Consider the following 52,550-nt stretch of genomic DNA (forward strand, 5'->3'; position numbering starts at 1 on the left):
GCCGAAGCGGCGAAACATCTGCGCGAATTCAAGAGAGATGTAGCTGCCGCCGACGACGATGAGATGGCGCGGCAAAACGTCGAGGTCCATCATCGAGGAGTTGGTGAGGTAGTCGACGTCGTTGACGCCGGGCAGGTCGGGCACTGAGGCGCGGCCGCCCGTGTTGAGGAAGATCTTTTCGGCGGTCAGAAGGTCGTCGCCGACACGCACGGTGTTGGCGGATTCGAAGCGGGCATGGCCGCGATAAAGCGTGCAGCCCTTCATGCCGGCGATCCACGTCTCCAGATTGCTGCGGGAGTCGTTTGTGACCTTGTCCTTGCGCGCCTTGATCCTCTTGTAGTTCACGCCGACAGGGCCTGAGAACGTCACGCCGTAGTCCGCGGCACGCCGCGCCAGATGCGCGGCATAGGCGCTGGCGACCATGGTCTTGGTCGGCATGCAGCCGGTGTTGACGCAGGTGCCGCCGACCAGCTTGCGCTCGATCAGCGCCACGCTCATGCCGGCTGACGTCAGCCGGCCGGCGAGAGGAGGGCCGGCCTGTCCGGCGCCGATGATGATGGCGTCGTATGTCTTGGCGTCTGAGGCTTGGGCAGTCATACCACCGCCGCCACGATCAGCAGGCCGCCGATGATCGCCACCGCGTCCTCGATGAGGGCGGCAGGCAAATCCTTGCCGAAGGCGGCGGCCAACCGGCCGCGCGCTTCGGCGCCGCCATAGGTGCCGATGACGGCGCCGATGGCGCCGGCAATCAGGCCGCCAATGGTGGAACCGGCAGTGGCGCCGATCACCGCGCCGCTGAAGGCGCCAAGCAGGATGCGGGCGCCGAATTGCTGCGGCACCTTGCGGCTCGGCGTCGAGGGCAGCTGGTCGGTGACCAGTTCGACGATGGCGAGGATGGTGAAGATACCGACGGCGGCCCAATGGCCCATGAAACTTGCCCAGGTGTCGGCCACCGGCAGCCAGCCGAGATAAGTGCCCCAGGCGATCGCGGCCGGCGCGGTCATGGCGCGAAGACCGGCAATGACGCCGATCAGAAGTGCAAGCAAATAGAGCATGTCGATCCCCTCGAAAGCAGGCCCGGGACTGGGCCACGAGGGCAAGCTAGCATAGGTCCTGCGTTTGACGAGAGTAGGCGATGGTGCTTCTTCCATCAGTGAGCATTGTACTTTGGTAAACAGTCGAACACGACGAAGGGACGGAGTCGCTGTGATGGCCGATAGCGAACGCACAAGGATGATTGCAGGCGAATGGTGCACCTGCATCGACGACGAACTGGAGGCGCTGCGGGTGATCGCGCGCGATGCGGTGTTCGAGCATAATACGCTACCGCCCCAGCAACGCGGCAATATCGGTCCAGCGCTGTCGGTGCTGCTCGGCAGCACGGGCGAGGGCGGCCGCATCGAGGCGCCGTTCCACTGCGCCTACGGTTTCAACATCCATCTCGGCGACGGCGCCTTCCTCAATGCCGGCTGCACCATCCTCGACACCGCGCCGGTGCGTATCGGCAGGCGGACGCTTCTCGGCCCAATGTGCAGATCTACTGCGCCGAGCACCACAAGGAGGCCGCGGGCCGTCAGGCGGGACTGGAGATTGCCCGGCCGGTCACCATTGGCAATGACGCCTGGATCGGCGGCAGCGCCATCATCCTCGGCGGCATCAGCATCGGCGATGGCGCCATAGTCGGCGCCGGCGCGGTGGTGACGCGCGACGTGCCTGACAACACCACGGTGGTCGGCAATCCGGCGCGGGCGGTCAAGCGGGGCTGAACTCGTCGTGGGCGGTCAGTATGAAGCCATGCGTGCCATGCGCTCGTCCGGACCGGCTCGCCGCGAGAATTCACGCCGGTATTGGGCCGGTGACGTCTTGAGCCGTGCGGCGAAATGCTGGCGCAGCGAGGTGGCGCTGCCGAAGCCGGCTTCGAAGGCCACCATGTCCATCGATTTTTCCGTCGCCTCCAGCAGCCGTTGCGCCAGTTCGATGCGTTGGCCGGCCAACCATTCGCCAAAGCTGGTGCCGATCGATTTCTGGAAACGGCGGGTGAAAGTGCGCCGGGTCAGGCCCGCGGCCTCCGCGACGCGGTCGAGGTTGTGCGTTTGTCCGAGCGTTGCCCGCACCGTGTCGAGCGCCAGGGTGAAGCGGTCGGTGGCCGGGGTTTTCGCCAGCGGGCGCTCGATGAACTGCGCTTGCCCACCCTGCCGGTGCGGCGACAGCACGATGTGCCTGGCCAGCCGCAGCGCTACCTCTGCGCCATAGCGGGCGCGCACAATGTGCAGGCAGCAATCGAGCCCGGCGGCGACGCCGGCCGAGGTGACGATGTCGCCGTCGTCGACATAGAGCACGTCGGCGTCGACTTCGATGTCCGGGTATAATGTTTGCAGCCGGTCGGTGGAGGCCCAATGTGTCGTCGCACGCCGGCCCGCAAGCAGCCCGGCGGCGGCAATGGCGAAGGTGCCGAGACAGAGGCCGACGATCACCGCACCGCGCCGGTGCGCGTGGGTGAGCGCTGCCAGGAGCGGCGGCGGAAGTGGGGCCTCGAGATCCTTCCAGCTCGGAATGATGACGATGTCGGCATCGTCGAATGCGGAAAGGCCATACGGCACCGCGATGGTCAGCCCGGCATCGGTGTGGATCGCTCCATCGTCGAGCGCGCAGACGCGAAAGTCGAAACGCGGCAAGCCAAGCTTGGTGCGGTCGGTGCCGAACACCACGCACGGCACGGAGAGGTGGAACGGGCTGATGCCGTCAAAGGCGAGAACGGCAATGATCGGGTCGGCCATGCGTGTTTCCAGCAAGCGAAAAGCGAATTGTCCCAATTCTTTCGAATGATGTCAATCGGGCCACTTTTGGCAGTCGGGCGATCCGTCTATTTTCGACCTGTCCCATTCAAGCCCGAAGGAGAACACCATGTCCGCCAATATCACGCCGCGCCGCGCACTCATCGTTATCGATGTCCAGAATGATTATGATGGCGGCAACCTCGCCATCCAGTATCCACCGTTCCGCGACAGCGTCGTCAATGTCGCGCGCGCTATGGATGCCGCCGCTGCGGCCGGCGTGAAGGTGGTGGTCGTCAAGCAGATGGCGCCCGAGACCTCGCCAGTCTTCGCCAAGGGCAGCCATGGCGGCGAACTGCATCCCGAGATCGCCCGGCGAAGCCGCGACCACTATGTCGAGAAGTCACTGCCTAGCGCCTTTGCCGGCACCGACCTCGAGGCGTGGCTGCGCGCCAATACCATCGATACGATAACGGTGATCGGCTACATGACGCATAATTGCGACCTGTCGAGCATCATCCACGCCGCGCATGTCGGCTTTGCGGTCGAGTTCCTGTCCGACGCCACCGGTTCGCTGCCTTACGCCAACGGCGCCGGCTACGCCTCGGCCGAGGAGATCCACCGCGTGGTGTCCATCATCCTGCAGTCGCGCTTTGCGGCCGTGCTCGAGACCGCCGAATGGATCGATTGCCTGAAGACCGGTGCTTTGCCCGAACGCGACACGCCCTATGCGTCCAACCAGCGCGCGCTGGCGCGCAACGCTGCATAGGCAAATCTGTCCCCGAAAAGCAAAAGGGCGGCCAGTGGCCGCCCTTCTTGGATCTCGCAACGATCTCGAAATTTTCAGAACAGGCCTTCGATCTGGCCGATCTCGTTGAGGAAGATTTTTTCCGAGGACGGCGCCTTGGGCAGGCCGGGCATGGTCATGACCTCACCGCAGATGACGACGACGAAGCCGGCGCCCGCCGAAAGCCTGACCTCGCGTACCGGCACGGTGTGCCCGGTCGGCGCGCCGCGCAGGTTCGGGTCGGTCGAGAAGGAATATTGGGTCTTGGCCATGCAGACCGGCAGGTGCCCGTAGCCGGCCTGCTCCCAGGCATGCAGCTGGTCGCGCACCGACTTGTCGGCGATCGCCTCGTCGCCGCGATAGATGCGCTGGACGATGGTGTTGATCTTCTCGAACAGCGGCATTGCGTCGGGATAGAGCGGCGCGAACTGCGAGGCGCCGGATTCGGCGATCTCGACGACCTTGCGCGCCAACTCCTCAATGCCGGCAGAGCCATTGGCCCAATGCTTGCACAGGATCGCCTCGGCGCCGAGCGAGGCGACGAAATCCTTCATCGCCTGGATTTCCACCTCGGTATCGGTGGTGAAATGATTGATCGCCACGATCGCAGGCACGCCGAACTGTTTCACATTCTCGATGTGGCGGCCCAGATTGAGGCAGCCCTTCTTGACTGCCTCGATGTTTTCCTTGCCGAGGTCTTCCTTCTTGACGCCGCCATTCATCTTCATGGCGCGCACCGTGGCGACGATGACGGCAGCCGCCGGCTTCAAACCCGCCTTGCGGCACTTGATGTCGAAGAATTTTTCAGCACCGAGGTCGGCGCCGAAGCCGGCTTCGGTGACGACGTAGTCGGCGAGCTTCAGCGCCGTCGTGGTGGCGACGACCGAGTTGCAGCCATGGGCGATGTTGGCGAACGGACCGCCATGGACGAAGGCCGGGTTGTTTTCCAGCGTCTGCACCAGGTTTGGCTGCATGGCGTCCTTCAGCAGCACCGCCATGGCGCCGTCGGCCTTGAGGTCGCGGGCATAGACCGGCGTCTTGTCGCGGCGGTAGGCGACGATGATGTCGCCAAGGCGCTTTTCCAGATCCTTGAGGTCGGTGGAAAGGCACAGGATAGCCATGACTTCCGAGGCGACGGTGATGTCGAAGCCGGCCTCGCGCGGATAGCCGTTGGCGACGCCGCCGAGCGAGCAGATGATTTCGCGCAGCGCCCGGTCGTTCATGTCCATGACGCGGCGCCAGGCGACGCGGCGGGTGTCGATGCCGAGCTCATTGCCCCAGTAGATGTGGTTGTCGATCAGCGCTGACAGAAGGTTGTGCGCCGTGGTGATGGCGTGGAAGTCGCCGGTGAAGTGGAGGTTCATGTCCTCCATCGGCACGACCTGCGCGTAGCCGCCGCCGGCAGCACCGCCCTTGACGCCGAAATTCGGGCCGAGCGAAGCCTCGCGGATGCAGACGATCGCCTTCTTGCCGATGCGGTTCAGACCGTCACCAAGGCCGACGGTGGTGGTCGTCTTGCCTTCGCCGGCCGGCGTCGGGTTGATGGCGGTGACGAGGATCAGCTTGCCGTCCTTGTTGGCCTTCACCGATTTGATGAATTCGGCCGAAATCTTCGCCTTGTCGTGGCCGTAGGGCAAAAGGTGCTCGGTCGGGATGCCGATCTTGGCGCCGATCTCCTGGATCTGCTTTTTCTTGGCGCCGCGCGCGATCTCGATGTCGGACTTCACTTCGGCCATGACGGCTTTCCTTCGGATTGGACGGTGGAGGGGACGGGTTTGATCTCACTCGCAGGCATGTTGAACCCGGGCGCGGGCATGTTCTAACCCTGTCGCTCCCGAGGCGTCAACTTGCATGCAACTATGTTTCCTATGAAGAAAGTGTCTCCGCGGCCGGCCGACCTGTCGCCGGTTCTTCCTGGCTCCGTTGCCGCGCCGTATAGAAGCCAGAGGACGCGACGTTCCGCCGTCTCAAAACAGCCGCCCAATGCACGGAATGCGACAGAGGCGACGGCGCAAATTCGCCATCGCTCGCCGGGAAAGCTGTGAACGCTACTGAGTCAGGACGTTGCTGATCTCGACCATGTTGGAGCGCACGCGAAGCACGTAGAAACCCATCGTCGTCAGGTGCGTCGGCATGATCCAGCCATCCTCGCGGCCATTGGCGATGATGAAGGGCTGGATGCGCAGCGCCGAGACGAATTGCGCATCCATCGTGTCCCACAGATTGCCGAGATGCTTTTCCTTGATGACGTCCTCGAAGTCGGCCTGGGCGCCTTTCATCAGGCCGTAATAGGCATAGAGCTGGCCATAGGCGAACCAGAAGCGGTCGTCGGCGCGGAAGTCGAACCAGCCATTGTTATGGTTTTCGGCGCGCTCCTTGAGGATCGCGGAGGTGGAACCGATGTCGGAGGAGATGCGGTCGATATACTGCTTCAGATTGTCGGCGCGGGCATCGAACGTCGCCTGGCAGCTGCCGAGGCGGGCGTTGAAGGAGCGCAGCTTGGTGACGGCATCGCGATAATAGCTCGGCGTCGGCGTCTTGGGGCCGAACGGGTTGAGGCCGAAATACCAGGTCTCCTCGTCGAACTGCAGATTGCCGCGCGCATCCTGCAGGTCGCCGTCGATCTGCGATGTGGTGCGAACACGCCCGAGATTGTCGGCAAGCTCGGTGGCGGTGCGCCGCACCGCCTGGTTGATGCCGCGCTGGAACGAGGCCTTGTTGTCCATGAACGGCGTGTTGTCCCAGTCGATGCCGAACAGGCCGATTTTGTAGAGGATCATCGACGAGATCCAGGCATTCTGGTTGACGTTGAAGTCCGTCAGGTCGGCCGCCACCTGGGCGATGCCCGAATTGCCGCAGGTCTTGGCGGTGTCGGTGCCGGCGCCGGCCGCGACCTGTTCGCCGGCGGAAATGTTGCGGTTCTCGAAGGTGTATTTGTCGACGTAGTTGGGATCGAACTTGTTCCACCACTGGGTGGCGTAGAAGAAATTGGCGTAGAGACCGATCAACACCAGAAGCGCGAGGCCGACCACAGCCTTCAGGATCCAGCCGCGCTGCGTATACCAGCGCCCAGCCCAGAGGAACGGCCACAGGATCGCGCCAATGACGAGGCCGATGCCGCGGCCTATCCATTGGAAGATGCGGGTGAAGAAATTCACGATCGGATCAAGCATGGCTCTCGTTCACCCCTCAGTCAGTCAGGCCGTAAAGGCGCGTGCGAAACGCCACTTTGTCTTTCAAATATGTGGTTTTCAGAACGTCCACAACATGCGACCGCCAGGCGTCGCTGTAGCCGTCATAGTCCTTGTAGAAGCCCGGCTTGTTGAAGACGTAACGCGAGACAAAGTCCTGCGGCACGAAATCCGAGATCAGCTGGTTGGTCAGCCAGGCGTCGGGATGGTCGGGCTTGCCACGCACGACCAGGAAGCGCTGTTGCGGAAACACATCCTCGATCTTGAGATGGCCGAGCTGGGCGATCTCACGCTTGGCGGCGTTGAGAAAGGGGAAATTGCCGTCCTTGGTGATCAGATCGGCATGGCCATGGATCCAGGTCTGCAGCCAGACCTTGTCGACCTCGGTCAAATTGCGGTTCGGCTCTGTGTCGCGGATGAGAGAGCGCACCACCATCTCGGCGCGATGCTCGAGATAGCCCGAGCTTTCGACCCATGACGCGCGCGGCAATTCGATGCGGCCGGTGCTGGCCAGGAACTTGAACACCTTGTCGGCATCGTTGATCGAGAGATAGCTGACCTGCCAAGGCCGCGAACGGCGAAAGCCGGGGGCGGCCGGGTCGCCGATGACGGTAGTCATATCAGGATCGACGAAGACGTAGACGCCGCCGAAATGGCTGGTCCAGTAGGCGTTGTGGCGGAAGATCACCTGGTCGGGCACCAGCGCATTCTCACGGATATCGCCGCAGACCTTCGCCAGCTCCACCATACGGCTCAGCATGGTGTTGTCGCGCCAGGCATCGGGCTCCTGCTTCAGCCGGTCGACCAGCTTGCCGAGTTCGGCGGCCTTGCCCAGCACGTCCTCGGCCGAAAGCACCCTGAACTCGACCTGGCTGATCGACAGCAGATCCTCGATGTCGTTGACCAGGGGAACGGAATCCTCGATCTCGCCGTAGATGACATCCTTGATGGTCAGCGCATCGATGGCGCGCTGGTTCTTGGACATGAACTCGAACATCAGCTGCGAGGTGTTGGAAAAGGCGGTGTGCACCACCGGCAGATCGATCTGCGACGGCGTCAGGATGATGAAGCGGCGGTTGACCTCATTGGGGTCGAGATAATCGTAATCGCCGCATTCCTCGGCCACTTCGGGCGAGAAGCCGGTGCGGTCGATCTGGAAGCTCTTCAGCTTGGTGGGCTTGAGGCCGAAGGCAACAAGCGCCTTGTTGTAGCGCTGGATGAGGTGCGACTCGTCGACGGTGAGCAAGCGACCGTAGATCAGCTCATTGTCGCGGAGAAGGTCGGGCTTTTTGGCGTGGCTCATGCAGAACGTTCCGAGTGGCGTTGCCTGTTGTGGCGAAGCGCCAACGCTGACGCCTCCCTCTCCCCGTTCTTCACGGGGAGAGGGTAAGGGTGAGGGGCAGCGCTAGCATTCAAGGACATGTCTCCCCATGGCCTTTGGCGTCAATAAATCGAAGATCATTGGTCCGGATGTGCCGATCGAGGCGCTGTTCGATAGCTGCCAGTATGGTCGTAGCGATCTCTGGTCCACGCATGCGCCGCCCCTCACCCTTACCCTCTCCCCGTGAAGGACGGGGAGAGGGGGGCGTCAGCGTTAGCGCCAAGCCTTTCAGCACCCGCGGGCAGCGAAGGAAGCTCACGCATTCCAGAGCCCCTTCTTCTTCATCTCCTCCATCTCGCGTCCCGCCCGTTCGCGCAGGCGTGCGTCGCGCAGCAGCTTCTCCACCGCGGCGTCGTCGGATTTGTCGGAATAGCGGAACTCCGAGTCGGCGTAGCGGTTGATCTCCTGCATGACCATGTCCATCGAGAACGGCCCACGCAGTTCCTCGATCATGGCTTTCTTTTCGTTGTAACCCTTGTGCATGAAGGCTTCCGGCTTCTCGAACCAGTCGTCGGGCAGCTCGATGTCCATGGCGCGCATCTTGATGGCGTCGGTGACGTTCTTGATGGCTCGGCCGGTGAAGCGCGGCTCGGCATCCTTGATCAGGTGCAGATAAGTGCCGATGTCGGCCATCGATTTCGGCGCGCCATTCTCCTTCATGTAGCGCTCATAGACCTTCATCAGCCCGTCTTCCTGAGGCTTCTCGTGCTCCTCATAGGCTTCGGTCACCGCGCGCTGGATCTCCTGCGCGGCGTAGAGCTTGTGGTCGCCGAGTGGGATCTTGTGGTTCTTGCCGGCAAGCAGGACGAAGATGTCGATATAGTCGTCGCGGCTCTGTGGGCCGTCGACCAGCCAGCGGGCGCCGGCGCGCTGGCGCAGCGCATCGTCGACATTTTCGGGATAGTTGGAAAACATGCCGAACGAGCAATTGCCGCGCACCACCGTGCCGGCGCCGGCAAAGGCGTCCATCAAGACGCCGGTGATTTCCTGTTGGCCGGCCGAGGCGCGGTCGTCGGAGCGGCGGGCCGCCACCTGGTCGATGTCGTCGACGGTGCCGAAGCCGATGACGCGTGGGTTCAAGACATTGTTGATGAACTGGCGGCAGTTCTGGCCGGATTTGCCCTGGTAGGACGAGATCTGGTCGACGCCGAAATTCTCATAGGCGAAGGGATAGCCGGCAACCTGGCAATAATTGTTGACGAGGCCGGCGATCATCTGGATCAGCGTCGTCTTGCCGGTGCCCGGCGCGCCATCGCCGATGAAGGTGAAGAGGAAGCCGCCGAGCTCGACGAACGGGTTCAGCTCGCGCTCGAAATCATAGGCCATCAGCATCTTGGCGAGCTTGACCGACTGGTATTTGGCGATGTGGTTGCCGACGACCTCTTCGGGCTTCTTGAAGGTCATCACCAGCGGCTTGGAGCGCTTGCCGGGCGCGACGTCGAAGCCGTCGAGGGTGAAATCGTCGGCGTCGATGCGGATATGGGCGTTCTCGAACGGGCCGATGCCGTCGAAGCGGCCCTTGCGGGCCAGCAGCCCATCAATGGCAACACGGGCGAAAGCACGCGCCCGGGTCGTCAGGTCGCCATCGTCCTTCGACCCGGTGATCGCCCTGTCCAACCCAGCCACGATCGACTTCACCGCGTCCTGCGGCGTGTCGAGCAGGAAGTCGGGTTCGGGGATATCGTTGGGCGCCTCGCCATCGCTGTCGATCAGCTGGAACAGATAGGAGGCAAGGCTGAAGGCCGAAACGTAAGCAGAGGCTGACAGAAGCTTCTTGAAGGTCGCGGCTTCATCGCCTTCGAGCGGTGCGCGGGTGTTCTTGGCCTGCAGGCTTTCAAGGTCGGAGCCTTCGGCGAAGACATCGGAAATGGCGAGCGCAATCGCCAGGCCGCGGCGGGCGCGAAACAAAAGCGTGTGCTGCGGGATGCTCATCAACTGGTCGTCGGGATGGATCGCGGCGACGGTCTTGGTAAGCTCGACCTCGCGTGTGCGGCGCACCGAGCCGACCGAGACGGTGGAGACGAAGCGGCGGTTGGTGCCGGCAAGCGCGGTGCCGGATTCGCGTGAAGGATCCTCCAGCACGACGACGCGAGTGATGAAGCTTTGCGCGGTTGCGCGGTGCTTTTCGATAGCCGCTTCCGGAATGGTGGTCAGGCCGGTGTCCATGAAGGATGCTCCGCGATGTGACGGTCAGACATCTGAAATCACCTGCCCATTTGACAGGATGTGAACCTTGTAGCCGGAAAAGATCTTTTGAGCTTCGCCGGCGGCGTAGAGTGCTTGATAGGCTTCGTGCGGGATCAGGGCGTGGTTCTCGTAGCTCGACACACCCTGGCGCGCGGCTTCGAGATCGTCGGTGTTGATAAAGAATTCCTGCGTGGTCTTCTCGCTCGAAAACAGGCCCTTGCGGCCGGGTTTCTCGCCCTTGGAGTAGACCTCCTGGATGGTCCAGGTGAGCAGCCAGGCATTTTCCGGTTTGCGCACCTTGGCCAGCACCTCGGTCACGGTCGAATTGTTGTCCGTAATGCCTGCGGAATAAAAGGGGCCGAGCACGACGCGGCGCAGCTGCTTAGGGTGCAGCGGCTCGAAATCCTTGTCGAGATTGACCGCAATCGTTGCGGGCGAAAGCGTGTAGGCGGAATTCTTCTCGGTGAAATCGTCGAAGCGATGGGCGAGTTCGGGGTTGAGCAGGCCGTCCACCGGCAGCGGGATGTCGACCCGTTCATTGAGCTTGCCGCTGCTGTCAACGAGCTGCCGGATCATGCTTTCGGAGGAATCCTCCACCGTCACCATGTAGACCAGCGGCAGGTTGGCGCTGCCGTCGAAGCTCGCCCAGTGCACGAGGTAATAGGGGCGCCCGGTCTTTGGATTGACCGAGACCTTGGCCGTCTGCGCCAGCGAGAACGGGCCAAAAGTCTGTTCGCTCTTGACGTCCTCGAGATAGAGCCGCTCGGCCATCGACTTCTGCAGCGCTTCGGGGAATTCCTTGTGGCGCAGGATGAAGTCGGCCATTTCCTCGCGCAATTCGCCGGCCAGCGGAATGTTGGCCAGCCGCGCCTCGGCCTGGCGGCGGTCGTTTTCCAGTTCGAGCAGGTTCTGGAAGACGGGATAGCCGCTGTCGGCGCGCGAAATGCGGAACGTGTCCATGAAGCCGAGCCGGTTGCGCCAGCAGGAAAACGATTTGTCCAGCCGGGCAATGTATTCGGCGACAATCTTGGCGACGATGCCGTGCCGGTAAAGCGGCGAGCGGTCGTCGCGCATGAACACTTCGAGGCCGCTGAGTGCCGCCGTGATGGCGGAAAAATAGCGCGCCGCCGCTTCGTTTTCGGGAGTCATGCCGGTGTGCCCGCGTGCAGCCGCTCCTTACGACTGCACGTAGTTGGCCGAATTGTGCTTCTTCATCACGTCGTCGAAACGGCGGGCGAAGGCGTCGTCGGCGAGCTTCTTGCGGCGCTGGATGTCGGAGCTGGCGACCATGTTCTTCTCGTGCATTTCGAGAAGATCGCCGATGTGCTTTTGCGAGGCGGCGCCAATGCCGGCCATGGTCTCTTCGGCGGTGTTGTCGACCTGGCTGCCCAGCGTGTTGATCTTGTGGGCGACATCCTGCTGGGCGGCGGTCTTCAAGGAATCTTCCAGTGCCTTGTAGAGCACGATGCGCTGCTCGGTATCGATGGTCAGCTTGTTGATAAGCGTCGACTGCGCTGCGATCTGATTGTTGAGCGAATCGACGAAGGTCTGGAACATCGAGGTGTAGCGTTCCAGCGTCTGGCTCTCGGCCAGAAGCTCCTGCTCCTTGGCTTGCTTTTCATTGTATTCGGTCGCCAGTTTCGAGCGCTCGCCCTCAAGCTGCGTGCGCTCCTTCTGACTGGTAGAAGCGGCGATCTTGTTTTCGATGTCGAGCAGCAGCGGATTGACCTCCTCGATGCGCTTCTGCACCGCCTCGAGGTTGGTCATGGTGACCTTGCGGCGCTCGATCACCTGCGACAGGCTGTTTTCCGAGGTCTTGTAGCGCTGGTCGAGGACCTCTTTCTGCGCTTTCAGGATGCCGACGATGGTGTCGGACTTGACCAGAAGCTCCTGCAGATTGCCGGCCAGCGACATGTTGCGGACGCGGTCGGTGCGCATGCGCTGCTTGCGTTGCGCCGAGAAGACACCGACGAAGCTTTCCCAGCCGGTGTAGTTCTTCATGCTCTCGAATTCAGTGCCGAAGACGTTGGTGGCGTCTTCCAGCCCGATGATCAGGTCGGCAATGTTGCCTTCCATCACCTTCTGCTGCTTCAGCACGTCCTCAATGCGGGCATTCTCGATGTCGAAATTGGCGTCGCCGATCTTCTTGTCGGCGGTGGCCAGCGTATCAAGCACCGTGCCCGACTGCTCGATCTTGGAGCGCATGTCCTGCACGACCTGCCTGGTCTTGGCAATTTCGGCATCGAAATTCTGCAATGTCGCCATAGGGGCCTCCCGCTTCGGCTTCCGGTCGCTGGCTGCGAACAGCGGCGAATATATGTGGGGTATCAGGGGATTGAAAGACGCAAGACAAGACCCGCCCCGAAAACAAAAAAATGCCTGGTCGTCTTGAAAGGCAATGAAGGCGGGGTCATGGCGTGATTAACCAGCCGGCCAAGTATTGTTCAATTGTCATTGAACTTTGACGGCTGCGAAGAAGTCGATCTCGGACAGTGTGGGTGTGCTGAATTCGACAGAGGGCTCAATGAGTTGCAAGTGCGAGACAGCTGGCGGAAGCCGTCGCCATCACGCTACGCATCGCGCTGTTCAAGGCTTCGGATCGGCCTTCAGATAGGCGATGACGTTGGCGATGTCCTCGTCGCTGCTCAGGCCGGAGAAGCCCATCCTGTTGCCGGGTACTTTCAGCTTAGGAGCGCCGAGATAGGCTTTGAGGTTGGCTTCGTCCCAAACGAGGCCGGCCGCGCCGGCGTCCTTCATGGCCTGCGAATAGTTGAAGTTCTGGGCGGTGCCGGCGGTGCGGCCGACGATACCGAGGAGATGCGGGCCGACCTTGTCGCGGTCGCTTGCCGCCTCGTGACAGGCCATGCAGCGGTAGAACACTTTCTTGCCAAGTGCTGCATCGCCATCGGCCAGCGCGGCGAGGATACCGGCCAAGTAAATGACAAGGCCTGATGAAATGGCTCGAAGCATGGCGGTTCCCGGCTGGCTCTGGCTGAGGGCAAAATAGGCTGCAGGCCTTAACAAACGCCGTATGCCGGTGGATAGCAGCCGGGCTCAATCCGTGCGCGGGATCGCCGCGACCGCCTGCTTGACCTGCTTTTCAATCGCCGCCGACGAATGATTGTCGCGCACGAAAGCGCGGCCGATCTCCGCCATCTCGGCGGCCGCTTGCGGGCGTGTCGCGAGATCGATGATTTTCAATGCCAACTTGCCGGCATCGTCGCTGGACAGGAAATGCCTGCCCGCCTGCAGGCCAAGCCCTTCGACGGCCTTTTCGGTGGCGGCGACGACAAGGCCCGCCGCCATCGCCTCCAGCACCTTGATGCGGGTTCCGCCGCCGAAGCGCAGCGGGATCGGCGCATAGCCGGCACGCCCAAGCAATTCCGGCAGATGCGGTGGGTTCTCGATCAACCGCAGACCATGCCTGGTGCATAGACCGCGCACGACATCGCGCGGGTTTCTGCCGGCGACGGTGATCGACCAGGGCCGGCCGGAGGCGGCGAGGCGCGGCGCCATCGCGCGGCCGATCTGCTTGACGGCGTCGATGTTTGGGAAGTAGCCGAGATGCCCGATGAAGCACAGGCTGAGCTCACTGAAGCGCTCGGCAGCAATCGGCAGGGAAAGCACGCTCTCGTCTGGAATGGGGTTGGCGACGAACCTGACGTCGTTGACGGGGCCGAGAGCGGACAGAAGCGCTTCGTCGGCCCGCGAACAAACCCAGACCTGGTCGGCCAGGGCAGCCGCACACCTGTCGGCTTCGCGCGCCTCTGCCTTCCTTCGCCTGTTTTGGCGCCAGTCTCGAATTTGCTGCCACAGCGTCAGGCCGGCGATCCGGTCGGACACCGTCCGGGAATCGATGTTGTGCTGGTCAAGGACGGTGCGCGCGCGATGCTTCGGCGCCAGCGTCAGCAGCTGCGAAAGCACAATTTCCTCGATCACCACGAGATCGGGCGCGAATTCCCTCCAGATGGCGTCGGCTTCGGCCAGCTCGTCGTCCGGCATCATATGCACGGTCGGGTGCGGGCTGCGCCTGCCCCAAGGCGCCCTGCCGCGCGCTGCCTCGATGATCCGGTGACGGATGTTCGGCGGTGTGGAGGGTGCCGGGGCGCCAGTCAGGCTTACCGTCAGGACTTCGCCCATCGTTGCCAAAGCGCGTGCATTGACGGCGTTCCGGATCTCGCCGCCGGAGATCGGCGGAAACGGGCAATCGACTGTGAACTGCAGAATTTTCATGTTGCCCGGCGTTCAGCCTCTGGTGAAGCCAATGAAATCGTCGGGCGCGGCGCGGCCCATTTCCTCTTCCCAGTGGCGGCGGCAGAGCGAGACATAGACGTCCTTGCCGATCGCCACCTGTTCGCCTTGTCTGGCCACCTTGCCGTCAGCGCCGAGACGCACGACCATCGTCGCCTTGCGGCCGCAGCGGCAGATGGTGCGCACTTCGCGCAGATCGTCTGCGATGGCCAGAAGCGCTCGCGAACCGGAAAACAGATTGCCCTGGAAATCGGTGCGCAGGCCGTAGCACATCACCGGGATGTTCAGCCGGTCGGCGATACGGGCGAGCTGCCAGACCTGCTCTTCCTCGAGAAATTGCGCCTCGTCGACAAAGATGCAATGCACCGTCGTATGTTCGTGATGCTCGGCGACGCGAGCGTAGAGATCGTCGCCGTCGCGGAACATCTCGGCCTCGGTCTCCAGGCCGATGCGCGACGAGATCAGCCCGGTGTCGCCCTTTCTGTAGTGGCCGGCGACGAACAGCATCGTCGTCATACCGCGTTCGCGATAATTGTAGGACGCCTGCAGCAGCATTGTCGTTTTGCCGGCATTCATCGTCGCATAGTGGAAGTAGAGCTTGGCCATGCCGTCCTTTTAAGCCGAGTTGGCGCGGCGCGGGGAGAGGGCACCGCTGCATTTCATGGGAAAAGCCGTCTGCAATCGAAAAAGCGGCGGGCGTGTCGCTGTTTGGCCAGTCCGCGCCGTTGATCGTGATTGTCTTAGCGCTTGAAACCACACCAGAATGGTGTTTGGCTGACGAAACAAGGCGGGCAGAGAAACCGTAACTACGCTTCGCCAAAGAATCACAATGGGAGACTGCCAATGTCGCGTATGAACACCTTCGTCGCCGGCCTCGGCCTGGCGACTTTTCTGTCCACGAGCGCTGCACTTGCCGGCGATCCGGAGAGCTGCAAGGCGGTGCGCCTTTCCGATGTCGGCTGGACCGACATCCAGGCAACCACCGGCGTCGCTTCGGTGCTGCTCACCGCGCTCGGCTACGAGCCGCAGACGATCCAGCTATCGGTACCGGTGACCATGGCGTCGCTGAAAAACAAGGATCTCGACGTCTTCCTCGGCAACTGGATGCCGTCGATGACCAACGACATCAAGGACTACACCGCCGATGGTTCGGTCGAGACGATCGGCACCAACCTGACCGGCGCCGGCTACGGCATCGTCGTACCGACCTATGTCGCGGAGGCCGGCGTCAAGTCGCTGACCGACATCGGCAAGTTCAAGGACAAGTTCAACGGCAAGATTTACGGCATCGAGGCGGGCAATGACGGCAACCGCATCATCCTCGACATGATCAAGAACCCGAAGGACAATCTCGAAGGCTTCGAGCTGGTCGAGTCCTCGGAAGCCGGCATGCTGACGCAGGCCGAGCAGTCGATCAAGAACAATGAGTGGATCGCGTTCCTCGGCTGGACGCCGCATCCGGTGATGGGCGCCATGAAGCTCACCTATCTCGACGGCATGGGCGACAGCGGCTTCGGCGCCGCCACCGTCTACACCAATGTGCGCAAGGGCTACACCACCGAATGCCCGAATGCCGGCAAGTTCATCGCCAACCTGAAGTTCAACCTGGACATGGAAGGCGAGATGATGGACGCGATCCTGAAGGGCGGCGACGCCAACACGGTCGCAGCCGACTGGCTGAAGAAGCACCCTGACGCGGTTGCGCCGTGGATTGCCGGCGTCACCACCTTCGATGGCGGCGATGCGGCAGCGGCGGTCAAGACCGCGCTCGGAAGCTGAGCCGACTAATTCGGCCAAGCCGAACCAGGAAGGGCAGCCAATCTAGAAAAGGCTGCCCTTTTTCATATCCTGTGAGAAGATGACCTAATGAGAGCGGAGGCCGGAAGCAGGCGGTCTCTCGCATGAGAGGGGCGATATGGATCCGATTTCGAAATTCATGGTCGATCACAAGATACCGATCGGCGCCTGGGGAAAGGCGTTCTTCGGTTTCCTCACCGACAATTTCGACACCGTGTTCAGGACCTTCTCGAATGGCCTCAATTTCCTGCTCGACGGGCTGGTTGGCATCCTTTTGATGGTGCCGCCGGTGCTGCTGGCGCTGATCATCGCCATCATCGCCTGGCTGCTGCAGCGCTCGCGCCCGCTGGCCATAGGCGTCTTTCTCGGCCTGATCTTCATCATCAACCAGAACCTCTGGAAGCAGACGGTGCAGACGCTGGTGCTGGTCGTGGCCGCCGCCGCCATGGCGATGGCCATCGGCGTGCCGCTCGGCATCTGGGCCGCGCACAAGCCGAAGGTCTACCGCATCATGCTGCCGGTGCTCGACCTGATGCAAACGCTGCCGACCTTCGTCTACCTGATCCCGGTTCTGACCCTGTTCGGTCTCGGCAACGCGCCCGGCCTCATCGTCACCATCATCTTTGTCATCCCGACCGCGGTCCGGCTCACCCATCTCGGCGTCGTCTCGGTGCCGAAGTCGATCATCGAGGCCGGCGAGGCGTTCGGCGCCACCAAGCAGCAGCTGCTGTGGAAGGTCGAGCTGCCCTCGGCCTTGCCGACCATCATGGCCGGGCTGACGCAATCGATCATGCTGTCGCTGTCGATGGTGGTGTTTGCAGCACTGATCGGCGCCGGCGGCCTCGGCACTGAAATCAACCGCGCGCTCGGCTCGCGCCGCATCGATCTCGGGCTCGAGGCGGGCCTGGCGATTGTCGTACTCGCCATCGTGCTCGACCGGATGACGCGTATCGGCGTTGGAGGCAAGAAATGACCGTCGCCGTCGATTTCAAAAATGTCGATATCGTCTTCGGGTCCGACCAGGCCGGTTCGCTGGCGCTGATCGACGGCGGCGCCACGCGCGCCGAAATCCTCGAAAAGACCGGCAATGTGCTGGGTTGCGCCGGCGCCAGCCTGACCGTGCATGAGGGCGAAATCTCGGTGCTGATGGGCCTGTCCGGCTCGGGCAAGTCGACGCTGCTGCGGGCGGTCAACCGGCTCAACGTGGTGTCGCGCGGCCAGGTGCTGGTCAAGGACGGCGACAATATCGTCGATGTCGTGACCTGCGATCAGGCGACGCTGCGGCGGCTGCGCCAGAAGCAGGTGGCGATGGTGTTCCAGCAGTTCGGCCTGCTGCCTTGGCGTACGGTGGAGGAGAATGTCGGCCTCGGCCTCGAACTCGCCGGCGTGCCGGAGCAAGAGCGCAAGGAGCGCGTGCAACGCCAGCTGAAACTGGTCAATCTCGACCAGTGGTCGAAGAAATACGCGCATGAGCTGTCCGGCGGCATGCAGCAGCGCGTCGGCCTGGCCCGTGCCTTCGCCACCGAGGCGCCGATCCTGCTGATGGACGAGCCGTTCTCTGCGCTCGATCCGCTGATCCGCACCAAGCTGCAGGACGAATTGCTGCAGCTGCAGGCGGAGCTGAAGAAGACCATCATCTTCGTCAGCCATGATCTGGAAGAGGCGCTGAAGATCGGCACCCACATCACCATCATGGAGGGCGGTCGCATCGTGCAGACCGGGGCGCCGGAAGACATCGTGCTCAAGCCCGCCAATGACTATGTCCGCGACTTCATCGCCAATGTGAATCCGTTGTCGGTGCTGACCGCCTGGAACGTCATGCGCGACAGCCGCGACCTCGAGCACGGCGATAATGGCTGGGTGTGGCTCGACCGGCGCAAGACGACGCGCTTTAAGATCGACGAGCACGGGCTGGTGGCGGCGGCGGAACGCGACGGCAAACCGGCGGTATGGGTTTCATGCGCCGATGTCGAGGCGCAGCCGGAGGAGACGGCGCAAGTGTTCTGGGCCAACCCCGGCACGTCGCTGAAGACGGTGATGCTGGCCATGCACCGCTCGCAGACGGCACCGGTGGCGCTGTTCGACGACCAGTCCCGCTTTGTCGGCGCGATCGGGATACGCGATGTGCTGAGCGCGGTGTTGCGGCGCTAGATCATGATGAGATTTGGTTGAAATCTCATCATGATCTAACCCTTTGTTGGAGCATGATCTTTTCCAAAAACCGGTACCCACTTTTTGGGATCATGCTCTAAGCCAGACCGATGCGCGTGGCCCCGAGCTTGAACAGGGCTGTGGCATCCCGGTCGAAGCGGAAGGTGTCGATGAAGTCGTCGGCTCGGTAATCCGGAAGCGTCTTGCGGATGGCGGCGGCGAAGTTTTTCGCCTCGTCCAGCCGCCCAGCCAACGCCAGGCAGTGGGCGGCGATCGACAGGATGATGACATGTGCGTTGGGGCGGGCGGCCGCCTTCAGTGCCCAATCGGCTGCTTCGTCGAACTGGCCGAGGCGGACATGCGCCATGGCGCGTGCGCCCAGCATGCCGAACAGCATCGGGTCGAACGGCGACAGATGGCGCGAATGATCCGACGACCCGATCGCCGCTTGCGGGTCGCCCGACTGCGAATGCACGAACGACAGCGCATAGTGGCCAAGCGCGAAGTTCGGGCTGAGGTCGACGGCTCTTTGCAGTTCTAGCACGGACGCATCACCCTCGCCGCGCAGCCACAGCGCCCGGCCCATCGCCCAGTGCGCGGCGGGATTATGATCGTCGACCAAAACGCTCTGGCCGGCCGCCTCAAAGGCAAGCGCGCTGTCCTGGTCGCGGTCGCCCCAGCGCTGGAAGGCGCTCTGCCAATGGGTGAAGGACAGGCCGGCATAGGCGCGGGTAAAGGTCGGATCCTGCTGCAGTGCGATGCCGAAGAAATGCCTGGCCTGCTCGTTTTCGCTGCGGGTGAAGCGATACATATGCCAGAGTCCTCGATGGTAGGCCTCCCAGGCATTGAGCGAATTGGGCGCCTTCAGCATGGCGCGGTTGCGCTCGACCATCTCTATCTCGGATGAGATAGAGGCCACGATGCTGTTGCCGATATCGTCGAGGACAATGAAGATGTCCTCGGCCTTGCGCTCGAAGGTCTCGGCCCAGACGATCCTGGCCGTGCGAACCTCGACAAGCTCGACAGTGACGATCAGGCGACCCGTCGCGCTGCGCACCGTGCCGGTGGCGACATAGTCGACATTCAGCCTTCGGCCGGCATCTTCCGGCGCGATGTTCCTTTCCGCCAGGGCAAAGACCGAGCCCCGGGCGATGACAAAGAAGTCCCTGAGCTTGGCGAGGCGGGTAATGATGTCGTGGGTCAAGCCATCGGCCAGCCCGCCACGAGCGCCGCTACCGGCGTCTTCGGCAAATGGCATCACGGCCAGCGAAGCCTTGTGCGGCGTCGCGGCTTCTAAACCGGCAAGCATGACTGACGCCTGGTTCGGCCCGGGCGGAGCTGCCGGTTGTGCCGGCAAAATCGCGCAGGGCCGTTCGCTGCGGATGGACAGCCATGCCTCGCGCACCGGGCCGAAATCCAGCTCTTCCGACTGGAACAACTGCGCCGCAGCGGCAAGATGGTCTTCGCAGGCGCCGAACTGGCCGCGCCGCGCCAGCCTCACCAGGAGTGCGACATGGGCGCTGCTGTCGAACGGGGTCAGTTCCAGCCATTTTTCGAGATGGGCGGAGACGGCTTCGGAATCGGCCGGCAGCGTCTTGACCAAATGTTCCAGTATAGCCGCGTGGCAGGAACCGAGACGGCGGCGCTGCGCGGTCAGCCAGCTGTTGAAGAGAGGGCTGCGGTCGATCTCCAGCCCTTCGAGGAAGTCGCCGACGAACAGGCCGGAGAGCGACTGCAGTCGCATCGGCTCGAGCGTTTCGATGCCTGCGGCAGCCGCCGCCGCGACATCCAGCACGTCGACTGAGATGCCGTCGAGATCGAGCGCGATCGTATCGCCCGATGTTTCGATTCTGCAGCGGCCCGGTTCGTCGAGCGCGGCCCGCAGCTTGCTCAGGCACCAGCGCAGCTCACCCCTGGGATCATTTGGAACATCCCACAGCAACTCGCAGAGCCTGCCACGTCCGACCGGATGGGGCGCCAGCGCCAGATAGGCCAGCAGCGCGCGCAGCTTGCGCGATGCCGGCAAGACCACCGGGACGCCGTCGCGCGCAATCGTCGGCGGCCCAAACAGGCGCACGACAACACCTTGATGGCTGCTCGCCAGGCTCGATTCCACGCCAGATACCACGCCTGCTCCCACGCTGACCTGCCGGCCCCTGCTTTACCACCGAGCACGACAAAGTGCACCCGGCTCGCAAAATTTGTGCGCCGAATGTGGTGTTTACCACAGTGCCGCACGTCAAGGACCTGTAGTGCGGCAAGGTGTCGAAATCTCGCCGCCCAAACCGCCGGTGTGTAACCGGCCCGTGAGCAAGAACCAGGAGTCTACCATGTTGCATCAGCAGAAAATCAGAACCACGGCCGGCCGCGGCCGCCTGTTCGACAGCATTCTCGACACCATCGGCGACACGCCGGTCATCCGCGTCAATAATCTCGGACCGGCGCACGCCACCATCTACGTCAAGGCCGAGTTCTTCAATCCGGCGGCGTCGGTGAAGGACCGGCTGGCGCTCAACATCATCGAGGAAGGTGAACGCACCGGCGCGCTCAAGCCTGGACAAACCATTGTCGAGGCGACCAGCGGCAACACCGGCATCGGTCTTGCCATGGTCTGTGCGCAGAAGGGCTACAAGCTGGTGGTGACGATGGCCGACAGTTTCTCGGTCGAGCGCCGCAAGCTGATGCGGATGCTGGGCGCCAAGGTGGTGCTGACGCCGCGCGCCGAGAAAGGCTTCGGCATGTACAAGAAGGCGGTGGAACTGGCCGAAGCGAATGGCTGGTTCCTGGCCCGCCAGTTCGAGACCAAGGCCAACGCCGACATTCATGAAGCTACCACGGGACGCGAGATCGTCAACGATTTCGCCGGCTCGCGGCTCGACTATTTCGTCACCGGCTACGGCACCGGCGGCACCGTCGTCGGCGTGGCGCGGGTGCTGCGCCGCGAGCGGCCTGAGACCCGGATCGTGCTCACCGAACCGGCCAACGCGCAGCTTGTCGGCAGCGGCAAGCGGCAGATGCGTGGCGCCGGCGGAGCGCCGGCCGCCAGCCATCCGGCTTTCGAACCGCACCCGATCCAGGGCTGGACGCCGGATTTCATCCCGCACGTCCTGCAGGAGGCCATCGATGGCAACTTCTATGACGAGGTGATGCCGATCGCCGGGCCGGAGGGCATGAAATGGGCCAAGGCGCTGGCGCAGCAGGAAGGCATCTTCACCGGCATTTCCGGCGGTTCGGCTTTTGCCGTGGCGCGCCAGATCGCCGGCACAGCGCCGGCCGGATCGGTGATCCTGTGCATGCTTCCCGATACCGGTGAACGCTACATGACCACGCCTTTGTTCGACGGCATCGAGGCCGAGATGAATGCGGAAGAGCTTGCTCTCTCGCGCTCGACGCCCGGTTGCCAGTTCCCGGCATGATGACGCGGGAGCAAATTGCATGGACGCGATGCCTGGACACTCGGCTACCAGTACCGAGGAAACGCTTGACCCCTCGGACTGGGCCGATGTGCAAAGCCTGTCGCATCGGATCGTTGACGATGCCGTCGCTTACCTGCGCGATGTCAGGCAACGGCCGGTGTGGCAGGAGATGCCTGGAGATGTGAGGGATTTCTTCACCGCCTCGCTGCCGCAATCGCCGACCGCGCTTGCCGACATCTATGGCGATGTCGTGGACAAGGTGATGCCCTATCCGATGGGCAACATCCATCCGCGCTTCTGGTCCTGGTATATGGGGTCGAGCAATTTTACCGGCGCGATCGGCGATTTCCTGGCGGCAATCCAGGGCTCCAATCTCGGCGGCGGCAACCATGCCGCCGCCCTGATGGACGGCCAGGTGGTCGACTGGTGCAAGCAGATGATGGGCATGCCGGCTTCGGCCAGCGGCACGCTGGTCAGCGGCGGCTCGATGGCCAACATCATCGGGCTCACCGTGGCGCGCAACACCAAGGCCGGCATCGGCGTGCGCGAGCACGGCGTTGGAGCAATCGAAAAGCCTTTGCGTTTCTATGGCTCGGACCAGGTCCATTCCTGTCACCGCAAGGGGATGGAAGCGCTCGGTCTCGGCAACAAGGCGCTGCGCCGCATTGCCAGCGACGCCGGCCTGCGCATCGACATTGAAGGTTTGAGGACTGCGATATCGGAAGATCGCGCGGCCGGGTTCAAGCCGGCCTGCATCATCGGCAACGCCGGCACTGTCAACACCGGCGCCATCGACGATCTGCAGGCGCTGGCCAAGCTGGCGCATGAGGAGGACCTCTGGTTCCATGTCGACGGCTGCATCGGCGCGCTGATCGCGATCGCGCCTGAGAATGCACATCGCGTCGCCGGCATCGAATGGGCCGATTCCATCGCGCTCGATCCGCACAAATGGCTGCATGCGCCTTTCGAGGCAGGCTGCGCGCTGGTGCGGGATGCCTCGGCGCATCGCAAGACCTTCGCGGTGACGCCGGAATATCTGGAGTCGACACCGCGCGGCCTCGCCTCCGGCCAATGGCTGCACGATTACGGCCTGCAGACGTCACGCGGCTTCAAGGCACTCAAAGTGTGGATGGCATTGCGAGAACACGGCGTCGAAAAATTCGGCCGCCTGATCGACCAGAACATTGCGCAGGGGCAGTATCTCTCAGGGCTGATCGCGGCCGAACCAGCGCTCGAACTGACGGCGCCGACCAGCATCAACATCGTCTGCTTCCGCTATCGCGCGGATGGTCTCGATGGCGAGCGCGCGAAAGCGCTCAACACCGAGATCATGCTGAGGCTTCAGGAAGACGGAACCGCCGCCATTTCCGATACCACGGTGCAAGGCCGGCATTGCCTCAGGGTGGCGATCAACAACCACCGGACCCGGCGCGAGGATCTCGACCTTCTCGTCGCCGAAACGGTCCGCCTGGGCAACGAGATCGCTTCTGCCTGACCGGCCATGGGGTAGAGCAAGCGGCTCTCAGCCGCTGGCGGCCTCCTGGAAATCGCCCTTCGTCACGGGGAACGCCAGGCCGGGAAGGTAAAATGTGATCGGCCGGATTTCGTAGACTGCCGAGGGATTCACGCGGCGCAAGTCGCGCGCGGCTGCAATCGCCGCCTCCTGCGTGGCGCAGTCGAGGACATAAAGACCCAGCAATTGTTCCTTGGTCTCGGCAAACGGCCCGTCGATGACGATGCCTTCGCCCGGACCGCGCAGCGTCACGGCGTCGGCGGTCGCGCCCAGTCTTGCCGCCGGCCCGAGCTTGCCTTCGCGGGTCAGCCTGGCGTTGACTTCGAGCAGGTCGTGCATCAGCGCCGCATCCTGCTGCGGCGTCAGGGACTGGATGGTCTGTTCGACGTGATAGGCCAGGATGGCGTAAAACATGCGGCGATCTCCTCCTGTTCGAGCGGCTGCACTATTGCAAGGTTGGGTTGGCTGATCCACCCCCGGTGCCCATCGAGACGCTAGTCTGCTGCCTCATGCCGCCAGCGGCAGGCTGAGCTCCGTCAGCAGGCCGCCGCAGGGACGGTTGGACAGGTTGACATCGCCGCCGGCGGCACGCGCAATGTTGCGGGCAATGGTCAGGCCGAGGCCGAGACCGCCGGTCTGGCGGTTGCGCGATTGCTCCAGCCGCACGAAGGAACCGAACACCTGGTCGAGCTGCGCCTGCGGTATGCCCGGCCCCTCGTCGCGGATGACCAGCGTGACCGTGCCGTCCGACTGCCGCAGGCTGACATGGGCTTTCTTGCCGTAGGTCACGGCATTCTGGACCAGATTGTTGACGCAGCGCTTCAGCGCCACCGGTCGCGCGATGCAGATCATGCCACGCGGCCTGGCGCCGTCATGGTCGAACGTGACGTCCTCGAAACTGTCGGCGATCGATTCCACCAGCGACCAGAAATCGATCCGCTCGCTCTTCTCCTCGGTGACTTCGAAGGTGGCGAAGTCGATGACGGAGCTGGCGATGCTCTCGATGTCGGCGAGGTCGTGGGCCAGCGCCTCGCGCGCGGTCGATCTGCGCAACAGTTCGAGGCGCAGCCGCATGCGGGTCAGCGGCGTGCGCAGATCGTGGGCGAGCGCGGCGGCCAGATGTTCGCGGTCCTCGACATAGTCGCGCAGCCGGACCTGCATGGCGTTGACGGCTTTGGCCGCGGCGCGGATTTCGCGGCTGCCGGTCTCGGCGATCGGCGGGCTCTTCAGATCCGTGCCGATCCGGTTGACCGCGGTTTCCATCATCCGATAGGGCGCCGTCAGCCGGCGCAGCGACCAGATCGACATGATCACCACCAGGGCCGCGATCAGCGAATAGAGCGGCAGGCTGTCGAAGCTCAATATCGGTCCGACCGGCGTGTTGGGCTCGGTGAAATTCAGCCATTGGCCGTCGGCGAAGCGGACAGAGGCCGTCAGCTTGTCGCTTTGGGCGAAGCTGGCCGCCAGCGATAACAGGTCGCGCTCCACCGCGCCAACATCCTTGGTCACGGCCACACCGCCAGGCGCGTTGGCTGCCTGGGTTGCCGGATCGCGCCGGACGCGGGCGTCGGTGATGCCGAATTTCGACAGCCGCCCGACCAGAATGTCCTCGAGCTCGGCCAGTTCGTCGTCGCCGGCGATCGACGAGGTGACCGCGGGCGTGTCCGAAACGGTGAGCGCATAGGTGGCGTTGAACAGACCGGAGGCCGTCAGCTTGCGCTGCTCCGGCGTGGCGTCATGCATCAGCTGCACCAGCGAATAGGCGCGGTCGTTAAGCCGGTAGAGATCGACCTCGTCATTGGCGACGGCACGATCGCGCGAGACGATGTAGAGCGTGGCGACCTGGCTGATCAGCAGGCCGGCAATGACGATGAGCAAAACCCAGACCGGCAGGGTTTGCGGCAGGAAACGTCTCATTCGGAGGTGGTCTCGGGCAGGAACTGGTAGCCGCCGCTGCGCACAGTCAGGATCAGTTTCGGCGTCTTGGGGTCGTCTTCCATCTTGCGCCTGAGACGGCTGACCAGGATGTCGATACTGCGATCGAAGGAATAGTCGCTGTCACCGCCGGAAAGCTCGATGAGCTGGTCGCGGGTGAGCACGCGCTGCGCGCTTTTGACGAAGGTCTGCAACAGGTTGAACTCCGCCATCGTCAGCTCGACCCTGACATCGCCCGGCGCCATCAGCCGCCGGCGCGAGCAGTCCATCGTCCAGCCGGCGAAATGGTAGATTTGCTTGGTGGTGGCGCGCTTCGGCTCAGCAGCACCATTGCGCCTCAAAACGGCGCGGATGCGGGCCAGCAGCTCGCGCGGATCGAAGGGTTTGGGCACATAGTCGTCGGCGCCCATCTCCAGGCCGACGACGCGGTCGGTGGTCTCGGTCACCGCCGTCAGCATGATGATCGGCGTCGAGTAGCTGGCGCGCAGGTCGCGGCAGAGCTCCAGCCCGCTCTTTCCTGGCAGCATCACATCAAGCACGATCAGGTCTACCTGCGTGCGGCGCAGTATGTCTTCCATCTCGACGCCGTCGGCGGCAACCGTGGTGCGCAGGCCGCGCTTCTGGAAGAATTCCTGAAGCAGGTCGCGAATGCCCTTGTCGTCGTCGACGATCAGTATGTGCGCATCGGATTTCACGGCGATCCTGTCATTGCTGGCGGCCGGTCGGCGGCTGCCTTCTGAGTCTGCTTCTGTGGCGTCACCCACACGATAGAATTCTGGCCACATGTTGGCCAGCGGCGATGATCGCCCGCAAAGCCGATTTGCCAGAAACAATTCAGAAACAAAATTCTATAGTCCGGAAAAACTCCCGAAAAAAATCAAGGGCATAAAGGGTGCCGTGGCGGTCAGGACATCGGCTGCGACGCGAAGTCTCCGGAGTAACGGACATCACCAATGCACAGGTTCACGATCAGCTTGATGGGTGCGCTGCTCAGCATTCCGCTCGTCACAGCCGCGGTCGGAGCCACAACCGCAAAGGTGACGCCGATCACAAGGAGCGAGCGCTGCATCGATCTCAATCGCCAGGTAGACGAAGCCCTTGAAACCCATGCCGCGGCAACGCAGGTCACCGCGGCGAAAGCACTGCAAAGAAAGGGAAACCGGTTCTGCGCCAACAAGAAACAGGCACAGGGTATCCGGATGCTCGCGAACGCTTTGAAGCTGCTTGGAGTGACACCGATCGACCCGGTTCAGTGACACTCGAAACTCGACCCGCACAAAGAAGGAAATGAAGCCATGAAAAAGTCCATCCTCTCCGCCACCGGTCTCGCCGTCGCTCTCGCTTTCGCAATGCCGGCTCTGGGCAATGCCGCTGCCACCACGACCGCTGCTCCGGCTGCTTCCACGACCACCGCTCCGGCGACCACGACCGCCAAGCCCCCGGTGAAGAAGGTCGTCGCCAAGAAGCCCGTCAAGAAGCACAAGAAGGCGAAGAAGGTCGTCAAGACGGACGCCCCGAAGGCCTGATCCAGACAGCCAACAGGCTTGTCTGTAACAAGGCCGCTCCAGCACCCCCCCCCGGCTGGAGCGGCCTTGTCGTGTGAGTGCATGATTACCCGTTGATGGGTGCCGGCCACCCAGGACTTTAACCCGTTTGCAATGCCGGTCCGGTAGGATAGCCCGCATGAAGAAGCGGCTTTCATCCATTCTGCGCTCGATGGCCATCGGCGGCCTTGTGGCCTCGGCAATGGTCAGGGTGCTGATCCAGTTCACCGCCAGCCCGGTGCCCGATCCGGTGAGCGGGCGCACGGAGCCGTCGCTGTTTGCACCGGCAATCTCCAGCAGCTGGCAATACATCACACCATGGCAAAGCCTGCTGCTTACCGTGATCACCGGCGCGGCGCTGGCCTGCTTCTTCGGCTGGCTCGCGGTCGCCTGGGTCGAATACAAGGCGGCCGGATCAAGGCCGGATGCGGCATCCAGCGCACGGCAATTCCAGGCTCGTCGCGTCGCCGATCGCCAGAGCCGTTGAACCGCAGCGTACAGTTCCTAAATTTGTGAACGGCAGCACTTCCGGGAAGCCGGTTTGGCGCGCCGATCAAAATGGACGACGGCTTTCCCCCATGACAAAGTGAGAGCGACCCCTCGCGCGATACCGGTTCCCGATGCCTGAAATCAGTTCCAAACCCCGCACCAAGACGAAGCCGCGGACCGAGCGGCCGAAGCTCTACAAGGTCATCCTCATCAATGACGATTTTACGCCGCGCGAATTCGTGGTGACGGTGCTGAAGGGCGAGTTCAAGCTCAGCGAAGACCAGGCTAACCGGGTGATGATCACCGCGCACCGGCTCGGCGTTTGCGTCGTTGCCGTCTTCACCAGGGATGTCGCCGAGACCAAGGCGACACGGGCCGTCGACGCGGCCAAGGCCAAGGGGTACCCGCTGCTGTTTACGACGGAGCCGGAGGAGTAGGTTGAGCGTCTTTCTCCCCGTATAGTGACGGAGAAGGGATCCTTACCTTCCCTCTCTGTACCACATCGCGCCCATGGCCAGCAGCAGCAGGCAAAGGCCGAGGAAGCCGCCGAACAGGGGTACGCGCGAGACGGCTTTGAGCACGCTGTCGTCGGTGCTGCGCAGGCCGATCCAGTCTGCGCCCGAGGCCGCACCGGAGGCACGGACCGGGACGATGGAGGGCAGGGCGACGCTGCCGGTGAGCTGGCCAAGGGTGGAGGAGGCCGCCAGCCGGCGCACGCTGCCGCCGGTGGCCTCAGTCGGAGCCTTCAAGCGGTCCTCGGTAGAGACGACGTCGGAGAATTCCGGAGCGTTGACCGGGCCGACATGGGCGAGTGCGGTCAGGTCACCATTGCCGATCTGGTAGAGGCCGATCTCCTTGGTCTCGATGCTGCCCAGGAAAACGCCGGGTTCGGACTTCTCCAGCTTGACGATCAGCGCCTTGCCCGAAGGGGTGATCACCTGCGCCGGGCCGGGATCGTCGCTCATCGTCTGGCGGCGGATTTCCAGCATCATGCCGCGGCCGTCGGCGGTCAGCCGCTCTTCCTCGAGTTCAGGTTCCTTCATCAGCCAGTGGGCGATGCGGCGGTAAAGCTGGACATGCGGCCCGCCACCCTCGAAGCCGCGCGCCCATAGCCAGCCCTGATCGGACAGAAGCATGCCGACGCGGCCTTCGCCCTTGTGGTCGAGCAGAAGCAGCGGGCGGTTGTCGGCGCCCTTCATCACTACTTCGCCTTCGGGGTTCTGCACGCCGATGGTGCGGAACCAGCGGCTCCAGCGCGGCGGCTCGGTCGCCGAGCCGTCGAGGCCGCGCGTCACCGGATGGCGCTGGCCGAGATCGGTGAGGCGCGGATAGAAGGCCTTGTCGATGACTTCGCCGGTCGGCATTGCCGGCAGCGACGACATTAGCGGGGTGCGGGCAATCGAGGCGTCGCCGGCATATTCTGGCCCGGCGGCGATCAGCAGCGCGCCGCCCTTTTCGACGTATTCGGAGATGTAGTCGTAATAGAGGATCGGCAGCACGTCGCGGTGCTGGTAGCGGTCGAATATGATGAGATCGAAATCCTTGATCTTCTCGACGAACAACTCGCGGGTCGGGAAGGCGATCAGCGACAGTTCGTTGATCGGCGTGCCGTCCTGCTTTTCCGGCGGCCGCAGAATGGTGAAATGGACGAGATCGACCGAGGCGTCGGATTTCAGCAGATTGCGCCAGGTGCGCTCGCCGGCATGCGGTTCGCCGGAAACCAAAAGCACGCGCAAGTTCTCGCGGATGCCGTCGATCAGCGCGATGGCGCGGTTGTTGGCGTCGGTCAGTTCGCCCGGCTCGCGGTCAATGGAGAGTTCGACGATGTTGCGGCCGGCGCCAGGGATGGTCACCTGCAGCGGCATCGCCTGGCCGATGGTCGCCTCTTCGACCGCGACCTGCTCGCCATTGACCGAGACGCGGACATCGACCGGGCCGGTTTCGCCGTCGGTGGCGATGACGCGGTAGGTCATGTCGAGCGGCTTGCCGACGAGGCCGAAGCGCGGCGCGTTCTCGAAGCGGATGCGGCGGTCCTTCTCGTGCTCGTTGCCGGTGATCAGCGCGTGCAGCGGCGCATTGAAGTCGGGGGCGGCCGGTGCGTCATGCACCTCGCCATCGGTGATCATGATGGCGCCACCGATGCGCGAGGGCGGCACGTCGCGGAAGGCGCCTTCAAGCGCTGCAAAAAGCTTGGTCTCGGTGCGCTCGTCGGCGGCTTCCGACTTGCCGGCCTCGACGACGCGGACGTCGAACTGCTTGAAGCGGCCAAGGCGCTGCTGCAAACCGGCAAGCGCTTCGTCGGTCTGTTTGGTCCGGTCGCCGATATCCTGGCTCTGGCTGCGGTCGACGATGACGGCAACGACGCTCTTCAGCGCCTCGCGCTCCTCATCGAGGAAGACCGGATTGAGGAGTGCTGCGCCCAGCGCAATCAGCGCCGCGAAGCGGAAGATCGCGCCGCGCTGGCGAAACCACAAGCCGACAGCCGCCAGCACCAGCAGCGGTGCGAGCACCAAAGCCAGCAAGGGCCAGGACAGCAGCGGTTCGAAGGAAATCGACCAGTTCATCGTTTACCCTCCCCCTTGTGGGGAGGGTCGATCCGCGTAGCGGAGCGGGGTGGGGGTAGGCGACAGAGCGCTGGCGCTGCACCCCCACCCCGGCTCACTGTCTTCACTTCGCTGCGGCAGCGAGCCGACCCTCCCCAAAAGGGGGAGGGTGAGGCTGCGCTGCCGGCGCCAGACAGGATCGAGACGAAAATTAGCCAATACCGCCATCCTACTGCCCCAGCCGTTCGAGCAGGATCGGCACGTGCACCTGGTCGGATTTGTAGTTGCCGGTCAGCATGTACATCATGATGTTGACGCCGGCGCGCAGCGCATAGATGCGCTGCATCGGATCCGACGGCACGGTCGGCAAAAGCGGGTCACCATTCTCGTCGACGGCCCAGGCGCCGGCAAAATCATTGGCGGTGATCAGGATCGGCGAGACGCCGTCGCCGACGCGCACCGGCCGATTCTCGGCATTGCTGGCCTCGAGCGAGGCTTCCACCCAGAGCGGGCTGCCGGAGAAACGGCCGGGAAATTCGGGCAGGATGAAGAAGGATTTGGTCAGCACATGGTCGGCGGGCACCGGCTCCAGCGGCGGCACGTTGAGATTGCCGAGAATGTCGCGCAACCGTTCCGTCGCCGGGCTCGCCGAATCCGCACCGATGCCGTTGGCGAACTGGTCGCGCGTGTCGAACAGCACCGTGCCGCCCTGCTGCATATAGGCGTCGATGCGGGCGATCGCGGCTTGGCTCGGCATCGGCGCGGAAGGAGCGATCGGCCAGTAGATCAGCGGATAGAAGGAAAGCTCGTCCTTCGAGATATCGACGCCCGCCGGCGCGCCCGGCTCGAGCGCCGTCTTCTCGATCAGGAAGCGGGTCAGGCCTTCGAGCCCGGCGCGGCTGATCGAATCGTCACCGGGCACACCGGTCAGCACATAGGCGATGCGGGTCTTGGCAATATCCTCGATAGCCGCGGCATCGCCGGGCTTGGCATCGTCGGCGCGGGCGAGGTCGGCATGGCCAAACAGCATGCCGAGGCCAAGCAGCAGCGCAGCCGTCGTTGCCGCGGCCGAGCGGGCGCGGCGCGGCCGGCGCGAGATCAGCCCGCCCATCCAGAACACCGCCAGCGTGTCGAGCAGCATAAGCACAAGTGCCGCTGTGACCAGCGATCCCTTGAGGTCGCGCGATTCATCGAAAGCGTACTGGATATTGGTCACCGGCACTGTGAATTGCGGGCGCACCAGCGGCGCGAAGGCGGTGGCCGGGTCGAGCAGATTGTGGGCGAAAACGCCGGTTTCCGAGCCATAGAGGCCGGGCGGGTTCTCGAACGTCACCGGCAGCGAGCCGGCGCCGGGGACCAGCGGTCGTGCGTCCGGCGTCGGCGGCACCAAAGTGCCGTCGGCGGCTATCATGCGATAAGGCGCCAGCGACGTAGCAGCGGCTTCAGCGTTGGCGACCGCCGCACCCTGGTTGCGCGACAGCTGCACAATGCGCCGCAGCATCTCGACGAAGCTGCCGGAGATCGGCAGCGTCGACCATGTCGCTTCCGGGGTGATGTGGAACAGAACCAGCGTGCCCTTGCCCTTCTTCAACCCGGTCACCAGCGGGGTGCCATCGGCAAGGGTTGCCCAGGTGCGTTCGACGATGTCCGGCGTCGGTTCGGCCAACACCTGCCGGCTCACCGTGACCTCGGCCGGCGGTGCGAGGTCGGCGAACGGGCCGTTCTTCGGGAATTCGGTCACCGCTTGCGGCGTCGTCCATGACAGCGCGCCGCCAAGCGAGCGCTCGCCGGTGCGCAGCCTGACCGGCAACAGATCATCGTCATTGCCGGCGGCGGCCAGCCGCGAACCGGCAAAGCGCACCAGCGTGCCGCCATTGTCGACCCAGTCGACCAGCCGCTGATGGACCTGCGGGGGAATGGTACCGATATCGGCCATGACGATCATCGCCGGCTTCTGGTCGAGAAGCTGCGGGATGGCGTCGGCGAGATCGACGCTCGACGGTTCGACCAGATCGGCGAAAGGCTGCAGCGCGCGCCTGATGTAATAGAGCGGCGACAGGAGCGGCTGCGCCTGGTCGGCCTCGGCCTGCGATAAAAGTCCGACGCGGCGGCGCTTGGAGCTTTCGTCGAGCACGCGCACCGCACCTGCCTGGCGTTCACCGTCGAGCGCGATCGAGGCGAAGTCGTTGCGCAGTTCGAACGGCACCGCCATCGTGCCGGTGGCGGTAGTCTCACCCGGCGCGAAGGTCAGCGTCGCGTCGGCGATGCGGCGGCCCTTATCGTCGAAGGCGCCGGCGGTGACTTGTGCCGGGGCCGGATCGCCGGGCGCGCGGATGGCGGTCAGGGCGAAGCCGTCGACCTGATTTTCGGCGCCAGTGAGCCCAGTCAGCGCCAGCCGGCCGGAATCGGCCCAGACGACACGGGCGGCGTTTTTCGACAGCAGTGTGTTGAAGGCGGCCTCGTCGCCCTTTGCCGCAAGGCCGTCGGCGAGAACGGCAACGCTGGCGCCGGGCAAGGTTTCCAGCACGCCGGCGACGCGGGCATAGACAGCGGGTCGGTCGGTCGGGATCGGCCTCGGCTTGGCGGCGCGCAGCCGGTCGAGAGCAGCCGCCGCATCGAAGGGGCCGATCTCGGCGTTCGGCTTTTCGGCGGTGAAGGCGATGACGACCGGTACGCCGTTCGAACCGGCATCGGCGATCAGCCGCTGGGCGGTGGCGACGCGCTTGCCCCAGTCGGCGGCACTCGCCCAGTCATTGTCGATGACGAGCGCCAGGGCGGCGCCCTCGGCCGGCAATTTTTCGCGCGGATTGAAAACGGGTTCGGCTAATGCCGCGACGACAAGGGCTGCCATCAACAGCCGCAGCAGCGTCAGCCACCACGGGCTCTGCTGCGGCGTTTCCTCGCGCTTCAGCACGCGAGCGAGGATCTTCAGCGGCGGAAACATTTCGGACTGCGGCTTGGGCGGTGTGAGCCTGAGCAGCCACCAGATCACCGGCAGCGCCAGCAGGCCCCACAACACCATGGGAGCGCCAAAGGAGAGCGGCAGCCAGCTCATGCGCCGGCCCTTCCCACGAATGCGCCATCGGCGGTCATCGCCATGTGGATGCGCACCAGCGCCTCGGAAGCGAGGCGGTCGGTGTGATTGACGGTATAGCTCCAGCCGAGGCGCTTGCACCAGCTGGCCAGCTCCTGGCGGCGGGCGGTGTAGAGCAGGCGATATTCGTCGCCGAGCATTTCGGCGCGGCCGGCGGTCAGCTTGTCGCCGGTCTCGGGATCGGTGAATTCGGTGCGGCCGGCATAGGGAAAGGTCTCCTCCGCCGGATCGGCAACCTCGATCAGATGCGCACGCACGCCATGCCGCGCCAGCACATCGAGCCATTCCATGGTCTCCTCGACCGGGTCGAGGAAATCGCTGACGACGACGATGTCGCAGAAGCGGCGGATGGCGGACAGGTCAGGCTTTGCCGGCGGGTCGGCGGCGTGCATCAATTGCGCCGCGATGCGCTCGGCGCCGTTGCGGGCGGTGAACGGATCGGTCAGGCCGGGCCAGGCGATGCGCTCGCCGCTGCGAGATAGCAATTCGGCCATGGCCAGTGCCAGCACCAGCGCGCGCGATTCCTTGGAAACGCTGGCGCCAGTCGATTTGTAGAGCATGGAGGGCGATGGGTCGGCCCAAAGCCACACCGTGTGGGCTGCTTCCCATTCGCGGTCGCGCACATAGGTGTGGTCGTCCCGGGCCGAACGGCGCCAGTCGATGCGCGAGGAATCGCCTTCGACATAGGGGCGGAACTGCCAGAAATTCTCGCCGATGCCGCGCTTGCGGCGGCCATGCCAGCCGGCAATTACCGTATTGACGATACGGCGTGCCTCGACCAGCAGGTCCGGCACCAGCGAAGCCCGCAACCGTCCCCTGGCGAGCGCGTCGCGCGTCGCTGCCGGTGCCTGGACTTCGCCGATACGCGCCATCAGATTCCTTTGGCCAGTTTCGCTACCACGTCGCGCACGGTCGTGCCCTCGGCGCGGGCGGCAAAGGTCAGCGCCATGCGGTGCTGCAGCACCGGTTCGGCCAGCGCGCGGATGTCGTCCACCGACGGCGCCAGCCGCCCGTCATAAAGCGCGCGCGCACGGGCGCACAGCGTCAGCGCCTGGCTGGCGCGCGGGCCGGGACCCCAGGCGACATGCTTGTCGGTCTCGGCATTGCCCTGGCCGGGACGCGCCGAACGCACCAGTTTGAGGATGGCGTCGACGACGCTTTCGGGCACCGGCATACGGCGGATCAGCGTCTGGATTTCCTTCAGCCGCGCCGGCTGCAGCACGTTTTGCGCCTTGGCGTCCTCGATGCCGGTGGTCTCCAGCAGAATGCGCCGCTCGGCCTCGATTTCGGGATAAAGGATGTCGACCTGCATCAGGAAGCGGTCGAGCTGCGCTTCGGGCAGGGGATAGGTGCCTTCCTGCTCCAGCGGGTTTTGCGTCGCCAGTACATGGAAGGGCGCGGGCAGGTCGTGGCGAATGCCGGCGATGGTGACGTGATATTCCTGCATCGCCTGCAGCAGCGCCGACTGGGTGCGCGGCGAGGCGCGGTTGATCTCGTCGGCCATCAGCAATTGCGCGAAGATCGGGCCGGAGATGAAGCGGAAGGAGCGCTTGCCGGCCTCGTCCTGTTCCATCACCTCTGAGCCGAGAATGTCCGACGGCATCAGGTCGGGTGTGAACTGGATGCGGCGCGAATCGAGGCCGAGCACGACACCGAGCGTTTCGACCAGCTTGGTCTTGGCAAGGCCGGGCACGCCGACCAGCAGCGCATGGCCGCCGGCAAGCAGCGCCACCAGCGTGCGCTCGACCACCACTTCCTGGCCGAAAATGACGCGGCCGACGCCGTCGCGCACCCTGGAAATATCGGCCAGCGCCGTCTCGGCCTGGGCGATCATGTCCTTTTCGCTGATTGGGCTTTCCTTGACCATTACGCTCATGCCGCATCGATCCTTGTGCTGGAAGTACCGGCTTGCACTGTAGTGCCTTAGAATGCCGCGATTCGGCTTCGCCTGGCGCCTACGAATGAATTTAAATCACAGACTTAGGCTGACAAGCGGAACAACAGTGACTATTTCGTGACCATGACGGAACGCTCCGAACATCGCGAGCACAGCCTTACTGCCGCAACCGAGGCGCGCGGTCTCGAAGCGTTGATCTCGCGTGCGGCTCGCGCCGGCAAGGGCGCGGCGCCGGTGGAGCGCTGGAATCCCGACTTTTGCGGCGATCTAGACATGGAGATCAAACAAGACGGAACGTGGTTCTATCTCGGCACGCCGATCGGCCGCATGCCGCTGGTGCAGCTGTTTTCCAGCGTGCTGCGCAAGGACGAGGATGGCAGGACCTATCTGGTGACGCCGGTCGAACGGGTCGGCATCCGCGTCGTGGACGCGCCTTTCATCGCGGTTGAAATGGATGTTTCCGGCGCCGGCGCCGAGCAGACCATCACTTTCCGCACCAATGTCGGCGATGTCGTCGAGGCCGGACCTGGCCATCCGCTGCGCTTCGTCGACGAGAACGAGACCGGCGGCCTAAAACCCTATGTGCTGGTGCGCGGGCGGCTGGAAGCGCTGGTGGCGCGGCCGGTGATGTACGAACTGGTCGAGCATGGCGAGGAGATCGATATCGGCGGCAAGACGATGTTTGCCGTGCGCTCGAAAGGCGAAATCTATCCGATCATGCCGGCGGAAAAACTGAAGCGGCTGAGCGCATGATGGATCAGGTGAGGCCGCCGCCGTTTTCCACAGCGGATTTTCGCGCGCGGGTCGCGGCGCCAGCTGAAGCCCATGCCGGCGACGATTATGGCGATCATCGCTTCAACCCCGGCCATCCACGGTTGACGCAGCTCAAAGCGCTGCGCGACGCCGCGGTGCTGATCCCGGTCGTCGATCATGGACGCGATGCGACCGTGCTTTTGACCAAGCGGGCGGAAAAACTGCGCAGCCATTCCGGGCAGGTGGCTTTTCCTGGCGGCACCATTGATCCCACCGATGCGACCCCGGAAGCAGCGGCCTTGCGCGAGACCTTCGAGGAGATCGGCCTCGGCCATGACCGCATCGAGATCATCGGCCGCATGCCCGATTATGTCGCCGGCAGCGGCTATCGCATCGCGCCGGTGCTGGCGATCGTCGAGCCCGGTTTTACGCTGTCGCTCAATTCCGACGAGGTCGACGCCGCCTTCGAAGTACCGCTTTCGTTCCTGATGGATCCGGCCAACCACACCAGGGACAGCCGCATGTGGAACGACCTGGAATGGTTCTTCTACGATATGCCCTATGGCGGCCAGCGCATCTGGGGCGTCACCGCCGGCATCATCCGCACGCTCTATGAAAGGCTCTATGCTTGAGTGATCCGATATCGCTGGCGGGCAGAGCCGACTGGCTGGGTGAAAAGCATCTGCAGCGGCTGCTTGCCGTGCTGGCGCAAGGCGGCGAGGAAGCCCGCATCGCGGGCGGCGCGGTGCGCAATGCACTGATTGGGCAGCCGGTCGCCGATATCGACGTTGCTACCACTTGCCTGCCCGAGGAAACCGTTCGCCGCGCCGAGGCGGCGGGCTTCAAGGCGGTGCCGACCGGCATCGAGCACGGCACGATCACGGTGATTGCCGGCGGCGCGCCCTATGAGGTCACCACGCTGCGCGCCGACATCGAGACCGATGGCCGCCGCGCCAAAGTGTCGTTCGGCCGCGACTGGAAGGCCGACGCCGAACGGCGCGATTTCACCATCAACGCGCTCTATGCGGAGGCTGACGGGACGGTCGTCGACCTGGTCGGCGGCGTCGGCGATATCGAGGCACGAAGGCTGCGCTTCATTGGCGATGCCGAGCAGCGGATCCGCGAAGACTATCTGCGCATCCTGCGTTTCTTCCGCTTTTTCGCCTGGTACGGCGAGGGTCGGCCCGATGCCGAGGGATTGAAGGCCTGCGCCCGGCTCAAGGACGGTCTCGCCCATCTCTCGGCCGAACGCATCTGGTCCGAGCTGAAGAAGTTGTTATCGGCCCCAGATCCGTCGCGCGCCTTGCTGTGGATGCGCCAGGCCGGCGGGCTCACCAGCGCCCTGCCGGAAAGCGAGAAATGGGGCATCGATGCCATTCATGGGCTGATCAAGACAGAAAAGGATCTGGGCTGGGCGCCGGACCCGCTGCTCAGGCTGGAGGCGATCGTGCCGCCCGATGCGGAGAGGATGAAGACACTGGCCGAGCGGCTGAAACTTTCGACCACTGAGGCGGAGCGCCTGCGCCACTGGGCGCTGACGGCTGCCGTCGAGCCCAAGACAAGCGAAGCGGAACTGGCCAAGAAACTCTATTCCGGCGAGCGCCAGGGTTTTCTCGATCGCCTGCGGCTGTCGCTGGCGTCGGCGCGAGCGCGGGCTCTTGAGGACAATGACGCCCTGGTTCAGGCCGGCGGGTTTTCGCGCCTGCTCGCTTTTGCGCTGAAATGGGAAAAACCGGTGTTCCCAGTCAAGGGCGGCGATCTGACGGCGCTTGGCGCGTCGCCGGGGCCAATACTCGGTGCGATCCTGAAAAACCTGGAAAAGGAATGGATCGGGTCCGGCTTTGCGCTCGATCGCGACGCGCTGCTGGAGCGCGCCGCGGAAGCCTTGAAGGCCAGATAGGACTGCTCAGGCCGCGTCGCGAACTTTCTCGATGCGCGAGCGGATCGCCTCGATCATCGTCTCGCGAATGACCGTTTCGCCATGTGTCTCGCGCATATGGTCGACGGCGCGGCGCATGACCTCGGCTTCCTCACCGGCACGCGTGTGCCACTCACAGCCGGGAACCAGCGAGCCGCAATGGAATTCCTTCATGGGATTTTCTCCTTTTCCTCCTTGGAGCCTGTGCCTCTCATGGGCACACGAAGCTCCGCCATCTCTGTTCCGCGCCCTGTCACAGCAGTCGGTTTCGGGGGCGCGCACGGGGGAGTTAGCATAACACGGTTCCACGAGTTTGGTTGCCGTGGGGGCGAAAAAGGCGGAGCAGCGCTGCTCCGCCCCCTCTTGCCAGGCTAAGCCAAGGCGAGAACGTTCGGTCTTGTCCCGATCACTTCTCGATCTTGACGGACTCGGCAACCTTGTTCTTGCCGCTCATGTCCCAGGAAACGCGGACCTTTTCGCCTGCCTTCAGGCCAGGATCCTTGAAGGTCTTGGGCAGCGTAAAGGTCGATCCATCGTCCAGAACGAGGCTCATGGCCGTGCCATCATAGGTCTTGACCGTGCCCGTGGTGTGCTTGACCGCGGCAAAGGCAATCGAGCCGGAAGCGAGAAGGGCAGCGGCGGCTGCCGAAACAATGAGCTTTCGCATGTAATACTCCTGGAAATGCGGGCATCCGTTTGGAAAATGCTCCGCCTTGTTCAGGGCCGTCCGGTAGCGTCGTGTCGCGGTTCGGGACTGAACCGCCGGCGCTTCCCGGCCCGAAACGACAAATAGTCGTTTTATTTCAATCGCCTATTAGACGAAAAAGATAATGGCGATGCCACATTGGCTGCCCAGATTCGGCGAATGGGACGTCAATGCGGCTCACGTTTCGCTCACCGATTTTTTACGGCCACCTGACCTCCGGCGGCAGGCTGGACAGGATCGAAGCGACATTGCCGCCGGTCTTCAGGCCGAAGATGGTGCCGCGATCGTGAAGAAGGTTGAATTCGACGTAACGGCCGCGGCGAATGAGCTGCTCGTCGCGGTCGTCGTCGGTCCAGTTCTCGTTGAAATGGGCGCGAACCAGGTGTCCGTAGACGACAAGGAAAGAACGCCCGACATCCTGGACGAAGTTCAAATCGGCATTCCAGCCGCCTTTCTCCTCCCCCGAATGCAGCCAGTCGAAAAAGATGCCGCCGACGCCGCGCGGCTCGTGGCGGTGCGGCAGATAGAAATACTCGTCGCACCAGGCCTTGAATTTGGGGTGGTCGGCGATCGCAGCGTTCTTCTCGCAGGCGAACTGCATGGCTCGATGGAAGGCGACCGTGTCGGGGTGATCTTCCGTGCGGTTGCGGTCGAGCACCGGCGTCAGATCGGCGCCGCCGCCAAACCAGTGGCGCGACGTCACGACCATGCGGGTGTTCATGTGCACGGCCGGCACGTTGGGGTTCCAGGGATGCGCGATCAACGAAATGCCTGATGCCCAGAAGCTCGGGTCTTCCTCGGCGCCGGGCATCTGCTTCCTGAATTCGGGCGAGAATTCGCCATAGACGGTCGAAGTATGGACGCCGACCTTCTCGAAGACGCGGCCGCGCATCATCGCCATGGCGCCGCCGCCGCCCTTTCCATTGTCGCGTTCCCACGGCGTCTTCTCGAAGCTGCCGGGCGACCATTCGGCCAGTGGTCCCTGCAGTTCCTGTTCGATCTGCTCGAAGGTTGTGCAAATGCGCTCGCGCAGCGTCTCGAACCAGAGCCTGGCCTTCATTTTCTTCTGTTCGATGTCGGGTGGCAGGCCTGCCGGTATTTCTGGTCGTTCCAAAATGCTGTCTCCGGTCGCAGCCGACAAAGGACCTAGTGGAGTGAATTTGACATTTGCACACAGCGTGGCGCAGGGCACGACGCAAATGTCAAATTCGAAAACTCTGCTAGAAACATAAACTTGCTAGCGGTCCTTGTGATTCCAACATTCGCAACGGCGCCTGGGGATTAGGGAGGCGAATGTTGGAATCGGACCACTAGCCTTTTCCGGGCGCGATCCCTAATCTCTTAGGGGCAAGGGTCAAGTGTCATCTGGTTCGGCCCAGGAGTTCTTTCATGCGCACGCCGGCAAGACCGCCGCTGCATGGCCTGAAGAAAAGGCTCGATCGTTCACGCGCCGAGCGCGAGCGCATGCCGCGTGACGGGTTTTTGCGGGAGACCTTTGTCTTGCCGCGCCCCGATGCGCGGCTCAAAGCCAAGGAATGGTTCGAACGCTTTCCCAAGCAGGCCTACTGGACCGAGATCGAAAGCTGGTTCGAACGGCCAGGCGACGTCATCGAATTCACGATACGGCGGCTGCCCGCGGCGGATTAGAATTCCGCAAGCAGTCGCCTTGCGCCCGGCCCTTGCGCACTCAAGCGATCTTCCCTGTTTCGCAGCGGGCATTTGTCGATCGACATGCAGCCGCAGCCGATGCAGTCGGTCAGGCCGTCGCGCAGCTTCTTTAGCTGAGTGATCTTGCGATCGAGGTCGTCGCGCCAGCCGGTCGACAACAGGTTCCAGTCCTCGCGCGTCGGGGTACGGCCTTCTGGGAGCGATTCAAGTGCGGCGCCGATCTCGGCCAGCGAAATGCCGACCTCTTGGGCGATCCGGATGATTGCCACCCGCCGCAGCACGTCGCGGCCATAGCGCCGCTGGTTGCCCGACGTGCGGTGGCTGCGGATCAGCCCGCGCGCCTCGTAGAAATGCAGCGCCGACACCGCCACGCCGCTGCGCATGGCCAACTGGCCGACCGTCAATTCCTTTACCGGAGCCATCTCGATTTTCCGCTTGACCTCAACTTAAGTTGAGCTTGTAGCCAGGAAATGTCGATAGGGCAATTGAGGAGAAGGCGATGTGCGCCTGGGTGAGAATGATGCAAGACGCAAGGGCCGTTGGCGATGACGACAACGCGTTGAAGGTTCTAGCCGAGTTGCCGGATGGCTTCACCGGCGACCATGGCGACGGACAGCGCGACGTTGATGCTGCGCGTGCCCGGCTGCATCGGGATCGTCAGCCGCGCATCCGCCGCCTGATGGACAGGATCCGGCACGCCGGCGGATTCGCGGCCGAACAGCAGGATGTCGCCTTGGGCGAAGCTGAAGCCCGTATAGGGGGTCGCGGCTTTGGTGGTGAGCAGCACCAGCCGGCAGGCTTGGCCCTTGCGCCAATCCTCGAAGGCGTTCCAGTCGACATGCCGGGTCAGGGCAGCCATTTCGAGGTAGTCCATCCCGGCGCGCTTGAGCGCTTTGTCGGAGAGCGGAAAGCCGGCTGGTTCGATAATGTCGACGCCAAGGCCGAGGCAGGCGGCGAAGCGCAGGATTGTTCCGGTGTTGCCGGCGATGTCAGGCTGGTAGAGGGCGATGCGGAGACGGTGGTTCATTTCCGCGTCTTTCTAATAAGTGGCAGATCGGCCACAGCGGGTGGCTGGTTGTGGAAATTGCTGGACCTGCGGGTGGCCATTTTCTGCGAAGTCGATTATACCGCAGGCATTGTCAACCCGAACCGATGGAGGGGTATTTCATGATGACCATGCACATCCTGCGCCCCTCCCGTGGGCTTACCTGCCTGCCGGCGGTTTCGGTACGACGATTTACCTGATTTCTTAGATCTGATCGCACCGATCCCCGCCGAACCCAATTTTCGGCTCTTGAAGGAATCCTGCGATGTTTTTCAACCGGTTAAAGGGGCCTAGAGCCCCAGCTGAGCATGTCGCGACCGAGTGCTATCCTCGTGTCCCGACGGATGCAATCCGTGCCTCCGGCCGAATGCCGGCGCACGACATTGCTTCGCCTTTTTATGTCTATTCTCACACGGAGGACGGACCGATGTCCGATCCCTATAAGATACCGGGTTCAAGAAGCCTGCACGAACGCAAGACGGCGACCTGGGCGTTGCTGGTCGGCGAGACCTATTCGTCGGCGGTTCACGCCGAGACGCGCCGGCGTCCGCATCGCGGCATGTTGCCGGATGTCGATTTCTCGCGTGCGGTTCCCGACCACAGCCGGCCGTCGCTGGTGCGCCGGATCATCCGGCTGATCCGGCCGGGCGCGAAAAACCGGACTGGCGGCTGCGTGCCGTCAGCTCAGTCGAAGGCTTCTGTCGGTGAAAAGCCCGCAAGTCCCTATATTGCGCGAAGCAGGACCGATGGCCCGGGTGATTCCGGGCCGTCGGTCCCCGCCGACGTACGGTCTGGGGACGCGGAGCGCCCCGGGGATTTTTCCCGCGCCGCATGAGCGGACAAAAGTTTTGTGAGCATCACTATGTTTAGCTGGTTTGAAAGAAGGCTCGATCCGTTCCCCGCAGCGGAACCGGTCGAGCCGCCGAAGACACTGGTTGCCTTCTGCGTGCATTATACGCGCGGCGCCTGGCCATACATCATCGTCGACGCGGTGCTGGTGACGGCGATTGCCATCGCGGAAGTGTGGATGTTCGGCTTCATGGGCCACATCGTCGACTGGCTGTCCGGGCAGAACCGCGAAACCTTCCTGCAGACCGAGAGCTGGAAGCTCGCCGGCATGGCCTTCGTCGTGCTGTTCGCGCTGCCAGGTACAGTATGGCTGCATTCTTTGCTCAACCAGCAGACGCTGATGGGCAACTACCCCATGCGCATCCGATGGCAGGTGCATCGTTATCTCTTGAAGCAGTCGATGAGCTTCTACCAGGACGAATTTGCCGGCCGCATCGCCACCAAGCTGATGCAGACGGCACTCGCCGTGCGCGAATGCGTCATCAAGGTGATCGAGGTGCTCAATTACGTCATCGTCTACTTCCTCGGCATGCTGTTCATCGTCGGCTCGGCCGACTTGCGGCTGGCGGCACCTCTCGGCGTCTGGCTGCTCGGCTATATCGGGTTGTTGCGCTATATCATCCCGAAGCTGGGCAAGGTCGGCGAGGCGCAGGCCAATGCGCGCTCGACGATGACCGGCCGCGTCGTCGACAGCTACACCAACATCCAGACGGTCAAGTTGTTTTCCCATGCACGGCGCGAAGCAACGTTCGCGAGAGAAGGCATGGCAGGCTTCCTTGACACGGTCTACCGGTCGATGCGGCTGGTGACGATGCTTTACGGCCTGCTCTATATCCTCAACGCGCTGCTCCTGTTTTCGGTGACTGCGCTGGCGCTGTGGCTGTGGCTCGGCCAGGCGGTGACGATCGGCGCCGTCGCCGTGGTCATCGGCCTCGTGCTCCGTATGTGGGGCATGTCGCAGTGGATCATGTGGGAAATGTCGAGCCTGTTCGAGAACATCGGCACGGTGCAAGACGGCATCGCCTCGATCTCGCTGCCGCGCCTGGTCGAAGACCGGCCGGGGGCGAAGGACATTGCCGTCACCAAGGGCGAGATCCGCTTCGACGACATTCGTTTCCACTATGGCAAGCAGAAGGGCGTCATCGAGAACCTGTCGCTGACGGTGAAGCCCGGCGAGAAAGTCGGCATTGTCGGGCGCTCGGGCGCGGGCAAGTCGACGCTGGTCAATCTCCTGTTGCGGTTCTACGACCTCGAGAACGGCCGGATCCTGATCGACGGCCAGGAGATCGCTTCGGTGACGCAGGATTCGCTGCGCGCGCAGATCGGCATGGTGACGCAGGACACTTCGCTGCTGCATCGTTCTGTGCGCGACAATATCCTTTACGGGCGGCCCGATGCGACGGAGGAAATGGTTGTCGAGGCAGCCGGGCGGGCCGAGGCGCTGGAGTTTATCGGCAGGCTTTCGGATCACACCGGACGTAAAGGGCTCGACGCTCATGTCGGCGACCGCGGCGTCAAATTGTCCGGCGGCCAGCGGCAACGCATCGCCATTGCTCGCGTTATGTTGAAGGACGCACCGATACTTATCCTTGACGAAGCGACGTCGGCGCTGGATTCCGAAGCCGAGGCCGCCATCCAGGAGAATCTCTACAAGCTCATGCAAGGCAAGACCGTCATCGCCATTGCGCACCGGCTGTCGACCATCGCGGCAATGGACAGGCTCGTCGTCCTCGACAAGGGCCGTGTCATCGAGGAGGGGTCGCACGAGGAACTCGTCGCCAGCGGCGGGCTCTACGCGCAGCTCTGGCAGCGCCAGTCGGGCGGGTTCCTGCTCGACGACGGTCCGGTCGATGCCGCCAATGACGCTGTTGCCAACGATATCGGCGTGAAGGGTGAAGCCGCAGAGTGATGACGTCAGCATGATGACAGCCGTCTATCGCTGGTTCGAGAACTGGGTCTATCCGTTCAGGGAGCCGGCGGACCTTCGGCCGCCGTCAAGCGTCGGCGGCTTCCTCTGGCACTATGTCGGCCAGGCGAAGTTCGCCTTCTTCGCCATGCTGGTCATCGGCGGCATCGCGCCGCTGATCGAGGCCGGGCTGTTCTACTTCGTCGGGCGGCTAGTCGATATTCTCGACCAGCTTCCTGGCGAGCGCAGCTGGCACGCGCTGTGGACCGCCGCCGGGCCTGAGCTTGTTTTCATGATCGCAGTGGTGCTGGTCATCCGCACCGTCGTCGTCGGCCTGTCGGCGCTGGTCAACGAACAGACGATCACGCCGGGCTTCTACAATCTGGTGCGCTGGCAGGCGCACCGGCATGTGTCGCGGCAGTCCTACACTTTCTTCCAGAACGATTTCGCCGGCCGTATCGCGACAAAAGTCTGGCAGGCGGGGCAGGCGACCGGCGACCTGATGGAGAGCTTCATCGAGGTCATCTGGTTCATGCTCATCTATACGGTGACGACCTTGGCGCTGGTCGCCGGGCTGGATCTGCGCCTGGCCGTGCTGGTGGTGATCTGGATTCTCGCTTTCGCCTGGTTGGCCAAGCTCTATCTGCCCTCGATCCGCAGGCATGCCGAGGCCACGGCTGAAGCGGGCTCGATGATCAATGGGCGCATCATCGATTCCTATTCCAACGTGCAGACGCTGAAGCTGTTCTCGGCCGACGGCGACGACCGCTACATCCGGAACGGCTTCGACATCTATCTCGATGCGCTGCGGCCTTTCACCCGCCGGCTGACCGGCGTGCGCATGGCGCTGACGACGCTGTCGGGCATCATGATCACCGCGATTGGCTGCTTTGCCGTCTATCTCTGGGTCGAAGGGTCGATCACCGTCGGCGCCGTCGCGTTCACGCTGTCGCTGGTCTTGCGGCTCAACATGCTGCTCGGACGCGTGATGATGCAGCTCAACGGCATATTGCGAAATCTCGGCGTCCTGGAAAACTCCAAGGCGCTGATCTCGCAGCCGCTTGGCCTTGTCGATGCGCCGGATGCGAAAGAGCTTGTCGTCGCCGGCGGCCGCATCGAGGTGAAGAATGTCGAGTTCCACTACGGCAAGGGTTTTGGCGTGCTGAATGGCATCGACCTTGTGGTCAAGCCTGGCGAGAAGGTCGGGCTGGTCGGGCCGTCCGGTGCGGGCAAGACGACGCTCGCCAACCTCATCTTGCGCCTCTACGACCTCGAGAGCGGCAAAATCCTGATCGACGGGCAAGACGTCGCCGAGGTGACGCAGAACTCGCTGCGCGCCAATATCGGCGTGGTCAGCCAGGACACGGCGCTGTTCCACCGCTCGCTGCGCGACAACATCAAGCTCGGCATGCCGGACGCGACCGAGGCCGAGGTGATCGCGGCGGCGAAGAAGGCCGAGGCGCACGAGTTCATATTGGGCCTGCGCGACAACCGGGACCGTACCGGCTACGAGGCTTTTGTCGGCGAGCGCGGCGTGAAACTGTCGGGCGGCCAGCGCCAGCGCGTCGCGATCGCCCGCGTCTTCCTCAAGGATGCGCCGATCCTGATCCTCGACGAGGCGACCTCGGCGCTCGATTCCGACATCGAGGCGGCGATCCAGGAGAATCTGGCCAGGCTGATGGAGAACAAGACGGTCATCGCCATAGCGCACCGGCTGTCGACCATCGCCGCGCTCGACCGTCTTGTGGTGCTGGACGGAGGCCGCATCGTCGAACAGGGCACGCATGACGAGCTGGTGGCGCTCGACGGGCTCTATGCGCGGCTGTGGAAGCGGCAGTCCGGCGGCTTCCTCTACCACGAGGAAAGCGTGCTGGAAGAGACACGGCCGGCGGAGTAGGGCATGGCAGCGTCGCCTGATATCGGCTACGTCCTCAAGCGGCTGCGGCCAACCGCGCCGGCCTTCGATGCGCTGAAGGAGGAGAGCCGGCTGGAAGGCTACTGGATGCTGGTGCGGCTGGCGGATGGCTGGGCGGGCGGCCGCAACAAGTTCCTGAAACGAGGCGAGGCGCTGTTTGGTGCATGGCATGGCCGAGAACTCGCTGGTGTGTGCGGGTTGAACATCGATCCTTATTTCGAAGGCAGGGACCACGGCCGGGTCAGGTACCTGTTCGTCAGCGCGCGTCATCGCCGCAGCGGCATTGGCCGCATGCTGGTCGAGACCGTCATTGACAGGGCACGTCAGCATTTTGCCGTGCTGAACACCCGCGCGCCACAAGAAGCCTTTGGGTTCTATGAACGGCTTGGCTTCCAGCCGGTGGTGGGCGAAGAATTCGTCACGCACCGCATGATGCTCTCTCAAGACAGAAAAGGAGGCTGAGATGTCACTGCGTCCGCCATCCCTAGGCGCCTCGGCTGCCGAAGCCGCGTTCGACGCCCTCGGCCATGAGATACTGGCTGAAAAGGCCGCAGCGCTCGGCCGTGCCGGCCAACGGGTCGAGGAAACGCTGGCCAAGCTCCGTCAGAACAACGACGACGAGGAGCAGCGACTGCGGCTGCTCAAGGAGGCTGCCGCAGCGGTGCACGCCTATTTCATCCAGCGTGAACTCTGCGGCCTGCGCCGGCATGAGTCGGTCATCCGCGAATACGATATCCCAAGGGCCGTGCTGGTCAGGCTCGGTGCAAGCTAGAGGTCATCAGCCGGCAACAATCATTCCAGCCATTCGGTGATGAAGCTGCCGTTTTCGTGGATGTCGGTCGTTTCGAGCGGGCCTGGGCCGAGATTGGTGAATTTGTGCGGCGTATCAGGCGGCACGATCAGGATCTGGCCGGCCGTGGCCTCGATCTGCTGGTCGCCGATCGTGAACAGGCCGGTGCCTTGCCGGATGATGAAGATTTCACAATAGGGATGCGTGTGCAGGCGCGGGCCGCCGCCAATCTCTTCCTGATAGTTGAAAATCAGGCAGGAGTTGGAGTCGTAGGCGCCGCATTGCAGTTCGCCCTGCCAGCGGCCGGGCGTCCTGGTCCAGGTCTCGCGGTCGATGATGTGTGCCATAGCCTCTAACCCTTCGTCGGTATCCAGGGGTTGAAAAGCTTCACGCCGGTGCCTTCAAAATCCTTGGTGTTGCGGGTCACGACTGTCAAGTTTTTGACGAGCGCGGTAGCGGCTATGAGGGCGTCGCGCTCCGGCTTTGGATCGGGAACGTGGAGGTTTGCGCAACGCACGACAACAGCCTTGTCTATGCTCAATATCCGGTCGTCAAACTGTGGAATGACTCACGGTACATGGTGGCCTGGCGAGTATCCTTCCTCGACAAGAGCAATGTTCCGATTTCGAGTTCCAGGATCGAAATGACCGACATGAAAAAGCTGGCGATGTCGTGGGTCTCTGACCAGGCCAAAACGTTGCGATCGGCCTTGTCCCGACGACGCAGATTCGAAACGACATTGGTGTCAAGAATGAACATCAGTCGAGTTCGGGAATCTTGAAAAACGGTCCTTCCAGGCGAGGTGGTTCCCAGTCGAAATCTGCTTCGGGGCGATCATCGGCAATCGCGTCCGCGAGGCTTCTCGGCTTCTTCTCTAAACGCTGATATTCCTCCATCGACATCAGCACATGGGAGGGCTTGCCGCGGTCGGTAATGATGACCGGCCCGTTCTTGGCTGCCCGTTTGGCATGCGCCGTGTCCTGGTTGAATTCACGGCTCGACATGATGGTTATCGTCTTCGTCGAGATATTCATATCAACACCTCCATCCGGAAGATGTAGACATATTGCTACATTCGGCCAAGCTCGTCAAATTTCTCTTCGTGCGGAACGCCCGCGACAATCTGCCCTTGTGGCCTCAGCCCGCTGGACAAAAACGGGCTTCACGCATAAACCGAAATCCAAATGCCGGAGGAATTCGCTAGCTTGTTCGCCATGCGCTGTCGGGCCGGCGCGATGGAGCGGGGACAAAGCTCGGCCGCCGGCTCGGAAGAGGCGAAAGGATCAGGCACCCGTGAGCGCAACCGACACCCAGGATCCCAACCGTCGTGATTTTCTCTACGTCGCCACCGGCATGGCCGCAGTGGTTGGCGCAGGCGCCGTTGCCTGGCCCTTCATCGACCAGATGCGCCCTGATGCCTCGACGCTGGCGCTGGCCTCGGTCGAGGTTGATGTCGCCTCGCTGACGCCTGGCATGTCGCTGATCGTCAAATGGCGCGGCAAGCCGGTCGTGGTGCGCAATCGCACCGAGCAGGAGATGAAGGACGGCGAAGCCGTGAACCTTGCCGATCTCAAGGATCCTATTGCCCGCAACGCCAATCTGCCCGCCGATGCGCCGGCGACCGATGCCAACCGCACCACGCCCGGCAAGGAAGCCTGGATGGTGATGGTGCAAGTCTGCACGCATCTGGGGTGCATTCCGCTTGGCCAGGAAGGCGATTTCGGCGGCTGGTTCTGCCCGTGCCACGGTTCGGTGTACGATACCGCCGGCCGCATCCGCAAAGGCCCGGCGCCGGAAAACATGGCCGTGCCGGTATTCAAGTTCATTTCCGATACCAAAATCCTTATCGGTTGAGGCAGGGGATAATTCGATGAGCGAGGGACACTCGACCTATACGCCCAAGACCGGTATCGAACGCTGGTTCGACGCCCGCATGCCGCTGCCGCGCATGATCTATGACAGCTTCATCGCTTATCCGGTGCCGCGCAACCTCAACTATGCGTGGACCTTCGGCGGCATCCTCACGATCATGCTGGTGGCGCAGATCCTGACCGGTATCGTGCTCGCCATGCACTATACCGCCGACACCAATCTCGCCTTCAATTCGGTCGAGAAGATCATGCGCGACGTCAATTCCGGTTGGCTGTTGCGCTACATGCATTCCAACGGCGCCTCGTTCTTCTTCGTCGCCGTCTACATCCACATCTTCCGCGGGCTTTATTACGGCTCCTACAAGGCGCCGCGCGAGCTGCTGTGGATCCTCGGCTGCATCATCTATCTGCTGATGATGGCGACCGGCTTCATGGGCTATGTGCTGCCCTGGGGTCAGATGAGCTTCTGGGGCGCCACCGTCATTACCGGCTTCTTCAGCGCCATTCCGCTGGTCGGAAACTGGATCCAGGAACTGCTGCTCGGCGGTTTCGCCGTCGACAACCCGACGCTCAACCGCTTCTTTGCGCTGCACTATTTGCTGCCGTTCATGATCGCCGGCGTCGTCGTGCTGCACGTCTGGGCGCTGCATGTGGTCGGCCAGTCGAACCCGACCGGCATCGAGGTGAAATCGAAAACCGACACCGTTGCCTTTACGCCCTATGCGACCATCAAGGATGCATTCGGCATGATCGTGTTCCTGTTCTTCTTCGCCTATTTCGTCTTCTACCTGCCGAACTTTCTCGGCCATCCGGACAATTACACGATCGCCAACCCGCTGAAGACGCCGGCCCACATCGTGCCGGAATGGTACTTCCTGCCGTTCTACGCGATCCTGCGCGCGATCACCTTCAACATCGGGCCGATCAACTCCAAGCTCGGTGGCGTGCTGTGCATGTTCGGCGCCATCGTCATGCTGTTCCTGGTGCCGTGGCTCGACACCTCCAAGGTGCGCTCGGCGGTCTACCGGCCCTGGTACAAGCTTTTCTTCTGGCTGTTCGTCGCCGACGCTGTCCTGCTTGGCTGGCTTGGCTCGCAGCCGGCGGAAGGTGGCGGTCTGTTGACCCTCCTGATAGGTGAGGTCTCGGGCAACTACGTTGGCTACGCTCAAGCGGCGACACTGTTCTACTTCGCCTTCTTCCTCGTCATCCTGCCGGTGCTTGGCCTGATCGAGACGCCACGCAGACTGCCGAATTCGATCACCGAGGCGGTGCTGGAGAAGAACAAGGGTGCCGGAGGGGGACATCCGGCCGGTGCGACCGCGGCGCCGGAAACCAAAGGCTGAGTGAGAATCTAAGGGGATTTGGCATGAAAAAGATTCTCACCTCGCTCGCCCTGCTAGGCGTGTTTGCCGCTGGCATCGGAGCCGTCGGCAGTGTGGCGATCGCCGCTGAAGAGGCGCACAACGCGGCGGCACCGACGCATTTCCCGATCCACGAGCCGAAGGAGATGGACTGGACTTTTGCCGGTCCGTTCGGCACCTACGACAAGGCGCAGCTGCAGCGTGGCTTGAAGGTCTACAAGGAAGTCTGCTCGGCCTGCCACTCGATGAATTTGGTGGCGTTCCGCACGCTAGAGGACCTCGGCTATTCGGAAGCGCAGATCAAGTCGCTGTCGGCTGAGTACACCATCCATGATGGACCCAACGATGCCGGCGACATGTTCGACCGCCCGGGCAAGCCGTCCGACCATTTCCCGGCGCCGTTCGCCAATGAGGAGGCGGCTGCCGCTTCCAACGGCGGCGCTGCCCCACCGGATATGTCGCTGCTGGCCAAGGCGCGCGGCGTCGAGCGCGGCTTCCCGCGCTTCGTCTTCGACGTCTTCACGCAATATGCGCAGGGCGGCCCGGACTACATCCATTCGCTGCTGACCGGCTACGACGAGACGCCACCTGCCGGCATGGTGATCCCCGAAGGCACCCACTACAATCCATACTTCATGTCCGGCGTGTCGCTGAAGATGCCCAAGCCGCTCTCCGACGGCCAGGTCACCTACGATGACGGTTCGCCGCAGACGATCGACCAGTATTCGCGCGACGTCTCGGCGTTCCTGATGTGGGCGGCCGAGCCGCATATGGAAGACCGCAAGAAGACCGGCTTCCGCGTTCTGGTGTTTCTGCTTCTGTTCGGCGCGCTGATGTATCTGACCAAGCGCAAGGTGTGGGAAGGCGTGGCGCACTAAGCCGCATCTTATTCCTCGGAAATGGAAAGGGCGTCTTCGGACGCCCTTTTTGCTTGCCAAACCGGGCATGGTTCGCATCTTGGCGCAGCAGCCGTCCAGTAAGAAGTCCGTTGGCACGGCGCCATGCGATTGGTATTGCACGCGCGCCCGGCGGATCGCCGGCTAAAGGGGCATTTGGGATCGATGATGCGGCTACGCGACTGTCACAACTTTTCCGATTTCCGGCGCATGGCCCAGCAGCGGTTGCCGGGGCCAATCTTCAACTACATCGATGGCGCGGCCGACGACGAGGTCACCTATCGCCGCAACACCGAGAGCTTCGAGCGCTGCGACCTCGTTCCCAACGTGCTGCGCGGGGTAAGCGAGATCGACATGTCGGTGACGGTGATGGGCCAGAAGCTGGCCATGCCCGTCTATTGCTCGCCGACCGCCTTGCAGCGGCTGTTCCATCATCAAGGCGAGCGCGCGGTGGCCAAGGCTTCGGCCAAATTCGGCACTATGTTTGGCGTGTCCTCGCTCGGCACCGTCAGTCTTGAGGAAGCGCGCAAGATCAGCAGCAGCCCGCAGGTCTACCAGTTCTATTTCCACCGGGATCGCGGCCTCAACCGGGCGATGATGCAGCGGGCGAAAGCGGTTGGAGTCGAAGTGATGATGCTGACCGTCGACAGCATCACCGGAGGCAACCGCGAGCGCGACAAGCGCACCGGCTTTGCCATCCCCTTCAAGCTCAACCTTGCCGGCATGCTGCAGTTCGCGCTGAAGCCGGGCTGGGCGATCAACTATTTCACCCATGAGGGGTTCAAGCTGCCGCAGCTCGACGAGCATGTCGACATGGGCGGCGGCACGATGTCGATCAGCCGCTACTTCACCGAGATGCTCGATCCGTCGATGACCTGGGACGATGTTGCCGAGATGGTCGGACTGTGGGGAGGTCCGTTCTGCCTCAAGGGCGTCATGTCGGTGGAGGATGCCAAGCGCGCCGTCGAGATCGGCTGCAGCGGCATTGTGCTGTCCAACCATGGCGGCCGGCAGCTGGACGGCTCGCGGGCGGCGTTCGACCAGCTGGCCGAGATCGTCGATGCCGTCGGCGACAGAATAGACATCATCATGGATGGCGGCGTGCAGCGCGGCACCCATGTGCTGAAGGCGCTGTCGCTCGGCGCCAAGGCTGTTGGCGTCGGCCGCTATTATCTGTTCCCCCTGGCGGCGGCCGGACAGCCGGGCGTCGAGCGGGCGCTGGAGCAGATGCGGATCGAGATCGAGCGCGGCATGAAGCTGATGGGCTGCAGTTCGATCGAACAATTGTCGCGCAACAACCTCCGTTTCAGGTAATCTCGACCAATGAAATCCTCGCTCGAAGACACGCTGCTCGCCGCGATCCGCACCATTCCGGACTACCCCAAGCCCGGCATCCTGTTTCGCGACATCACCACTTTGCTCGGCAATGCGCGCGCCTTCCGCCGGGCCATCGACGAGCTGGTGCATCCCTATGCCGGGCAGAAGATCGACAAGATCGCCGGCATCGAGGCACGCGGCTTCATCCTCGGCGGTGCGGTCGCGCACCAGCTTTCGGCCGGTTTCGTGCCGATCCGCAAGAAGGGCAAGCTGCCTTACGAGACGGTACGCGTCGCCTACAGCCTGGAATACGGGCTGGACGAGATGGAGATGCACAAGGACGGCGTTGCGCCGGGCGAGAAGGTGATCCTGGTTGACGACCTGATCGCGACCGGCGGCACGGCGGAGGCGGCGGTCAAGCTGCTGAGGCAGATCGGCGCCGATATTCTTGCCGCGTGCTTCGTCATCGACCTGCCGGATCTCGGCGGACGGGCGAAGCTCGAAGCGCTGGGCGTGCCGGTGCGGACGTTGATCGGGTTTGAGGGGCATTAGGGAGTAGGGAGTAGGGAGTAGGGAGTAGGGAGTAGGGAGTAGGGAGTAGGGAG

Annotated in this window: 52 protein-coding genes and 2 pseudogenes (1 of these 54 running past the window's edge); 26 read left to right on the forward strand and 28 right to left on the reverse strand. The window is 63.2% G+C overall.

Going from position 1 to position 52,550, the window contains the following annotated elements; translation table 11 throughout:
- Both NKJ77_RS03905 and NKJ77_RS03910 read right to left on the reverse strand, forming a co-directional pair.
- Positions 1 to 597: the beginning of an FAD-containing oxidoreductase gene (locus NKJ77_RS03905; protein WP_023831444.1), read on the reverse strand. Its footprint begins 795 nt before the window's first position; the window shows 597 of its 1,392 coding nt (coding positions 1-597); it begins with the start codon at positions 595 to 597; the stop codon falls past the left edge of the window.
- On the reverse strand, positions 594 to 1,055 hold the full coding sequence (locus NKJ77_RS03910) for a membrane protein (protein ID WP_023831443.1): 462 nt from the start codon (positions 1,053 to 1,055) through the stop codon (positions 594 to 596). Before NKJ77_RS03910 ends, NKJ77_RS03905 begins: the two co-directional genes overlap by 4 nt.
- A gap of 154 nt (positions 1,056 to 1,209) precedes the next feature.
- On the opposite strand from NKJ77_RS03910, the pseudogene NKJ77_RS03915 reads away from it, so the two are divergent.
- Positions 1,210 to 1,766: pseudogene (locus NKJ77_RS03915) on the forward strand (sugar O-acetyltransferase).
- A 15-nt stretch (positions 1,767 to 1,781) separates the two neighbouring features.
- Here NKJ77_RS03915 and NKJ77_RS03920 read toward each other — a convergent pair.
- Positions 1,782 to 2,777, reverse strand: coding sequence for a GlxA family transcriptional regulator (locus NKJ77_RS03920; protein ID WP_023831442.1), 996 nt, complete (start codon positions 2,775 to 2,777; stop codon positions 1,782 to 1,784).
- A gap of 127 nt (positions 2,778 to 2,904) precedes the next feature.
- On the opposite strand from NKJ77_RS03920, the gene NKJ77_RS03925 reads away from it, so the two are divergent.
- Entirely contained in the window at positions 2,905 to 3,543 is a 639-nt protein-coding gene (locus NKJ77_RS03925; RefSeq protein WP_352534305.1) for an isochorismatase family protein, read from the forward strand.
- 74 nt (positions 3,544 to 3,617) lie between these two features.
- Here NKJ77_RS03925 and NKJ77_RS03930 read toward each other — a convergent pair whose 3' ends face one another.
- The 3 genes from NKJ77_RS03930 to NKJ77_RS03940 all read right to left on the reverse strand — a co-directional run bounded on the left by NKJ77_RS03930 (position 3,618) and on the right by NKJ77_RS03940 (position 8,055).
- A complete protein-coding gene (locus NKJ77_RS03930) occupies positions 3,618 to 5,297 on the reverse strand; it encodes a formate--tetrahydrofolate ligase (RefSeq protein WP_023831440.1) in 1,680 nt (559 codons plus the stop codon).
- A 312-nt stretch (positions 5,298 to 5,609) separates the two neighbouring features.
- Positions 5,610 to 6,734, reverse strand: a complete 1,125-nt coding sequence (locus NKJ77_RS03935) for a DUF2333 family protein (protein ID WP_352534307.1) — start codon at positions 6,732 to 6,734, stop codon at positions 5,610 to 5,612.
- A gap of 16 nt (positions 6,735 to 6,750) precedes the next feature.
- Complete coding sequence (locus NKJ77_RS03940) at positions 6,751 to 8,055, reverse strand: DUF6638 family protein (RefSeq protein ID WP_023683664.1); 1,305 nt, start codon at positions 8,053 to 8,055, stop codon at positions 6,751 to 6,753.
- 127 nt (positions 8,056 to 8,182) lie between these two features.
- Between NKJ77_RS03940 and NKJ77_RS03945 the strand changes: the two genes are divergently transcribed.
- Positions 8,183 to 8,320, forward strand: coding sequence for a hypothetical protein (locus NKJ77_RS03945; RefSeq protein ID WP_023749803.1), 138 nt, complete (start codon positions 8,183 to 8,185; stop codon positions 8,318 to 8,320).
- A gap of 68 nt (positions 8,321 to 8,388) precedes the next feature.
- On the opposite strand, the gene NKJ77_RS03950 is transcribed toward NKJ77_RS03945, so the two are convergent.
- From NKJ77_RS03950 to NKJ77_RS03975, 6 genes are all read right to left on the reverse strand, one after another.
- Positions 8,389 to 10,299 (reverse strand): AAA family ATPase, encoded by a 1,911-nt coding sequence (locus tag NKJ77_RS03950; RefSeq protein WP_023831438.1) that lies wholly within the window; start codon positions 10,297 to 10,299, stop codon positions 8,389 to 8,391.
- A gap of 24 nt (positions 10,300 to 10,323) precedes the next feature.
- Positions 10,324 to 11,469, reverse strand: a complete 1,146-nt coding sequence (locus NKJ77_RS03955) for a hypothetical protein (protein WP_023669989.1) — start codon at positions 11,467 to 11,469, stop codon at positions 10,324 to 10,326.
- A 27-nt stretch (positions 11,470 to 11,496) separates the two neighbouring features.
- Positions 11,497 to 12,585, reverse strand: coding sequence for a hypothetical protein (locus NKJ77_RS03960; RefSeq protein ID WP_023669990.1), 1,089 nt, complete (start codon positions 12,583 to 12,585; stop codon positions 11,497 to 11,499).
- Positions 12,586 to 12,906: 321 nt separating this feature from the next.
- Positions 12,907 to 13,290 carry a c-type cytochrome gene (locus NKJ77_RS03965; RefSeq protein ID WP_023669991.1) on the reverse strand — a complete coding sequence of 128 codons (384 nt, stop codon included), beginning with the start codon at positions 13,288 to 13,290 and terminating at the stop codon, positions 12,907 to 12,909.
- 84 nt (positions 13,291 to 13,374) lie between these two features.
- Entirely contained in the window at positions 13,375 to 14,553 is a 1,179-nt protein-coding gene (locus NKJ77_RS03970) for a glycosyltransferase (RefSeq protein WP_023831437.1), read from the reverse strand.
- A gap of 12 nt (positions 14,554 to 14,565) precedes the next feature.
- Positions 14,566 to 15,177 (reverse strand): thymidine kinase, encoded by a 612-nt coding sequence (locus tag NKJ77_RS03975; RefSeq protein WP_023669993.1) that lies wholly within the window; start codon positions 15,175 to 15,177, stop codon positions 14,566 to 14,568.
- A gap of 237 nt (positions 15,178 to 15,414) precedes the next feature.
- On the opposite strand from NKJ77_RS03975, the gene NKJ77_RS03980 reads away from it, so the two are divergent.
- From NKJ77_RS03980 to choV, 3 genes are all read left to right on the forward strand, one after another.
- Positions 15,415 to 16,350 (forward strand): choline ABC transporter substrate-binding protein, encoded by a 936-nt coding sequence (locus NKJ77_RS03980; RefSeq protein WP_023686157.1) that lies wholly within the window; start codon positions 15,415 to 15,417, stop codon positions 16,348 to 16,350.
- A gap of 136 nt (positions 16,351 to 16,486) precedes the next feature.
- Complete coding sequence (gene choW / locus NKJ77_RS03985) at positions 16,487 to 17,341, forward strand: choline ABC transporter permease subunit (protein ID WP_352534310.1); 855 nt, start codon at positions 16,487 to 16,489, stop codon at positions 17,339 to 17,341.
- The gene (choV, locus tag NKJ77_RS03990) at positions 17,338 to 18,519 is read left to right on the forward strand and encodes a choline ABC transporter ATP-binding protein (protein ID WP_023669996.1); all 1,182 of its coding nucleotides are present in this window, start codon (positions 17,338 to 17,340) and stop codon (positions 18,517 to 18,519) included. Before choW ends, choV begins: the two co-directional genes overlap by 4 nt.
- A gap of 97 nt (positions 18,520 to 18,616) precedes the next feature.
- On the opposite strand, the gene NKJ77_RS03995 is transcribed toward choV, so the two are convergent.
- Positions 18,617 to 20,647 (reverse strand): transcriptional regulator, encoded by a 2,031-nt coding sequence (locus NKJ77_RS03995; protein ID WP_050589892.1) that lies wholly within the window; start codon positions 20,645 to 20,647, stop codon positions 18,617 to 18,619.
- A gap of 202 nt (positions 20,648 to 20,849) precedes the next feature.
- Between NKJ77_RS03995 and NKJ77_RS04000 the strand changes: the two genes are divergently transcribed.
- Both NKJ77_RS04000 and NKJ77_RS04005 read left to right on the forward strand, forming a co-directional pair.
- On the forward strand, positions 20,850 to 21,935 hold the full coding sequence (locus NKJ77_RS04000; protein ID WP_023831435.1) for a PLP-dependent cysteine synthase family protein: 1,086 nt from the start codon (positions 20,850 to 20,852) through the stop codon (positions 21,933 to 21,935).
- A gap of 19 nt (positions 21,936 to 21,954) precedes the next feature.
- Positions 21,955 to 23,430: a pyridoxal phosphate-dependent decarboxylase family protein gene (locus NKJ77_RS04005; RefSeq protein WP_023686153.1), complete on the forward strand. Its 1,476-nt coding sequence runs from the start codon at positions 21,955 to 21,957 to the stop codon at positions 23,428 to 23,430.
- 27 nt (positions 23,431 to 23,457) lie between these two features.
- Here the strand turns inward: NKJ77_RS04005 and NKJ77_RS04010 are convergent, their stop codons facing one another.
- From NKJ77_RS04010 to NKJ77_RS04020, 3 genes are all read right to left on the reverse strand, one after another.
- Positions 23,458 to 23,862, reverse strand: coding sequence for a YciI family protein (locus NKJ77_RS04010; RefSeq protein ID WP_023686152.1), 405 nt, complete (start codon positions 23,860 to 23,862; stop codon positions 23,458 to 23,460).
- 93 nt (positions 23,863 to 23,955) lie between these two features.
- Positions 23,956 to 25,365 (reverse strand): ATP-binding protein, encoded by a 1,410-nt coding sequence (locus tag NKJ77_RS04015; protein WP_352534313.1) that lies wholly within the window; start codon positions 25,363 to 25,365, stop codon positions 23,956 to 23,958.
- The gene (locus NKJ77_RS04020) at positions 25,362 to 26,078 is read right to left on the reverse strand and encodes a response regulator (RefSeq protein WP_023670002.1); all 717 of its coding nucleotides are present in this window, start codon (positions 26,076 to 26,078) and stop codon (positions 25,362 to 25,364) included. The genes NKJ77_RS04015 and NKJ77_RS04020 overlap by 4 nt, the downstream gene beginning before the upstream one ends.
- Before the next feature lie 258 nt (positions 26,079 to 26,336).
- On the opposite strand from NKJ77_RS04020, the gene NKJ77_RS04025 reads away from it, so the two are divergent.
- The 4 genes from NKJ77_RS04025 (at position 26,337) to clpS (ending at position 27,853) form a co-directional block, all read left to right on the forward strand.
- Positions 26,337 to 26,639 (forward strand): hypothetical protein, encoded by a 303-nt coding sequence (locus tag NKJ77_RS04025; protein ID WP_023683677.1) that lies wholly within the window; start codon positions 26,337 to 26,339, stop codon positions 26,637 to 26,639.
- Positions 26,640 to 26,678: 39 nt separating this feature from the next.
- Positions 26,679 to 26,909: a hypothetical protein gene (locus NKJ77_RS04030; protein WP_023670004.1), complete on the forward strand. Its 231-nt coding sequence runs from the start codon at positions 26,679 to 26,681 to the stop codon at positions 26,907 to 26,909.
- A gap of 157 nt (positions 26,910 to 27,066) precedes the next feature.
- Positions 27,067 to 27,414 carry a hypothetical protein gene (locus NKJ77_RS04035; RefSeq protein WP_023670005.1) on the forward strand — a complete coding sequence of 116 codons (348 nt, stop codon included), beginning with the start codon at positions 27,067 to 27,069 and terminating at the stop codon, positions 27,412 to 27,414.
- 133 nt (positions 27,415 to 27,547) lie between these two features.
- On the forward strand, positions 27,548 to 27,853 hold the full coding sequence (clpS, locus tag NKJ77_RS04040) for an ATP-dependent Clp protease adapter ClpS (RefSeq protein WP_023670006.1): 306 nt from the start codon (positions 27,548 to 27,550) through the stop codon (positions 27,851 to 27,853).
- Between the two features lie 42 nt (positions 27,854 to 27,895).
- Here clpS and NKJ77_RS04045 read toward each other — a convergent pair whose 3' ends face one another.
- The 4 genes from NKJ77_RS04045 to NKJ77_RS04060 all read right to left on the reverse strand — a co-directional run bounded on the left by NKJ77_RS04045 (position 27,896) and on the right by NKJ77_RS04060 (position 34,929).
- Complete coding sequence (locus NKJ77_RS04045) at positions 27,896 to 29,980, reverse strand: hypothetical protein (RefSeq protein WP_352510473.1); 2,085 nt, start codon at positions 29,978 to 29,980, stop codon at positions 27,896 to 27,898.
- Between the two features lie 208 nt (positions 29,981 to 30,188).
- Entirely contained in the window at positions 30,189 to 33,014 is a 2,826-nt protein-coding gene (locus tag NKJ77_RS04050) for a DUF4159 domain-containing protein (protein WP_352534315.1), read from the reverse strand.
- On the reverse strand, positions 33,011 to 33,925 hold the full coding sequence (locus tag NKJ77_RS04055; RefSeq protein WP_023701554.1) for a DUF58 domain-containing protein: 915 nt from the start codon (positions 33,923 to 33,925) through the stop codon (positions 33,011 to 33,013). The genes NKJ77_RS04050 and NKJ77_RS04055 overlap by 4 nt, the downstream gene beginning before the upstream one ends.
- The gene (locus NKJ77_RS04060; protein ID WP_352534318.1) at positions 33,925 to 34,929 is read right to left on the reverse strand and encodes an AAA family ATPase; all 1,005 of its coding nucleotides are present in this window, start codon (positions 34,927 to 34,929) and stop codon (positions 33,925 to 33,927) included. The genes NKJ77_RS04055 and NKJ77_RS04060 overlap by 1 nt, the downstream gene beginning before the upstream one ends.
- Positions 34,930 to 35,073: 144 nt before the next feature.
- On the opposite strand from NKJ77_RS04060, the gene NKJ77_RS04065 reads away from it, so the two are divergent.
- The 3 genes from NKJ77_RS04065 to NKJ77_RS04075 are packed head-to-tail and all read left to right on the forward strand — an operon-like array spanning position 35,074 to position 37,603.
- Positions 35,074 to 35,703, forward strand: coding sequence for a DUF1285 domain-containing protein (locus NKJ77_RS04065; RefSeq protein WP_023686147.1), 630 nt, complete (start codon positions 35,074 to 35,076; stop codon positions 35,701 to 35,703).
- Complete coding sequence (locus NKJ77_RS04070; RefSeq protein WP_352534339.1) at positions 35,703 to 36,335, forward strand: CoA pyrophosphatase; 633 nt, start codon at positions 35,703 to 35,705, stop codon at positions 36,333 to 36,335. Before NKJ77_RS04065 ends, NKJ77_RS04070 begins: the two co-directional genes overlap by 1 nt.
- The gene (locus tag NKJ77_RS04075; protein WP_031237663.1) at positions 36,332 to 37,603 is read left to right on the forward strand and encodes a CCA tRNA nucleotidyltransferase; all 1,272 of its coding nucleotides are present in this window, start codon (positions 36,332 to 36,334) and stop codon (positions 37,601 to 37,603) included. Before NKJ77_RS04070 ends, NKJ77_RS04075 begins: the two co-directional genes overlap by 4 nt.
- 6 nt (positions 37,604 to 37,609) lie before the next feature.
- On the opposite strand, the gene NKJ77_RS04080 is transcribed toward NKJ77_RS04075, so the two are convergent.
- The 3 genes from NKJ77_RS04080 to hemF form a co-directional block, all read right to left on the reverse strand.
- Positions 37,610 to 37,795 (reverse strand): DUF1059 domain-containing protein, encoded by a 186-nt coding sequence (locus tag NKJ77_RS04080; RefSeq protein ID WP_023670013.1) that lies wholly within the window; start codon positions 37,793 to 37,795, stop codon positions 37,610 to 37,612.
- Between the two features lie 232 nt (positions 37,796 to 38,027).
- The gene (locus NKJ77_RS04085) at positions 38,028 to 38,288 is read right to left on the reverse strand and encodes a DUF1344 domain-containing protein (protein WP_023686144.1); all 261 of its coding nucleotides are present in this window, start codon (positions 38,286 to 38,288) and stop codon (positions 38,028 to 38,030) included.
- A 238-nt stretch (positions 38,289 to 38,526) separates the two neighbouring features.
- Positions 38,527 to 39,441, reverse strand: coding sequence for an oxygen-dependent coproporphyrinogen oxidase (gene hemF, locus NKJ77_RS04090; protein WP_023695814.1), 915 nt, complete (start codon positions 39,439 to 39,441; stop codon positions 38,527 to 38,529).
- A gap of 275 nt (positions 39,442 to 39,716) precedes the next feature.
- Between hemF and NKJ77_RS04095 the strand changes: the two genes are divergently transcribed.
- A complete protein-coding gene (locus tag NKJ77_RS04095; RefSeq protein ID WP_023683688.1) occupies positions 39,717 to 39,974 on the forward strand; it encodes a hypothetical protein in 258 nt (85 codons plus the stop codon).
- Here the strand turns inward: NKJ77_RS04095 and soxR are convergent.
- The gene (gene soxR, locus NKJ77_RS04100; RefSeq protein ID WP_352534321.1) at positions 39,971 to 40,417 is read right to left on the reverse strand and encodes a redox-sensitive transcriptional activator SoxR; all 447 of its coding nucleotides are present in this window, start codon (positions 40,415 to 40,417) and stop codon (positions 39,971 to 39,973) included. The genes NKJ77_RS04095 and soxR overlap by 4 nt on opposite strands.
- Before the next feature lie 146 nt (positions 40,418 to 40,563).
- Positions 40,564 to 41,022, reverse strand: a complete 459-nt coding sequence (locus NKJ77_RS04105; RefSeq protein WP_023670018.1) for a tRNA (cytidine(34)-2'-O)-methyltransferase — start codon at positions 41,020 to 41,022, stop codon at positions 40,564 to 40,566.
- Positions 41,023 to 41,467: 445 nt separating this feature from the next.
- Between NKJ77_RS04105 and NKJ77_RS04110 the strand changes: the two genes are divergently transcribed.
- The 5 genes from NKJ77_RS04110 to NKJ77_RS04130 are packed head-to-tail and all read left to right on the forward strand — an operon-like array spanning position 41,468 to position 46,482.
- Positions 41,468 to 41,875, forward strand: coding sequence for a hypothetical protein (locus NKJ77_RS04110; protein WP_352534323.1), 408 nt, complete (start codon positions 41,468 to 41,470; stop codon positions 41,873 to 41,875).
- Between the two features lie 27 nt (positions 41,876 to 41,902).
- Entirely contained in the window at positions 41,903 to 43,798 is a 1,896-nt protein-coding gene (locus tag NKJ77_RS04115; protein WP_352534325.1) for an ABC transporter ATP-binding protein, read from the forward strand.
- Between the two features lie 10 nt (positions 43,799 to 43,808).
- Complete coding sequence (locus NKJ77_RS04120) at positions 43,809 to 45,692, forward strand: ABC transporter ATP-binding protein (RefSeq protein WP_023831428.1); 1,884 nt, start codon at positions 43,809 to 43,811, stop codon at positions 45,690 to 45,692.
- Between the two features lie 3 nt (positions 45,693 to 45,695).
- On the forward strand, positions 45,696 to 46,172 hold the full coding sequence (locus NKJ77_RS04125; RefSeq protein ID WP_023831427.1) for a GNAT family N-acetyltransferase: 477 nt from the start codon (positions 45,696 to 45,698) through the stop codon (positions 46,170 to 46,172).
- Position 46,173: 1 nt separating this feature from the next.
- Positions 46,174 to 46,482, forward strand: coding sequence for a DUF6665 family protein (locus NKJ77_RS04130; RefSeq protein ID WP_023691589.1), 309 nt, complete (start codon positions 46,174 to 46,176; stop codon positions 46,480 to 46,482).
- 20 nt (positions 46,483 to 46,502) lie between these two features.
- On the opposite strand, the gene NKJ77_RS04135 is transcribed toward NKJ77_RS04130, so the two are convergent.
- The 3 genes and pseudogenes from NKJ77_RS04135 to NKJ77_RS04145 form a co-directional block, all read right to left on the reverse strand.
- On the reverse strand, positions 46,503 to 46,847 hold the full coding sequence (locus tag NKJ77_RS04135) for a cupin domain-containing protein (protein ID WP_023683696.1): 345 nt from the start codon (positions 46,845 to 46,847) through the stop codon (positions 46,503 to 46,505).
- Between the two features lie 5 nt (positions 46,848 to 46,852).
- Positions 46,853 to 47,259: pseudogene (locus NKJ77_RS04140) on the reverse strand (type II toxin-antitoxin system VapC family toxin).
- Complete coding sequence (locus NKJ77_RS04145; protein WP_023701566.1) at positions 47,259 to 47,534, reverse strand: type II toxin-antitoxin system Phd/YefM family antitoxin; 276 nt, start codon at positions 47,532 to 47,534, stop codon at positions 47,259 to 47,261. Before NKJ77_RS04145 ends, NKJ77_RS04140 begins: the two are co-directional and overlap by 1 nt.
- Before the next feature lie 259 nt (positions 47,535 to 47,793).
- Here NKJ77_RS04145 and petA point away from each other — a divergent pair, with 259 nt between their 5' ends.
- The 5 genes from petA (at position 47,794) to NKJ77_RS04170 (ending at position 52,497) form a co-directional block, all read left to right on the forward strand.
- Positions 47,794 to 48,354, forward strand: a complete 561-nt coding sequence (gene petA, locus NKJ77_RS04150; protein ID WP_023670027.1) for a ubiquinol-cytochrome c reductase iron-sulfur subunit — start codon at positions 47,794 to 47,796, stop codon at positions 48,352 to 48,354.
- A gap of 16 nt (positions 48,355 to 48,370) precedes the next feature.
- Positions 48,371 to 49,714 carry a cytochrome b gene (locus NKJ77_RS04155; RefSeq protein ID WP_023683697.1) on the forward strand — a complete coding sequence of 448 codons (1,344 nt, stop codon included), beginning with the start codon at positions 48,371 to 48,373 and terminating at the stop codon, positions 49,712 to 49,714.
- 23 nt (positions 49,715 to 49,737) lie between these two features.
- Positions 49,738 to 50,610: a cytochrome c1 gene (locus NKJ77_RS04160; RefSeq protein WP_023831426.1), complete on the forward strand. Its 873-nt coding sequence runs from the start codon at positions 49,738 to 49,740 to the stop codon at positions 50,608 to 50,610.
- 186 nt (positions 50,611 to 50,796) lie between these two features.
- The gene (locus NKJ77_RS04165) at positions 50,797 to 51,942 is read left to right on the forward strand and encodes an alpha-hydroxy acid oxidase (protein WP_352534328.1); all 1,146 of its coding nucleotides are present in this window, start codon (positions 50,797 to 50,799) and stop codon (positions 51,940 to 51,942) included.
- Positions 51,943 to 51,951: 9 nt separating this feature from the next.
- Positions 51,952 to 52,497 carry an adenine phosphoribosyltransferase gene (locus tag NKJ77_RS04170; RefSeq protein ID WP_013529989.1) on the forward strand — a complete coding sequence of 182 codons (546 nt, stop codon included), beginning with the start codon at positions 51,952 to 51,954 and terminating at the stop codon, positions 52,495 to 52,497.
- Positions 52,498 to 52,550 lie beyond the last annotated feature (53 nt).

It is taken from the genome of Mesorhizobium sp. M0052, assembly GCF_040323255.1.
In the GTDB taxonomy this organism is placed as follows: domain Bacteria; phylum Pseudomonadota; class Alphaproteobacteria; order Rhizobiales; family Rhizobiaceae; genus Mesorhizobium.

Bases quoted from the DNA above. Each gene is read 5' to 3' on its own strand.
- NKJ77_RS03910 (WP_023831443.1), bottom strand. From the start codon at position 1,055: ATGCTCTATTTGCTTGCACTTCTGATCGGCGTCATTGCCGGTCTTCGC.
- NKJ77_RS03920 (WP_023831442.1), bottom strand. From the start codon at position 2,777: ATGGCCGACCCGATCATTGCCGTTCTCGCCTTTGACGGCATCAGCCCG.
- NKJ77_RS03925 (WP_352534305.1), top strand. From the start codon at position 2,905: ATGTCCGCCAATATCACGCCGCGCCGCGCACTCATCGTTATCGATGTC.
- NKJ77_RS03930 (WP_023831440.1), bottom strand. From the start codon at position 5,297: ATGGCCGAAGTGAAGTCCGACATCGAGATCGCGCGCGGCGCCAAGAAA.
- NKJ77_RS03935 (WP_352534307.1), bottom strand. From the start codon at position 6,734: ATGCTTGATCCGATCGTGAATTTCTTCACCCGCATCTTCCAATGGATA.
- NKJ77_RS03940 (WP_023683664.1), bottom strand. From the start codon at position 8,055: ATGAGCCACGCCAAAAAGCCCGACCTTCTCCGCGACAATGAGCTGATC.
- NKJ77_RS03945 (WP_023749803.1), top strand. From the start codon at position 8,183: ATGGCCTTTGGCGTCAATAAATCGAAGATCATTGGTCCGGATGTGCCG.
- NKJ77_RS03950 (WP_023831438.1), bottom strand. From the start codon at position 10,299: ATGGACACCGGCCTGACCACCATTCCGGAAGCGGCTATCGAAAAGCAC.
- NKJ77_RS03955 (WP_023669989.1), bottom strand. From the start codon at position 11,469: ATGACTCCCGAAAACGAAGCGGCGGCGCGCTATTTTTCCGCCATCACG.
- NKJ77_RS03960 (WP_023669990.1), bottom strand. From the start codon at position 12,585: ATGGCGACATTGCAGAATTTCGATGCCGAAATTGCCAAGACCAGGCAG.
- NKJ77_RS03965 (WP_023669991.1), bottom strand. From the start codon at position 13,290: ATGCTTCGAGCCATTTCATCAGGCCTTGTCATTTACTTGGCCGGTATC.
- NKJ77_RS03970 (WP_023831437.1), bottom strand. From the start codon at position 14,553: ATGAAAATTCTGCAGTTCACAGTCGATTGCCCGTTTCCGCCGATCTCC.
- NKJ77_RS03975 (WP_023669993.1), bottom strand. From the start codon at position 15,177: ATGGCCAAGCTCTACTTCCACTATGCGACGATGAATGCCGGCAAAACG.
- NKJ77_RS03980 (WP_023686157.1), top strand. From the start codon at position 15,415: ATGTCGCGTATGAACACCTTCGTCGCCGGCCTCGGCCTGGCGACTTTT.
- choW (WP_352534310.1), top strand. From the start codon at position 16,487: ATGGATCCGATTTCGAAATTCATGGTCGATCACAAGATACCGATCGGC.
- choV (WP_023669996.1), top strand. From the start codon at position 17,338: ATGACCGTCGCCGTCGATTTCAAAAATGTCGATATCGTCTTCGGGTCC.
- NKJ77_RS04000 (WP_023831435.1), top strand. From the start codon at position 20,850: ATGTTGCATCAGCAGAAAATCAGAACCACGGCCGGCCGCGGCCGCCTG.
- NKJ77_RS04005 (WP_023686153.1), top strand. From the start codon at position 21,955: ATGGACGCGATGCCTGGACACTCGGCTACCAGTACCGAGGAAACGCTT.
- NKJ77_RS04010 (WP_023686152.1), bottom strand. From the start codon at position 23,862: ATGTTTTACGCCATCCTGGCCTATCACGTCGAACAGACCATCCAGTCC.
- NKJ77_RS04015 (WP_352534313.1), bottom strand. From the start codon at position 25,365: ATGAGACGTTTCCTGCCGCAAACCCTGCCGGTCTGGGTTTTGCTCATC.
- NKJ77_RS04025 (WP_023683677.1), top strand. From the start codon at position 26,337: ATGCACAGGTTCACGATCAGCTTGATGGGTGCGCTGCTCAGCATTCCG.
- NKJ77_RS04030 (WP_023670004.1), top strand. From the start codon at position 26,679: ATGAAAAAGTCCATCCTCTCCGCCACCGGTCTCGCCGTCGCTCTCGCT.
- NKJ77_RS04035 (WP_023670005.1), top strand. From the start codon at position 27,067: ATGAAGAAGCGGCTTTCATCCATTCTGCGCTCGATGGCCATCGGCGGC.
- clpS (WP_023670006.1), top strand. From the start codon at position 27,548: ATGCCTGAAATCAGTTCCAAACCCCGCACCAAGACGAAGCCGCGGACC.
- NKJ77_RS04045 (WP_352510473.1), bottom strand. From the start codon at position 29,980: ATGAACTGGTCGATTTCCTTCGAACCGCTGCTGTCCTGGCCCTTGCTG.
- NKJ77_RS04050 (WP_352534315.1), bottom strand. From the start codon at position 33,014: ATGAGCTGGCTGCCGCTCTCCTTTGGCGCTCCCATGGTGTTGTGGGGC.
- NKJ77_RS04055 (WP_023701554.1), bottom strand. From the start codon at position 33,925: ATGGCGCGTATCGGCGAAGTCCAGGCACCGGCAGCGACGCGCGACGCG.
- NKJ77_RS04060 (WP_352534318.1), bottom strand. From the start codon at position 34,929: ATGAGCGTAATGGTCAAGGAAAGCCCAATCAGCGAAAAGGACATGATC.
- NKJ77_RS04065 (WP_023686147.1), top strand. From the start codon at position 35,074: ATGACGGAACGCTCCGAACATCGCGAGCACAGCCTTACTGCCGCAACC.
- NKJ77_RS04070 (WP_352534339.1), top strand. From the start codon at position 35,703: ATGGATCAGGTGAGGCCGCCGCCGTTTTCCACAGCGGATTTTCGCGCG.
- NKJ77_RS04080 (WP_023670013.1), bottom strand. From the start codon at position 37,795: ATGAAGGAATTCCATTGCGGCTCGCTGGTTCCCGGCTGTGAGTGGCAC.
- NKJ77_RS04085 (WP_023686144.1), bottom strand. From the start codon at position 38,288: ATGCGAAAGCTCATTGTTTCGGCAGCCGCCGCTGCCCTTCTCGCTTCC.
- NKJ77_RS04095 (WP_023683688.1), top strand. From the start codon at position 39,717: ATGCGCACGCCGGCAAGACCGCCGCTGCATGGCCTGAAGAAAAGGCTC.
- soxR (WP_352534321.1), bottom strand. From the start codon at position 40,417: ATGGCTCCGGTAAAGGAATTGACGGTCGGCCAGTTGGCCATGCGCAGC.
- NKJ77_RS04105 (WP_023670018.1), bottom strand. From the start codon at position 41,022: ATGAACCACCGTCTCCGCATCGCCCTCTACCAGCCTGACATCGCCGGC.
- NKJ77_RS04110 (WP_352534323.1), top strand. From the start codon at position 41,468: ATGTCCGATCCCTATAAGATACCGGGTTCAAGAAGCCTGCACGAACGC.
- NKJ77_RS04115 (WP_352534325.1), top strand. From the start codon at position 41,903: ATGTTTAGCTGGTTTGAAAGAAGGCTCGATCCGTTCCCCGCAGCGGAA.
- NKJ77_RS04120 (WP_023831428.1), top strand. From the start codon at position 43,809: ATGATGACAGCCGTCTATCGCTGGTTCGAGAACTGGGTCTATCCGTTC.
- NKJ77_RS04125 (WP_023831427.1), top strand. From the start codon at position 45,696: ATGGCAGCGTCGCCTGATATCGGCTACGTCCTCAAGCGGCTGCGGCCA.
- NKJ77_RS04130 (WP_023691589.1), top strand. From the start codon at position 46,174: ATGTCACTGCGTCCGCCATCCCTAGGCGCCTCGGCTGCCGAAGCCGCG.
- NKJ77_RS04135 (WP_023683696.1), bottom strand. From the start codon at position 46,847: ATGGCACACATCATCGACCGCGAGACCTGGACCAGGACGCCCGGCCGC.
- NKJ77_RS04145 (WP_023701566.1), bottom strand. From the start codon at position 47,534: ATGAATATCTCGACGAAGACGATAACCATCATGTCGAGCCGTGAATTC.
- NKJ77_RS04155 (WP_023683697.1), top strand. From the start codon at position 48,371: ATGAGCGAGGGACACTCGACCTATACGCCCAAGACCGGTATCGAACGC.
- NKJ77_RS04160 (WP_023831426.1), top strand. From the start codon at position 49,738: ATGAAAAAGATTCTCACCTCGCTCGCCCTGCTAGGCGTGTTTGCCGCT.
- NKJ77_RS04165 (WP_352534328.1), top strand. From the start codon at position 50,797: ATGCGGCTACGCGACTGTCACAACTTTTCCGATTTCCGGCGCATGGCC.
- NKJ77_RS04170 (WP_013529989.1), top strand. From the start codon at position 51,952: ATGAAATCCTCGCTCGAAGACACGCTGCTCGCCGCGATCCGCACCATT.